The sequence below is a fragment of the Mangrovicoccus sp. HB161399 genome (assembly GCF_013184745.1).
In the GTDB taxonomy this organism is placed as follows: Bacteria; Pseudomonadota; Alphaproteobacteria; order Rhodobacterales; family Rhodobacteraceae; genus Mangrovicoccus.
Genome location: NZ_JAATVU010000013.1, coordinates 56,027 through 110,570, shown reverse-complemented (window position 1 = coordinate 110,570; position 54,544 = coordinate 56,027). Strand labels below are relative to the sequence as shown.

59 protein-coding genes (2 of these 59 cut by a window edge) are annotated in these 54,544 nt (G+C 69.1%); 27 read left to right on the top strand and 32 right to left on the bottom strand.

Annotation, left to right across the window (positions count from 1 at the left end):
- Positions 1-41: the 3' end of a tRNA 2-selenouridine(34) synthase MnmH gene (gene mnmH, locus HCC78_RS09920; RefSeq protein ID WP_172328609.1), read on the top strand. 1,054 nt of this gene lie to the left of the window's left edge; 41 of the gene's 1,095 nt are visible here — the last part of the coding sequence; its start codon lies off the left edge, out of view; its stop codon occupies positions 39-41.
- Positions 42-595: 554 nt separating this feature from the next.
- On the opposite strand, the gene HCC78_RS09915 is transcribed toward mnmH, so the two are convergent.
- Both HCC78_RS09915 and mutY read right to left on the bottom strand, forming a co-directional pair.
- Entirely contained in the window at positions 596-1,669 is a 1,074-nt protein-coding gene (locus tag HCC78_RS09915; protein WP_172328608.1) for an alkane 1-monooxygenase, read from the bottom strand.
- 13 nt (positions 1,670-1,682) lie between these two features.
- A complete protein-coding gene (mutY, locus tag HCC78_RS09910; RefSeq protein WP_172328607.1) occupies positions 1,683-2,738 on the bottom strand; it encodes an A/G-specific adenine glycosylase in 1,056 nt (351 codons plus the stop codon).
- 78 nt (positions 2,739-2,816) lie between these two features.
- Here mutY and HCC78_RS09905 point away from each other — a divergent pair, with 78 nt between their 5' ends.
- Both HCC78_RS09905 and HCC78_RS09900 read left to right on the top strand, forming a co-directional pair.
- On the top strand, positions 2,817-3,347 hold the full coding sequence (locus HCC78_RS09905) for a DUF721 domain-containing protein (protein WP_172328606.1): 531 nt from the start codon (positions 2,817-2,819) through the stop codon (positions 3,345-3,347).
- Complete coding sequence (locus tag HCC78_RS09900; RefSeq protein WP_172328605.1) at positions 3,344-3,985, top strand: DsbA family protein; 642 nt, start codon at positions 3,344-3,346, stop codon at positions 3,983-3,985. Before HCC78_RS09905 ends, HCC78_RS09900 begins: the two co-directional genes overlap by 4 nt.
- A gap of 389 nt (positions 3,986-4,374) precedes the next feature.
- On the opposite strand, the gene lpxK is transcribed toward HCC78_RS09900, so the two are convergent.
- The 6 genes from lpxK to HCC78_RS09870 form a co-directional block, all read right to left on the bottom strand.
- A complete protein-coding gene (lpxK, locus tag HCC78_RS09895) occupies positions 4,375-5,367 on the bottom strand; it encodes a tetraacyldisaccharide 4'-kinase (protein WP_172328604.1) in 993 nt (330 codons plus the stop codon).
- A complete protein-coding gene (locus tag HCC78_RS09890) occupies positions 5,367-6,650 on the bottom strand; it encodes a 3-deoxy-D-manno-octulosonic acid transferase (protein ID WP_172328603.1) in 1,284 nt (427 codons plus the stop codon). Before HCC78_RS09890 ends, lpxK begins: the two co-directional genes overlap by 1 nt.
- 18 nt (positions 6,651-6,668) lie before the next feature.
- The gene (locus HCC78_RS09885) at positions 6,669-6,911 is read right to left on the bottom strand and encodes a DUF4170 domain-containing protein (protein ID WP_172328602.1); all 243 of its coding nucleotides are present in this window, start codon (positions 6,909-6,911) and stop codon (positions 6,669-6,671) included.
- 154 nt (positions 6,912-7,065) lie between these two features.
- Complete coding sequence (locus HCC78_RS09880; protein WP_172328601.1) at positions 7,066-7,608, bottom strand: hypothetical protein; 543 nt, start codon at positions 7,606-7,608, stop codon at positions 7,066-7,068.
- Between the two features lie 455 nt (positions 7,609-8,063).
- Entirely contained in the window at positions 8,064-8,846 is a 783-nt protein-coding gene (locus tag HCC78_RS09875; protein WP_172328600.1) for a 3'(2'),5'-bisphosphate nucleotidase CysQ, read from the bottom strand.
- Positions 8,833-10,179 (bottom strand): TldD/PmbA family protein, encoded by a 1,347-nt coding sequence (locus HCC78_RS09870; RefSeq protein WP_172328599.1) that lies wholly within the window; start codon positions 10,177-10,179, stop codon positions 8,833-8,835. Before HCC78_RS09870 ends, HCC78_RS09875 begins: the two co-directional genes overlap by 14 nt.
- Before the next feature lie 296 nt (positions 10,180-10,475).
- Here HCC78_RS09870 and HCC78_RS09865 point away from each other — a divergent pair, with 296 nt between their 5' ends.
- Positions 10,476-11,144: an FAD-binding oxidoreductase gene (locus HCC78_RS09865; protein ID WP_172328598.1), complete on the top strand. Its 669-nt coding sequence runs from the start codon at positions 10,476-10,478 to the stop codon at positions 11,142-11,144.
- 15 nt (positions 11,145-11,159) lie between these two features.
- Here the strand turns inward: HCC78_RS09865 and recN are convergent, their stop codons facing one another.
- From recN to HCC78_RS09845, 4 genes are all read right to left on the bottom strand, one after another.
- Positions 11,160-12,809 carry a DNA repair protein RecN gene (gene recN, locus HCC78_RS09860; protein WP_172328597.1) on the bottom strand — a complete coding sequence of 550 codons (1,650 nt, stop codon included), beginning with the start codon at positions 12,807-12,809 and terminating at the stop codon, positions 11,160-11,162.
- 29 nt (positions 12,810-12,838) lie between these two features.
- Positions 12,839-13,669, bottom strand: a complete 831-nt coding sequence (locus HCC78_RS09855) for an outer membrane protein assembly factor BamD (protein ID WP_371743801.1) — start codon at positions 13,667-13,669, stop codon at positions 12,839-12,841.
- A gap of 138 nt (positions 13,670-13,807) precedes the next feature.
- The gene (lpxC, locus tag HCC78_RS09850) at positions 13,808-14,728 is read right to left on the bottom strand and encodes a UDP-3-O-acyl-N-acetylglucosamine deacetylase (protein ID WP_172328596.1); all 921 of its coding nucleotides are present in this window, start codon (positions 14,726-14,728) and stop codon (positions 13,808-13,810) included.
- Between the two features lie 352 nt (positions 14,729-15,080).
- The gene (locus HCC78_RS09845; RefSeq protein WP_172328595.1) at positions 15,081-16,085 is read right to left on the bottom strand and encodes a GNAT family N-acetyltransferase; all 1,005 of its coding nucleotides are present in this window, start codon (positions 16,083-16,085) and stop codon (positions 15,081-15,083) included.
- Positions 16,086-16,342: 257 nt separating this feature from the next.
- Between HCC78_RS09845 and HCC78_RS09840 the strand changes: the two genes are divergently transcribed.
- Complete coding sequence (locus HCC78_RS09840) at positions 16,343-16,777, top strand: cytochrome c (RefSeq protein ID WP_172328594.1); 435 nt, start codon at positions 16,343-16,345, stop codon at positions 16,775-16,777.
- A gap of 370 nt (positions 16,778-17,147) precedes the next feature.
- Here the strand turns inward: HCC78_RS09840 and HCC78_RS09835 are convergent, their stop codons facing one another.
- Complete coding sequence (locus HCC78_RS09835) at positions 17,148-19,328, bottom strand: primosomal protein N' (RefSeq protein ID WP_172328593.1); 2,181 nt, start codon at positions 19,326-19,328, stop codon at positions 17,148-17,150.
- 867 nt (positions 19,329-20,195) lie between these two features.
- On the opposite strand from HCC78_RS09835, the gene HCC78_RS09830 reads away from it, so the two are divergent.
- From HCC78_RS09830 to glmM, 7 genes are all read left to right on the top strand, one after another.
- Entirely contained in the window at positions 20,196-20,828 is a 633-nt protein-coding gene (locus HCC78_RS09830; protein WP_172328592.1) for a DUF6639 family protein, read from the top strand.
- An 88-nt stretch (positions 20,829-20,916) separates the two neighbouring features.
- Positions 20,917-21,435 (top strand): DUF6446 family protein, encoded by a 519-nt coding sequence (locus HCC78_RS09825; protein WP_172328591.1) that lies wholly within the window; start codon positions 20,917-20,919, stop codon positions 21,433-21,435.
- Positions 21,436-21,439: 4 nt separating this feature from the next.
- Positions 21,440-22,660: a sodium/glutamate symporter gene (gene gltS / locus HCC78_RS09820; protein ID WP_172328590.1), complete on the top strand. Its 1,221-nt coding sequence runs from the start codon at positions 21,440-21,442 to the stop codon at positions 22,658-22,660.
- Positions 22,661-22,757: 97 nt separating this feature from the next.
- The gene (glyS, locus tag HCC78_RS09815) at positions 22,758-24,836 is read left to right on the top strand and encodes a glycine--tRNA ligase subunit beta (protein WP_172328589.1); all 2,079 of its coding nucleotides are present in this window, start codon (positions 22,758-22,760) and stop codon (positions 24,834-24,836) included.
- Between the two features lie 188 nt (positions 24,837-25,024).
- Positions 25,025-27,565 carry a putative PEP-binding protein gene (locus tag HCC78_RS09810; RefSeq protein WP_172328588.1) on the top strand — a complete coding sequence of 847 codons (2,541 nt, stop codon included), beginning with the start codon at positions 25,025-25,027 and terminating at the stop codon, positions 27,563-27,565.
- A 236-nt stretch (positions 27,566-27,801) separates the two neighbouring features.
- On the top strand, positions 27,802-28,395 hold the full coding sequence (locus tag HCC78_RS09805) for a cell wall hydrolase (RefSeq protein WP_172328587.1): 594 nt from the start codon (positions 27,802-27,804) through the stop codon (positions 28,393-28,395).
- A gap of 158 nt (positions 28,396-28,553) precedes the next feature.
- Positions 28,554-29,894 (top strand): phosphoglucosamine mutase, encoded by a 1,341-nt coding sequence (glmM, locus tag HCC78_RS09800; RefSeq protein ID WP_172328586.1) that lies wholly within the window; start codon positions 28,554-28,556, stop codon positions 29,892-29,894.
- 490 nt (positions 29,895-30,384) lie between these two features.
- Here the strand turns inward: glmM and HCC78_RS09795 are convergent, their stop codons facing one another.
- The gene (locus tag HCC78_RS09795; RefSeq protein WP_172328585.1) at positions 30,385-31,338 is read right to left on the bottom strand and encodes a PfkB family carbohydrate kinase; all 954 of its coding nucleotides are present in this window, start codon (positions 31,336-31,338) and stop codon (positions 30,385-30,387) included.
- Between the two features lie 80 nt (positions 31,339-31,418).
- Positions 31,419-32,231: a division plane positioning ATPase MipZ gene (locus HCC78_RS09790; protein ID WP_172328584.1), complete on the bottom strand. Its 813-nt coding sequence runs from the start codon at positions 32,229-32,231 to the stop codon at positions 31,419-31,421.
- Positions 32,232-32,457: 226 nt separating this feature from the next.
- On the opposite strand from HCC78_RS09790, the gene HCC78_RS09785 reads away from it, so the two are divergent.
- Complete coding sequence (locus tag HCC78_RS09785) at positions 32,458-32,697, top strand: DUF6489 family protein (RefSeq protein WP_172328583.1); 240 nt, start codon at positions 32,458-32,460, stop codon at positions 32,695-32,697.
- Positions 32,698-32,709: 12 nt separating this feature from the next.
- Here the strand turns inward: HCC78_RS09785 and HCC78_RS09780 are convergent, their stop codons facing one another.
- The 14 genes from HCC78_RS09780 to ffh form a co-directional block, all read right to left on the bottom strand.
- The gene (locus HCC78_RS09780; protein ID WP_172328582.1) at positions 32,710-34,125 is read right to left on the bottom strand and encodes a hypothetical protein; all 1,416 of its coding nucleotides are present in this window, start codon (positions 34,123-34,125) and stop codon (positions 32,710-32,712) included.
- 78 nt (positions 34,126-34,203) lie between these two features.
- On the bottom strand, positions 34,204-34,980 hold the full coding sequence (locus HCC78_RS09775; protein WP_172328581.1) for a transglutaminase family protein: 777 nt from the start codon (positions 34,978-34,980) through the stop codon (positions 34,204-34,206).
- 127 nt (positions 34,981-35,107) lie between these two features.
- Positions 35,108-35,329, bottom strand: coding sequence for a 50S ribosomal protein L31 (rpmE, locus tag HCC78_RS09770; RefSeq protein WP_108261973.1), 222 nt, complete (start codon positions 35,327-35,329; stop codon positions 35,108-35,110).
- Positions 35,330-35,340: 11 nt separating this feature from the next.
- Positions 35,341-35,733: a 50S ribosomal protein L19 gene (rplS, locus tag HCC78_RS09765; RefSeq protein ID WP_172328580.1), complete on the bottom strand. Its 393-nt coding sequence runs from the start codon at positions 35,731-35,733 to the stop codon at positions 35,341-35,343.
- A 262-nt stretch (positions 35,734-35,995) separates the two neighbouring features.
- Complete coding sequence (locus HCC78_RS09760) at positions 35,996-36,310, bottom strand: hypothetical protein (RefSeq protein WP_172328579.1); 315 nt, start codon at positions 36,308-36,310, stop codon at positions 35,996-35,998.
- A gap of 88 nt (positions 36,311-36,398) precedes the next feature.
- On the bottom strand, positions 36,399-37,214 hold the full coding sequence (trmD, locus tag HCC78_RS09755; RefSeq protein ID WP_172328578.1) for a tRNA (guanosine(37)-N1)-methyltransferase TrmD: 816 nt from the start codon (positions 37,212-37,214) through the stop codon (positions 36,399-36,401).
- Positions 37,211-37,756 carry a ribosome maturation factor RimM gene (rimM, locus tag HCC78_RS09750; RefSeq protein ID WP_172328577.1) on the bottom strand — a complete coding sequence of 182 codons (546 nt, stop codon included), beginning with the start codon at positions 37,754-37,756 and terminating at the stop codon, positions 37,211-37,213. The genes trmD and rimM overlap by 4 nt, the downstream gene beginning before the upstream one ends.
- Positions 37,756-37,899: a hypothetical protein gene (locus HCC78_RS09745; protein ID WP_172328576.1), complete on the bottom strand. Its 144-nt coding sequence runs from the start codon at positions 37,897-37,899 to the stop codon at positions 37,756-37,758. Before HCC78_RS09745 ends, rimM begins: the two co-directional genes overlap by 1 nt.
- A gap of 22 nt (positions 37,900-37,921) precedes the next feature.
- On the bottom strand, positions 37,922-38,548 hold the full coding sequence (gene bluB, locus HCC78_RS09740) for a 5,6-dimethylbenzimidazole synthase (RefSeq protein WP_172328625.1): 627 nt from the start codon (positions 38,546-38,548) through the stop codon (positions 37,922-37,924).
- Between the two features lie 5 nt (positions 38,549-38,553).
- Complete coding sequence (gene rpsP / locus HCC78_RS09735) at positions 38,554-38,940, bottom strand: 30S ribosomal protein S16 (RefSeq protein WP_172328575.1); 387 nt, start codon at positions 38,938-38,940, stop codon at positions 38,554-38,556.
- A gap of 48 nt (positions 38,941-38,988) precedes the next feature.
- Positions 38,989-39,291, bottom strand: a complete 303-nt coding sequence (locus HCC78_RS09730) for a chorismate mutase (protein ID WP_172328574.1) — start codon at positions 39,289-39,291, stop codon at positions 38,989-38,991.
- Entirely contained in the window at positions 39,288-39,512 is a 225-nt protein-coding gene (locus HCC78_RS09725; RefSeq protein WP_172328573.1) for a hypothetical protein, read from the bottom strand. Before HCC78_RS09725 ends, HCC78_RS09730 begins: the two co-directional genes overlap by 4 nt.
- Entirely contained in the window at positions 39,509-40,036 is a 528-nt protein-coding gene (locus HCC78_RS09720) for a GNAT family N-acetyltransferase (RefSeq protein ID WP_172328572.1), read from the bottom strand. The genes HCC78_RS09725 and HCC78_RS09720 overlap by 4 nt, the downstream gene beginning before the upstream one ends.
- Positions 40,037-40,038: 2 nt before the next feature.
- Positions 40,039-41,532, bottom strand: coding sequence for a signal recognition particle protein (gene ffh, locus HCC78_RS09715; RefSeq protein ID WP_172328571.1), 1,494 nt, complete (start codon positions 41,530-41,532; stop codon positions 40,039-40,041).
- Between the two features lie 433 nt (positions 41,533-41,965).
- Between ffh and HCC78_RS09710 the strand changes: the two genes are divergently transcribed.
- Both HCC78_RS09710 and HCC78_RS09705 read left to right on the top strand, forming a co-directional pair.
- Positions 41,966-42,424 carry a histidine kinase gene (locus tag HCC78_RS09710; RefSeq protein WP_172328570.1) on the top strand — a complete coding sequence of 153 codons (459 nt, stop codon included), beginning with the start codon at positions 41,966-41,968 and terminating at the stop codon, positions 42,422-42,424.
- A gap of 70 nt (positions 42,425-42,494) precedes the next feature.
- Positions 42,495-43,106, top strand: coding sequence for a hypothetical protein (locus HCC78_RS09705; RefSeq protein WP_172328569.1), 612 nt, complete (start codon positions 42,495-42,497; stop codon positions 43,104-43,106).
- A 158-nt stretch (positions 43,107-43,264) separates the two neighbouring features.
- On the opposite strand, the gene HCC78_RS09700 is transcribed toward HCC78_RS09705, so the two are convergent.
- Entirely contained in the window at positions 43,265-43,741 is a 477-nt protein-coding gene (locus HCC78_RS09700; RefSeq protein ID WP_172328568.1) for a hypothetical protein, read from the bottom strand.
- Between the two features lie 162 nt (positions 43,742-43,903).
- Here HCC78_RS09700 and HCC78_RS09695 point away from each other — a divergent pair, with 162 nt between their 5' ends.
- A complete protein-coding gene (locus HCC78_RS09695) occupies positions 43,904-44,791 on the top strand; it encodes a LysR family transcriptional regulator (protein WP_216671094.1) in 888 nt (295 codons plus the stop codon).
- Between the two features lie 255 nt (positions 44,792-45,046).
- Here the strand turns inward: HCC78_RS09695 and HCC78_RS09690 are convergent, their stop codons facing one another.
- Complete coding sequence (locus tag HCC78_RS09690) at positions 45,047-45,442, bottom strand: helix-turn-helix transcriptional regulator (RefSeq protein ID WP_172328567.1); 396 nt, start codon at positions 45,440-45,442, stop codon at positions 45,047-45,049.
- A gap of 236 nt (positions 45,443-45,678) precedes the next feature.
- Between HCC78_RS09690 and HCC78_RS09685 the strand changes: the two genes are divergently transcribed.
- From HCC78_RS09685 to HCC78_RS09645, 9 genes are all read left to right on the top strand, one after another.
- Positions 45,679-46,032 carry an AtpZ/AtpI family protein gene (locus HCC78_RS09685; protein WP_172328566.1) on the top strand — a complete coding sequence of 118 codons (354 nt, stop codon included), beginning with the start codon at positions 45,679-45,681 and terminating at the stop codon, positions 46,030-46,032.
- A gap of 35 nt (positions 46,033-46,067) precedes the next feature.
- Positions 46,068-46,823, top strand: coding sequence for a F0F1 ATP synthase subunit A (locus HCC78_RS09680; protein WP_172328565.1), 756 nt, complete (start codon positions 46,068-46,070; stop codon positions 46,821-46,823).
- Positions 46,824-46,878: 55 nt separating this feature from the next.
- Positions 46,879-47,115 (top strand): F0F1 ATP synthase subunit C, encoded by a 237-nt coding sequence (locus HCC78_RS09675; RefSeq protein ID WP_108262886.1) that lies wholly within the window; start codon positions 46,879-46,881, stop codon positions 47,113-47,115.
- A gap of 86 nt (positions 47,116-47,201) precedes the next feature.
- The gene (locus HCC78_RS09670; protein ID WP_172328564.1) at positions 47,202-47,789 is read left to right on the top strand and encodes a F0F1 ATP synthase subunit B'; all 588 of its coding nucleotides are present in this window, start codon (positions 47,202-47,204) and stop codon (positions 47,787-47,789) included.
- Between the two features lie 4 nt (positions 47,790-47,793).
- Complete coding sequence (locus tag HCC78_RS09665; protein WP_172328563.1) at positions 47,794-48,351, top strand: F0F1 ATP synthase subunit B; 558 nt, start codon at positions 47,794-47,796, stop codon at positions 48,349-48,351.
- Between the two features lie 139 nt (positions 48,352-48,490).
- A complete protein-coding gene (locus HCC78_RS09660; protein WP_172328562.1) occupies positions 48,491-49,351 on the top strand; it encodes a bifunctional helix-turn-helix domain-containing protein/methylated-DNA--[protein]-cysteine S-methyltransferase in 861 nt (286 codons plus the stop codon).
- A gap of 56 nt (positions 49,352-49,407) precedes the next feature.
- Entirely contained in the window at positions 49,408-50,061 is a 654-nt protein-coding gene (locus HCC78_RS09655) for an OmpA family protein (RefSeq protein ID WP_172328561.1), read from the top strand.
- Between the two features lie 99 nt (positions 50,062-50,160).
- Complete coding sequence (locus HCC78_RS09650; protein WP_172328560.1) at positions 50,161-50,934, top strand: FadR/GntR family transcriptional regulator; 774 nt, start codon at positions 50,161-50,163, stop codon at positions 50,932-50,934.
- A gap of 180 nt (positions 50,935-51,114) precedes the next feature.
- Positions 51,115-51,540: a glyoxalase superfamily protein gene (locus HCC78_RS09645; RefSeq protein ID WP_172328559.1), complete on the top strand. Its 426-nt coding sequence runs from the start codon at positions 51,115-51,117 to the stop codon at positions 51,538-51,540.
- Positions 51,541-51,641: 101 nt separating this feature from the next.
- On the opposite strand, the gene HCC78_RS09640 is transcribed toward HCC78_RS09645, so the two are convergent.
- A complete protein-coding gene (locus tag HCC78_RS09640) occupies positions 51,642-52,196 on the bottom strand; it encodes a hypothetical protein (RefSeq protein ID WP_172328558.1) in 555 nt (184 codons plus the stop codon).
- Between the two features lie 1,165 nt (positions 52,197-53,361).
- Between HCC78_RS09640 and nth the strand changes: the two genes are divergently transcribed.
- On the top strand, positions 53,362-54,006 hold the full coding sequence (nth, locus tag HCC78_RS09635) for an endonuclease III (RefSeq protein WP_172328623.1): 645 nt from the start codon (positions 53,362-53,364) through the stop codon (positions 54,004-54,006).
- Positions 54,003-54,544: the 5' portion of an adenosine kinase gene (locus HCC78_RS09630; protein WP_172328557.1), read on the top strand. 451 nt of this gene lie beyond the right edge of the window; 542 of the gene's 993 nt are visible here — the first part of the coding sequence; the start codon lies at positions 54,003-54,005; its stop codon lies beyond the right edge, outside the window. The genes nth and HCC78_RS09630 overlap by 4 nt, the downstream gene beginning before the upstream one ends.

The following is a 54,544-nucleotide window of genomic DNA, read 5'->3' as shown; positions in this document are numbered from 1 at the left end:
ATGCCGCCCGGACCCAGCCGCGGGAGACCGTCGCGGGCTAGGCTCCGCAGGCGCGCCGCCCCGTGCGGGCAGGCCGGCGGCCTCGCCCTGCGACGCGGCAAGCCCGGCGCCCGCCGGACCGCATTGCAGGCAGATGGAGACCCGCGCCCTTCCGTGACAAGCGGCACCGGCCAAGCTGTCAGCGCGCTGGGTGGGGCCTGTCCCTCCGCCGACGGATCCCGCGTCGGTACCTGCCGACCCGTTGCGCGCCCGATCCCCGTCACCAGTATCGGCGGCTTGCCGTCGTCCATGGTGCCGGGAGGGCGTCCCGGATGCGATGACGGCATGTTTTCCGAGGGCGCGGTGCCCGTTGGCGCAGGGTCCGGCAAGATTGCGTGCCGCCAGGGCGGCTCTTCAAGGCCGTCCTCTTGGGAAACAGGCCCAAGATCGGTCAGGCGCCATCGCCGCCGGGCACGCCGGAGCGCACGCAGCCGGGGCAGGCTGCGCGGGCTCCCCGCAGTGGCGCCCGGCCGTGCCATGCGCGTCGCCGCCTGGCATCGCGTTGCCTCGCCACGGTCCGGGCGGCGTGCGCCTCCATGCGATCTGGGACGGCATGTCAGTGCGCCGGATCGTGGCGCCGCTGCCAGGCCCGCAGCCGCGGGCGCATCCGCGCATGCCAGAGCGGCGGCACCAGCGCCAGCACCGTCATCACCGGATAGCCGTGCGGCAGGCTCGGCGCCTCGGGGCGGTTTCGCAGCAGCGGGTAGGGCCGCATCGGCGCGACATGATGGTCGGAATGGCGCTGCAGGTTGATCAGCAGCCAGTTCGACGCCTTCTGCGCCGCGTTCCAGGAATGCTGCGGCCCCACCGGCTCGTAGCGCCCGTCCGGCAGGCGTTCCCGGGTCAGCCCGTAATGCTCGACATAGTTCACCAGCTCCAGCTGCCAGACCGCGGCCAGTGCCTGCCACACGAAGAGCAGAAGCCCCGCCGTTCCGCCGAGCGCGAAGGCCAGCCCGAGGCAGCCGCCCTGCAGCGCGGCGTAGAGCCAGAACGGGTTTGAAAGATGCCGGGCCGGGCGGCCGCGGCGCGCCTGCCGCCGTGCCTCGCAGGCCAGCGCGCTGGCAAGGCTCCCGGGCAGGACGCGCAGGAAATAGCGCCAGAAGCTCTCTCCCTCGCGCGCCGTGGCCGGGTCGAGCGGGGTGGCGACATGGACATGGTGGACCAGAAGATGCTCGGTGCGGAAATGGCTGTAGAGCACTGTGGCGAGCAGCAGGTCGCCCAGCCGCCGGTCCGCCCGTCCGGGGCGGTGGATCAGTTCGTGCGCATAGGTGATGCCGACCGTGCCGGTGAGGATGCCGGTGCCGAAGAACAGCAGCGCCAGCTCCGGCCCGGATAGGTCCAGCCGGCCATGCGCCGCGATCAGTCCGAAGAGCGTCGCGAACTGCACCGGCACCCAGAGCCGCACCAGCGCCAGATGCCAGCCGATGCCCAGCGGCGCGGTCCCTGCCTGCGACCGGTCCTCGCCCAGAAGCCGGTCGAGCACCGCGAACAGCCCCCAGCTGGCCAGGGGCGGCAGCAGCAATGCCCAGCCGCCCGATGCCGCCGCCCAGAGCACGATCGGCACCAGGCAGAGCGAGGACCAGTAGGGCAGGGCGCGGGTGACGCCGTCGGCGCGGACGAGCAGGGACATGTTGCCTCCTGCGTCACATCTCCTCGAACCAAGGTTTCGAAAGGGTGAACGCCTTGCGCATGACCGTCGGCAGATGGGCGGAGCGGAACCGCGCCTTCTCGACGAAATGGCCGCGCCGCGGGTCGGTGGCCTGCGGCAGCCGCGCCACCATCGGCCGCAGCCGCAAATGGAAGTGGGTGAAGGTGTGGCGCACCTCGCCGTTCAGCGTCTGCCAGTCGCCGGGGGCGGGCGGCATGGCGACCGGTTCTGCCTCGGCCCAGTCGCTGCCCGGCCAGCCCAGCATCCCGCCCAGCAGCCCGGAGGCGGGCCGCGTCTCCAGCAGCCACGCGCCGTCCTCGCGCCGTCCGAGATAGACGATGCCCAGCCGGGTCGGCTTCTCCTTCTTCGGCAGCTTCCGCGGCAGTTCGGCGGCATTGCCCTCGAAGCGCGCGACGCAGGGCTCCCGCCAGGGGCAGATGCCGCAAGCGGGGTTCCTGGGCGTGCAGATCGTGGCGCCCAGATCCATCACTGCCTGCGCATAGTCCCCGGTCCGTTCCTGCGGCGTCAGGGCGCGGGCCAGCTTCACCAGCTCGGGCTTCGAGGTCGGCAGCGGCGTCTCCACCCCGTGGAGCCGCGCCATGACGCGTTCCACATTCCCGTCGACCACCGTTTCGGGCCGGTCGAAGGCGATCGCGGCGATCGCTGCCGCGGTATAGGGGCCGATGCCCGGCAGGCCCAGCAGGCCTTCCAGCGTGTCCGGGAACTGGCCCATCTGCGCCACTTCGCGGGCGCATTTCAGCAGGTTGCGCGCCCGGGCGTAGTATCCCAGTCCCGCCCAGGCGGCCATCACGTCGGCATCCTCGGCCGCGGCCAGCGCCTTCACAGTCGGCCATTCCAGCGTGAATCGGTGGAAATAGGCCTTCACCGCCGGCACGGTGGTCTGCTGCAGCATCACCTCGGACAGCCACACCCGGTAGGGGTCGGGCCGCTCTTCGGCGCCGGGCGGCACCCGCCAGGGCAGGACCCGCGCATGGCGGTCGTACCATTCCAGCAGATCGTCCGCCGTTGCCTCTGGACCTCTGTCACGCAAGCGTTATGCCTCCAACACGGTTTGCTCTGGCACCTGCAGCCAGAGCGGGTAATCTGGCGCCCGAACGGAAGGAGCGCAATGTCCGACGCTTGGAAATCACGGTCTCCCAAGACGCGGCGCGGCTACGGCTTCGCAAGCGCGGGCAGCCTTGTCCAGACCCGCATTGCCAAGGCGGGCGAGTCGCGCGGCTTCGCGATGACCCGGCTGCTGACCCATTGGACCGAGGTGGTGGGCGAGGATCTCGCCCGGATGTGCGAGCCGGTGAAGGTCGGCTATGCCAGGAAGGGCGGCTTCGGCGCGACGCTGACCATCTTGGTGCGCGGCGCCGCCGGTCCGATCATCCAGGCGCAGTCGGAAGTGATCCGCGCCCGCGTCAATGCCTGCTACGGCTACAACGCGATCGCGCGCATCGCGCTGACCCAGACATCGGGCCATGGCGGCTTCGCCGAGGCGCAGGCCGGGTTCCGCGCCGCGCCGCCCGCGCCGCCCATGCCCACGCCCGAGATCGAGGCCCAGACCGAGAGCGTCTCGGACCCCGGCCTGCGCGAGGCGCTGGCCGGGCTCGGTGCCAGAATTCACGCAAGAAAACACAAGGGACGACCCCAATGATCGCACGTCGCGAGCTTCTGACCTCCGCGCTCATGCTCGGCACGGCCACGATGCTGCCCTCATTCTCCTTCGCGCAGGATGCTGCCCCGGCGGATGCGCCCGCCGATCTCCCCGAGATCCCGGACATGGTTCTGGGCAGCGCGGATGCGCCGGTGAAGGTGATGGAATATGCCAGCTTCACGTGCCCGCATTGCGCCAATTTCCATGCCAACGTGTTCCACGAGCTGAAGGCGAACTACATCGACACCGGCAAGGTGCAGTTCACCTTCCGCGAAGTGTATTTCGACCGCTTCGGCCTCTGGGCCTCGATGGTCGCGCGCTGCGGCGGCGAGATGCGCTATTTCGGCATTGCCGACCGGCTGTTCTCGACCCAGCGCGAATGGACCAAGGCGGGCGATCCGGCCGGGATCGCCGACGCGCTGAAGAAGATCGGCCTGACCGCGGGCCTGACCTCCGACGAGCTCGACGCCTGCCTGAACGACGGCGCCAAGGCACAGGCGCTGGTCAACTGGTACGGCGCGAATGCCAAGGCCGACAACATCACCGCGACCCCGTCCTTCCTGATCGACGGCGAGCCCTACTCCAACATGGGCTACGACAAGTTCGCGGAGATCCTCGACGAGAAGCTCGGCGCCTGATCCAAGGCATCCCGTCCGCCGGGGTGCCGCTATGGCTCGATGACGGCCGCTGCTTCGCGCAGCGGCCGTTGCGATTCCTGCCGTTCCTGCGGGGTCCGCGCCGGGATTGCGGCTGCCGGCGACAGTTGCGGGCCCGCTGGCAGGGAATCGGCAACAGCCTGTCTGGCTGGATGGCCTTCCGGGCCGCAACGCGTGCACGGCCGATCCTTCGCAGCCATGTCCGGATGTCGCCGTCGCAGGTTCGCCATGGCGAGCCCATCCCGCAGCAGGACCGGTGTGCCGCGTCCCTTGGCGGCCGCAAGGCGGGTTGTCGCCGTCTTCCGGGCCAATCCCCCCGCCGGCTTCGGCGGAGAGACCGCGGGATGCTGCGCCTTCCGGCTGCGGGGAAGCTAGAGAATCCGGGCGAGGGCCATGTCGAGCGTTGACCAGTCGTCGCTGCCCAGCCGCACCGGCAGGGTCAGCACCTCGCTGCGCCAGCTCTGCGGCAGGCGGACGGCGTCCTTCTCGGTGGTGACCAGCTGCGCGCCGGTCAGGCGGGCCTCTGCCTGCAGCCGCTGCATCAGCGCCGGGCTCAGCGCCTGGTGGTCCGACAGCGCCTCGGCGCGGCGCAGATCGGCACCGAGACCGCGCAGCGTGGCGAAGAATTTCTCGGGCCGCCCGATGCCGGCGAAGGCCAGCACCGGCACGCCGCGCCAGTCCATCCCGGTCTGCAGCGGCATCAGCGCGGCGCGCTGGCGGGGCAGGCCTGCCGCGGCCGCGCCCCAGGCCGCGTCGAAGCGTGCCTGGGCGTCCTCGTTGCCGATGGTCAGCAGCAGGTCCGCCCGCGCCAGCCCCGGCGCCACCGGCTCGCGCAGCGGCCCCGCGGGCAGCGCGCGGCCATTGCCGAAGCCATGCGCCGCATCCGCGACGACGATCGACAGGTCCTTGGCCACGGAAGGATTCTGGAAGCCGTCGTCGAGCAGGATCGCCTCCGCCCCTTCGGCCTCGGCCATCCGCACGCCCGCGGCGCGGTCCCGGGCAACGACCACCGGCCCGAAGGCTGACAGCAGCAGCGGCTCGTCGCCGGTCAGCCCGGCATCGTGGCGCCGCGGATCGACCAGCAGCGGTCCTTCGGCGCTGCCGCCATGGCCGCGGCTGACCACCATGGCCCGCTTGCCGAGCGCGTCGAGCTTCTGCAGCAGCATCATGACGGCCGGCGTCTTGCCGGTGCCGCCGGCATTGATGTTGCCGGCGCAGATTACCGGCACTCCGGCACGGCACTCCGGCGGCCGGGCCACCCGGCGCGCGGTGCCGGCGGCATAGAGCGCGCCCAGCGGCGCCAGCGCGCGGGCCTGCCAGCCGGGACGGTCCGGCGGGTTGTCCCAGAAGCGCGGCGCCTGCATCAGGCGGCCTTTTCCGGAAGGTGCTCCAGGATCAGGGCGATCGCCTTGTCGGTGACATCGGCGCCCGACGAGCTGAGTTCCCAGGCGGCATAGGCCATCGGCGCGCTGCGCGAGGGCTGCATCAGCTCGGCCACGGTCGCGCCCAGCCCGGCGGCATCTTCGACGCGCAGCGCAGCGGCGGCGGCATCGAGCCGCGCATAGATGTCGGCGAAGTTATGGACGTGCGGCCCGTGCAGGATCGCCGAGCCGAGCGCGGCCGGCTCATAGGGATTGTGGCCGCCGACCCGCGCCAGCGAACCGCCGACGAAGCTGACCGGGGCCAGCCGGTACCAGAGTCCCATCTCCCCCAGCGTGTCGGCGACATAGACGTCGCAATCCTCGTCCGGGCTGGCGGTCTCGCTGCGCAGCCGCACGGCAAGGCCCTTCGCGGCCAGCATGTCGCGGATCGCGGGTCCGCGCTCGGGATGGCGCGGCGCGAGGATCATCAGCAGCCGGTGGGTGCCCTTCTGGGCGATGCGGTGCGCCTCTGCGGCGATCTCCTCCTCGCCTTCGTGGGTGGAGGCGGCGCACCAGAGCGGGCGGCCCTTGAGCATGCCGCTGAGCCGCGCCAGCTCGGACTCGTCGCAGGGCGGGGGCGGGGTGCCTTCCTTCAGCGTGCCGGTCACGGCCATCCGGTCGCGCGGCAGGCCAAGCTTGCGCAGATGCGCGGCGGTGGCGTCATCCTGCACCTGCACGGCGGCGAAGCGGTCCAGCAGGCAGCGCGCGGACTTGCCGATCGCATACCATCGCCGGGCGCTGCGTTCCGACAGCCGCGCGTTCAGCAGCAGGATCGGCGTGCCGCGGTCGGAAGTCTCGGTGATCAGGGCGGGCCAGAATTCGCTTTCGGTCCAGATCGCGAGGTCGGGCTGCCAATGGCCGAGGAAGCGGCGCACGAAGGGCACGACATCGAGCGGGATGAACTGGTGCACGCAGCGCGGCGGCATGCGCGCGGAAAGCAGCTCGGCCGAGGTGACGGTTCCGGTGGTGACGAGGAAATTCAGCGCCGGGTCGTGCAGGCCCAGCCGCTTGATCACCTCGAGGATCGACAGGCTCTCGCCGACCGAAGCGGCGTGGAACCAGACCAGCGGCCCCTCGGGGCGCGGCAGCGAGGCGTGGCCCTCGCGCTCGGCAAGCCGGGCGGGGTCCTCCTTGCCGCGGGCCAGCCGCTTCTGCAGCTGGCGGCGGCCCCAGCCCTCGGCATTGCGCGAAAACGCAAGATAGGCGGAGAGGGCGAGGGGCTTCATGCGGTCACGCGGAGAGGCTCAGCCGAGCTCTTCGGTCGCGGAGGCCGGGTTTTCCTGGTCGCGCAGGCGATGGATGTGGGCGATGAAGTAGCGCATGTGGGCATTGTCCACGGTGCGCTGCGCCGCGTCCTTCCAGGCGGAATGCGCGGAGTCGTAGTCGGGGAACATGCCGACGATGTCGATTGCCTCGACATCCTTGAATTCGTTGCGGGAAGGATCGACGAGCTCGCCGCCGAAGACAAGGTGCAGTCGCTTGGCCATTCTGGGAACCTCCGTGGCACTGTCCGGTCGCCCGCCTTGTGGTGCAATCGCAGCAAAGGGTCAAGATCGGGTAAAGTCGCGGGGGGCCGGACCGCGCGCAGCCCGGGCGGCGCGCCGGAGGTCCCCGACCTTCCGGTCGCCGGCCGGCGGCCGGTCAGGCGGTGCCGCGCCGCAGATGCAGCAGCCCCAGGCCCGCGGCCAGAAGGACGATGCTGCCGGGCAGCGGCACGGCAGCTTCCACGACGTATTGCGCCGAGAAAAACACTTCGCCGCTTGCAATGCTGACGTAGTCCTCATTCCAGAACACGCGGAAAGACGACCCGGAAAGCACCTCGTATCCGGCATCCAGACTCCCGTCATCTATCACCGCGAGGTCTGAAAGCGTTCCGCCGCCGTTGAAATCCAGATCGGAAAGAACGACTTCCGTCAGTCCCGAAAAGCTGTAAATGGAGGAATAGGTTCCGGGATTGAGGGAAATGACGAACAGGTCGCCGCCAATGCCCGCATCGAGATCATAGCCGATATTGCCATCCGTTTCGTCCACGCCGGGGCCAACGGAAATGGTCTCATTGTACGCTGCAATTTCAGCGCCGCCATTGAATACGTTCTTGGTGACGTTATCTCCGGCCAACGTCGCGCCATGTGCGGAATTCAGTGTTGCCAGAGCTAGGTAAGCTGCAGCCAGGAAAATTCTCATGGGTGACTTCCTTCCGAAACCTGATCGATGGCGGCGAACGCAGTCAGGTTGCACCGCGACAAGAGGATGTTTCTGGCCAGTGTTCGCCAGCAGTCCCTTTCGGTGTGGTTCTGGCCGGACTTCCGTTCTCCGGAAGGGAGAACAGTTCTGGCCAGCATGTCGCATGGCTGAATGGCTTTCAACTTTTTTGGGACGACGAACTTTCCATCGCAAGTTTCCCGGGCAGGCTGCGGGGAAGGAAATCCGGGGCCAGGCCGTTATCCATTCGGCCAAAAATGCCCAAACCCAAGCAGCGCTGCTTTTTTTTTTTTTCGGATATCCGCCGTTCTAAGCGCCGGGAACGCCTTTGCCGGGAAAAAACAGCGGAATCGCCTGCCGGTCCGAAGGCCCGCACCGGACGGGCGTTCAAGCGGAAATCGCAGGGTTCGGCCTTTTCCGGCGCGGCCGGCCGGGTTTCACTTCGGCCGCCGCCGCGTCATCAGCGCCTGGTGGACCGCAGGGGAAGCGCAGACCAGTCCCGGATTGTGACGGTCGAGCGTGTTGAACCACAGCGCCTGGCCGAAACCGTCCGTGACCCTCGCCCCGGCTTCCGCCGCGATCAGCGTGCCGGCTGCAATGTCCCAGTCCCAGGTGTCGCGGAAGGTGGCCATCGCGTCGAAGCGGCCCTCGGCGACCAGAGCCATGCGGTAGGCCAGCGACGAGCGGAATTCGCGCCGGACCTGTGGCACGCCGCCCGGCCAGTGCACCGGCTCCATGGTCAGGCGGTTGGCTAGGATGTCGGCGCTGTCCAGCGTCGCGGTTTCCGTGGCCGACAGCCGGAGCTTGCCGTTCAGCCAGGCGCCCTGGCCGCGCGCGGCGGTGTAGGTCAGGCGGCGGGCGGGCAGGTGGATCACCGCCGCCGTCGGCACGCCCTGGTCCACCACCGCCAGCGACAGCGCCCAGGTGCGGTCGCCGGAGGCGAAGCTGCGGGTGCCGTCGATCGGGTCGATGACGAAGACATGCTCGGTCGAGAGCCGGTGCGGGTTGTCCTGCGTCTCTTCCGAGAGCCAGCCGTAATGCGGCCGCGCATCGAGCAGTAGCTTCAGCAGGTGCGCGTCGACGGCCAGATCCGCCTCGGTCACCAGCCCCTGGTTGCCCGGCTTCTCCCATTTCTCGGCGCCTTCGTCGAAGTAGCGCAGGGCAATCTCGCCCGCGCTCTTCGCCGCCTCGAGGAGCAGGTGCAGGTCACTGGCCGGCAATGGACATCCCTTCGATCAGCAGGGAGGGGATCACGCGGCTCAGATGCGGCCGTGCGTCATTGGCCGGGACGATGCGCAGCAGCATGTCCTTGAGATTGCCCGCGATGGTGCATTCGTTGACCGGATAGGCGGGGACGCCGTTCTCGATCCACATGCCGGCCGCGCCGCGCGAGTAGTCGCCGGTGGTCGGGTTGATCGTGGCGCCGATCATCGAGGTCACCAGCAGCCCGGTGCCGATCTGCGCCATCAGCTCCTCCTTGGAGGCGGCCCCCTGCGTCAGGGCCATGTTGCCGTTGGCGGGCGAGGGCGGGCTGGAGGTGCCGCGCACGGCGCTGCCCGTCGATGCCATGCCCAGCTTGCGCGCGGTGGCCAGATCCAGCGTCCAGCCGGTCAGCACGCCGTCCTTGACGATCTCGCGGTCGCGGGTCGGCAGGCCTTCGCCGTCGAACGGGCGAGAGCCGATGATGCGCGGGCGGTGCGGCGTCTCGGTCAGCGTCATCCCTGCGGGCAGGACCTGCTTTTCCAGCAGGTCGCGCGCCCAGGAGGCGCCGCGGGCAATGGCGCTGCCGTTGATCGCACCGAGCAGATGCGCGATCAGGCTGCCGGAGATGCGCTCGTCATAGAGGACCGGAAAGGTGCCGGTCGGCGGCTGGCGGGCGTCCTTGCGCGCCAGAGTGCGCTCGGCGGCAATCCGGCCGATCTCGGCGGCGCTTTCGAGGTCGCTGCCATGGGTGCGCTGCGAGCCGTAGTAGTCGCGCTCCATGCCGCCGCCCGTGCCGGTGATGGCGACGCAGTAGAGCCCGTGATCGGTGCGCTCGTAGCCTGCGGAAAAGCCGTTGGTGGCCGCCAGATGCAGCGCGCGGCGGCTGTAGCCGGCGCTGGCGCTTTCCACCTGCGAGATGCCGGGCGTGTCGAGCGCGACGGATTCCGCCTCGCGCGCGGCGGCCTCAAGCGCCGCCGGGTCGGGCTCGGGCGACGGATCGCAGAGATCTAGGTCGAGCGACTGCCAGTCCGTCGACAGCTGGTCCGGATCGGCCAGTCCGATCCAGGCATCTTCCGGCGCCTCGCGGGCCATGGCGACGGCGCGCTCGGCCATCGCGGCGAAGGTCTCGGGGCGGGTGTCGGAGGCGGAGACGCAGGCCTGCCGCTTGCCGATCAGCACGCGCAGCCCGAGATCGACGGACTCGGACCGTTCGACTTCCTCGAGCTTGCGCGCCTGCAGCCCGATCGAGACCGAGGCGCCGCGGGTCACGAGGGCATCGGCGCTTTCCGCTCCGGCGGCGCGGGCAGCCTCGAGCAGGTCGGCGGCGAGGTCGGACAGGGAGTCTGGCATGGATCGGGTCTCCTTCTTCGGCGCGGACGCCGCATTTCCCCGGGTGTGATAGGCAATCTCCCCCGGCTTCGCCAGTCCTGACCCGGCAGCGCGGTGGCTGCCCCGCCATTTTTTCATGCAACAGTCTGAAAATCCGGCAAGTTGCGGCACTTGTTCCGCGCCGCGAAGGCCGCCGCCTCCGGTGCGGGTGCCGGTCCGGGCACGCAGCCGTGAGCGGCAGTCCGTCCGTTCCGGGAAACCATCTGCGATCCCGCCCGTTGTCTTCCCGAACGCGAAACGGCTGACGGAGGAAGCCCATGACCCATCGCATCGCCCTGGAACAGATCGAAGCGCTGACCGGCAACGTCTACCGCCTGCGGCTGGAAAAGCCGGACGGCTTCGGCTTCGTGCCGGGCCAGGCCACAGACGTTGCGATCGACCGCGACGGCTGGCGGGAGGAGGAGCGGCCCTTCACCTTCACCAGCCAGCCGGAGGACCCGTTCCTCGAATTCACCATCAAGAGCTATCCGGACCATGACGGCGTGACCGCGCAGATCCCGACGCTGCAGAAGGGCGAGCACCTGCGGATCGGCGGTCCCTGGGGCGCGATCCGCGACGAGGGACGGGGGGTGATCGTCGCGGGCGGCGCCGGGCTGACGCCCTTCATCCCGATCCTGCGCCGCCGCATCGCGGCGGGAACTGCCGGAGAGATGACGCTGATCCAGGCGGACAAGGACTGGGACTCGCTGATCCTGCGCGAGGAATGGCACCGCGCGCGCGACTTGCGGACGGTCTTCGTGCTGGAGGAGGAAGCGCGCGCCGGCTGCGAACGGGGCCGGGTGACGCGGGAGCTCCTGGAGAAGCACGGCGTCACCGGATCGACCCGCGTCTATGTCTGCGGCCCGCCGCCGATGGAAGAAGCCGTGGAAAAGGCGCTGGAAGAAATCGGCATCGACGGCGGCCGGGTCATCCACGAGGCCGCCTGATCCCGGCCGGGTCACCTAGCGCAGGAGTGCCCGGGCGGCTTGGCGTGCCTCTTCGGTGATCGTGTCGCCGGAGATCATCCGGGCGATCTCGTCGACTCTCGCTTCGGGCACGAGCGACGTCACCGTCGACAGAGTCATGTCGTTCTCGACCCGCTTCTCGACGCGCCAGTGATGGCTGCCGAGCGCGGCGACCTGCGGCGAATGCGTGACGACCAGCACCTGGGCACTGCCCCCGGCCAGCGCCGCCAGCCTGCGTCCGACGGCATCCGCCGTGGCCCCGCCGACGCCGCGGTCGATCTCGTCGAAGATCAGCGTCAGCCCGTGGCTGTCGGTGGTCAGGCAGACCTTCAGCGCCAGGAGGAAGCGGCTGAGTTCGCCGCCCGACGCGATCTTTTCAAGCGGACCCGACGGCGCGCCGGGATTGGTGGCGACGCGGAAGGCGACGCTGTCCTGGCCGTCCGGTCCGGGCGGGGCGGCGGCGATTTCGGTGGCGAAGACCGCGCGCTCCATCTTCAGCGGCGCCAGCTCCGCCATCACCGCCTTGTCGAGCCGCGCGGCAGCTTGCCGCCGGGCGGCGCTCAGATGTCCGGCGGCGGCAAGATAGCGCTCTCCGGCCCCGGCCTCCGCCTTCTCCAGCGCGGCGAGCGATCCGGCGCCGCCGTCGATCGCCTCGATGCGGGCCTGGAAATCGGCCGCCAGCCCGGGCAGGTCATCGGGCACGACGGCATGTTTGCGCGCCAGCGCCCGCAGCGCGAAAAGCCGTTCCTCCACGGCCTCCAGCTCCAGCGGATCGAAGGTCAGCGCGTGAAGGCAGGCCTCCACCCCGGCCTGCGCCTCGGCAAGCTCGGCCATGGCGCGGTCGAGCGCGGCCAGCGGTTCCTCGGCCAGCCCCTCCAGCGCGCCGCCCGCGCCTTCGAGCCAGCGCGCGGCCTGGGCCAGCGCGCCTTCCGCGCCGTCGCCGCCCATCGCCTCCTGCGCGCTGCGCACGTCGCCCAGCACCCGCTCGGCCGATTGCATCAGGCGGCGGCGGGTGTCGAGCTCGGGCTCCTCGCCGGGCTGGGGGTCGAGCTTCAGCAGCTCCTCGGCGGCATGGCGCAGGAATTCCTCTTCGGCGCGGGCCTTCTCCAGCGAGTCCGCGGCGCGCTCCCGCGCCTTGCGGGTGGCGCGCCATTCCGTCCAGGCCTCGGCAAGGTCGTCCAGCAGGTCGCCATGCTGGCCGTACTCGTCGAGCAGCGCCCGGTGGCCGCGCGCATCCAGCAGGCCGCGGTCGTCATGCTGGCCGTGCAGCTCCACCAGAACGGAAGACAGCTGGCGAAGCACCTCGCCGGAGACCCGCCGGTCGTTGACCCAGGCGGTCTTGCGCCCCTCGGTGGTGTTCACGCGGCGCAGGATCAGCTCGTCCTCGTCCGGAATCCCGGCTTCGGCGAGGATGGCGCGGGCGGGATGCTCCGGCCCCAGCTCGAACAGCGCGGTGACCTCGCCCTGGGCCGCGCCCTGGCGCACCAGGTCGGCCCGGCCGCGCCAGCCCAGCACGAAGCCCAGCGAATCGAGCAGGATCGACTTGCCGGCCCCGGTCTCGCCGGTCAGCACGTTGAGGCCCGGCCGGAAATCGAGATCCAGCCGGTCGATGATCAGGATGTCGCGGATTTCAAGACCACGCAGCAACCGGAGCGCCCCTCACCCAAATGCCCTTGTCAGAGCCACTCGCCCTTGATCGACTGGCGGTAGATCTGCACCAGCCAGCTGCCGCCCGCCGGTTCCAGCGGCAGGCCCTGGCCGGTCAGCAGAGTGTAGGCATCCTCGTACCAGACGCTGCCCTGGAAGTTGTAGCCCAGGATCGCGCCCGCCGTCTGCGCCTCTTCGCGCAGGCCGAGCGACAGGTAGCACTCGATCAGCCGGTAGAGCGCCTCGGGCGTCTGGCTGGTGGTCTGGAAGTCCTGCACCACCGTGCGGAAGCGGTTCGCGGCGGCGGTGTAGTGCTCCTTCTTCAGGTAGTAGCGCCCGATCTCCATCTCCTTGCCCGCGAGATGGTCGAAGGCGAGGTCGAACTTCAGGATCGCCGAGCGGGCGTATTCGCTGTCGGGATAGCGCTCGATCACCAGCCGCAGCGCCTGCAGCGCCTGGAAGGTCACGCCCTGGTCGCGGCCGACATCGTCGATCTGGTCGTAGTAGCTCAGCGCCAGCAGGTACTGGGCGTAGGCGGCGTCCTTGTCGGCGGGGTAGAAGTCGATGTAGCGCTGCGCGGCGACGCGGCTTTCCTCGTACTTGCGGTCCACATGCAGCGCATAGGCCTGCATGATCAGCGCCCGCCTGGCCCATTCCGAATAGGGATAGAGCCGCTCGACCTCGCCGAAAAAGTTCGCGGCCTCCTCGGCATTGTCCTGGGACAGCTCGTATTCGGCGCGGTCGTAGATTTCCTTGGCGGAGAACTGTTCGAACTGGGGCGGCGGCGGCTCGCAGGCGGATAGCAGAACAAGGGCCGCAAAGGCGACCGCAACACCAGATTTCCTGCCTGCCGACATCATGCCCGTAACTTCTCCGCTCGCCGTATGTCCGGTCGGTCTAACCGGTTCGGCACTCCGATAGCACAGAGATTTTCCGGGCAAAACGCCTCAGCCGAGATTTTGATGACGCGCTCTGCGCGGCCATGCACACGTTTCCGTTCAGGCGCAGAGGGCCAGGTCGCTGACCGAGACGCCGACGCCGGGCAGGCGGGCCGCCAGGTCGGTGTCGCAATCGACGGTCCGCCAGGCGGTCGGATCGGCGAAAAGCTGGCGCAGCAGCTCGTTGGTCAGGGCGTGTCCCGCGCGGATGCCGGTGTAGCGGCCGAGGATCGGGCCGCCGGCCATGGCGAGGTCGCCGAGCGCGTCGAGCATCTTGTGGCGCACCGGTTCGTCGCGGTGGCGCAGGCCGCCGGGGCTGACGATGCGGGCGCCGTCGACCACGACGGCATTCTCCAGCGTGCCGCCGAGCGCCAGGCCCGCGGCATGCATCGCCTCGACATCGGACTGGCGGCAGAAGGTGCGGCTGTCGCAGAGCTCGCGGATGAAGGCGCCGTTGGCGAGGTTCAGCTCGCGCTCCTGCTCGCCGATGGCGGCATCGGGGAAGGCGATCTCGAAGCGCAGCTGCACCGTTTCGGACGGCTCCAGGCGCGCGACGGCATCGCCGCGGCGTACCTCCACCGGCTTGAGGATCTCGATCACTTTCGCGGGAGCGGTCAGCGTCTCGACCCCGGCATTGAGGATGCCGCGCACGAAGGGCGCCGCCGACCCGTCGAGGATCGGAACCTCGGGGCCGTCGAGCGCGACCTGCGCGTTGTGGATGCCGAGGCCGGCCAGCGCGGCCATCACATGTTCCACGGTCGATACGGTGTCGCCGTCGGCGCCGACGAGGCGGGTGCAGAGCGGGGTCTGCTCCACCATGTCCCAGCGTGCCGGGATCGTGCCGCCTGCGGCGGAGGCGTCGGTGCGGCGGAAGGTGATGCCGTGGCCTGCGGGGGCAGGGGAGATGGACATGCGGACGGGACGGCCCGAGTGGAGCCCCTGGCCGAGAAACACGGCCTTGCCTTTCAGAGTCCTCTGCATGTCGTTTCCTTTCTCTGCCTAGTTCGCCTGTCGCAGGATTTCGCCTGCCTTGACGGTCCCTGCCTCTGCGGGCCGGTTTCCTGGAATGGTAGCTAGCGACGGGGCGGCCGGCACTCAATTCAAAGATTGCAACCGACTGAAACACTGGCCGTTTCCGGGTCGGCGAGTTTCCGCCCATGCCTTGGGCGGGGCATGGCAAGTGGTTGTTTGCGATTGCGAAATGCGCCGTCCGGCCGGGGCGGGATCCGGCGGAAAACGGGAACACGCGAGCGGCCGGAAATGTTGCGGAAGACGGCTTCGGGGACCGGGAGGGGCGGGTATTCCGGACCCTCCCGGCGGGACCGGCCGGGTCTCAGGCGCGTCCGCGCGCGGTGCTCGGGCCGCCCCGGGGCGCCGCGGCGGGGCGGTCCGGGCGGCGCGGGCCATGGCCGAAGAGCCGCGCGCAGAGCCCGGCACCGGGCGCGTCCATCCATGTTGCGCCCAGCTGCAGCGGCTCGGCCCCGGCGCCGAGCTTGAAGCGCGCGAGCCCGGGCAGGGTCTCCGTGTCGAGCGTGCCGAGATCGGCCCAGCGGTAGCCGCGGTCCGCCAGCCAGCAGGAGGCCTCCCACAGCAGCAGCGCATGCGCGCCGCTGCGGCGCCCGACCTCGCCGCTCCACCCCAGATGGTAGGTCGCCGACTTCCCGTGCAGCAGGAACAGCATCGCCGCGGCGGGCTGGCCCAGGAAGGAGGCGGTGAAGACCCGGGCGGAGCGGGCGCCGTTCTGCACCCGCCAGTTATAGGTGAAGCTGCGGGGCAGGCGCTTGTAGCCGCGGCTGCGGGCCTGGGCCTCCTCGCGCCGCAGCAGCCAGTGATCGGCATCCGCGGGCAGGGGGCCCTGGCTCAGGTCCAGCCGTTCCGACCGGGCGCGGCGCAGCCCGTTGCGCCATTTGGCCCCGAGCCGCGCCATCCGCTCCGCCTCGGAGCCGTCCAGGGGCAGCCGTGCCAGGGTGCTGCCGGTGACCATCGGCAGCAGTCCGGCACCTTCCAGCGGGTCGCAGCCGCCGCTGCGCTCCGGGGTGGCGATCACGCCGCGGCAGCGGCGGCGCAGGAGGCGCACCAGCGCCAGCGTGGCCTCCGCCGCCTCCGGGGTCGAGACCGGGCCGTTCCAGACCGGGCCGCGGGCGATCAGGGCGAAATCGCCGAAAAGCGGCCAGCGCCGCAGCAGCACCTGCGCGGCCGCGTGCGGCTGGCGCGGCGGGCCGAGGCCGAACCAGGCGACGCGGCCGCCGATGGCGGCGCAGGCGCGGCCATAGGCCGGGTGCTGCTGCATCGGCACCGGGGAGAGTTCGGGAACCTGGCGAAGCTCTGTCCATTCCATGGACAACGTTAACCGGATGGGAACCTAAGGCGGGGTTAATGCCGCCATGCGCAGGAATTCCGCCCCCGTTCTCGGCATCGTCGCCCCGCGTGCCCGGCCCACATTCGCCGGGGCGTTCTGGCTGGCCTCGCTGGTGTCAATTCCCGTTGGCGTGATCCTGTTCACGATCGAAGGAGCGGCGGGAATGTTGTTCTAGGCGCATGGGCCGGCGGTTGCTAACGTCCGGGCATGATTAGCCCATCTGGAGACATAGTGAGATGATCCGTTCCCTGGTTGCAGGAGCCGCCCTGATTGCCGTCGCCGCCGCCGTGCAGGCCGCCGAGCCGACCGAGCCGAATGTCGTGGCGCGCACCGCGGCGATGAAGACCATCGGAAAGAACACCAAGCTGCTGGGCAACATGGCCAAGGGAAGCGTTGCCTTCGACGCCTCGGCGGCGCAGCAGGCCGCGCTGGCGATCGCCGGCGAAGCGGCGAACATCCCGTCGCTGTTCGAAACCCAGGCCGACGACCCGGCCTCCGAGGCCAAGCCGGTCATCTGGCAGCAATATGACGATTTCACCATGAAGGCCGCCGATCTGGAGGATGCTGCCTCGGCCGCGGCGGAGAGCATCCTGGCCCAGGCCGATATCGGTCCGGCGCTCGGCCAGCTCGGCGCTGCCTGCAAGGCCTGCCACAGCACCTACCGCGAGTGATCGCGCGCGGGGCGGCTCCGGCGCCGCCCCGCGGACCTTCCTCCGGCACTCCCCCCTCCCGGCTTGCCGACGGGACATTGCGCCAGGAAGGCTTTTCGCCAATTCCGGCTAAGCGGAACCCTGCCTGCCGGCGCGCTTTGCAGCGCCGACGTGACCGGTCCGCCCGCAGCGCCGCGGCAACTCCGCAAGCTCCTTGACGGGCAACCGGGCCCGGATGGTTGCAATCCCGGTGGAACTCCGCCGGTGCGGCACTGCCGGCGACGTCCGGGGCCAGCGGGCGCTTTCAGCCGGCATCACTTGCCGGGAACAGGCGGCCTGCGCAGGCTGCGCAATCATCGGCTGCTCTGCGCGGCCCGGACCGGGCCGCGCGTCAGAAGAAGCTCTGCGGGTCGATGTCCACGGCGAGGCGCAGATTCGGCGGCGGCCGCAGCTGCGACAGCCAGTTGCGCAGCCCCTGCTGCAGCGGCGCCGTTTTTTCCGCCTTCACCAGCAGACGCACCCGGTGGCGCCCGCGGATCCGCGCGATCGGCGCGGGGGCCGGTCCGTAGACCTCGGCGCCGATCTCCTTCAGCGGACCCGCGGCGCGGGCCAGCGCCTGGCCGAAATCGAACACCTCCGCGACATCGGGCGAACTGAGCACGATACCCGCCATCCGCCCGAAAGGCGGCATCGACAGATAGCGCCGCGCCTCCGCCTCTGCCCGCCAGAAGGATTCCTCGTCGCCCGAAAGGATCGCCTGGATCACCGGGTGCTCCGGCTCGTGCGACTGCAGCAGCGCCAGCCCCGGCTTCTCGGCGCGCCCGGCGCGCCCGGCCACCTGGCGCATCTGCTGGAAGGTCCGCTCGGCCGCGCGCAGGTCCGAGCCCCGGAGCCCGAGATCGGCATCGATCACGCCGACCAGCGTCAGGTTGGGGAAGTTGTGCCCCTTGGAGACCAGCTGCGTGCCGATGATGATCTCGGCATCGCCGGCCGCGATTTCCTCGATCCGCTGCTTCAGCTCGCGCGCCGTGCCGAAGAGGTCCGAAGACAGGACGGCCAGCTTCGCCTCCGGAAAGAGCGCCTGCGCCTCCTCGGCGAGGCGCTCGACGCCGGGACCGACCGGGGCCAGGCGGTCCTCGGCATCGCATTTCGGGCAATGCGTCGGCATCGGGATCGACAGGCCGCATTGATGGCAGACCAGCCGCTTCTGGAAGCGGTGCTCGACCAGCCGCGCGTCGCAATGCGGGCAGCCGATCTGGTCGCCGCAGGCGCGGCAGACGGTGACCGGCGCATAGCCGCGGCGGTTGAGGAAGAAGAGCACCTGCTCGCCCTTTTCCAGCCGCGTTTCGGCGGCACGCTGAAGCGTGGGCGAGATCCATCGGTTCGAAGGCAGGCTCTCGCGGCGCATGTCGATGGCGCGCATTTCGGGCAGGACCGAGGGGCCGAAGCGCGACACCAGGTCGAGGCGGCGGTACTTGCCCTGTTCGGCATTGACCCAGGTTTCCAGCGAGGGCGTCGCCGAGGCCAGCACCACCTGCGCGTGGCATAGCGAGGCGCGCAGCACCGCCATGTCGCGGGCATTGTAGAGCACGCCGTCCTCCTGCTTGTAGGAGGTGTCGTGCTCCTCGTCGACGACGACGAGGCCGAGATCCCTGTAGGGCAGGAACAGCGCCGAGCGGGCGCCGATCACCATCTGCGCATCGCCGGTGGCCGCCATGCGCCAGCAGCGGCGGCGTTCGGTCATGGTCACGCCGTGATGCCATTCCGCGGGCTTCGCGCCGAAGCGCTTTTCCACCCGAGTGAGAAACTCGGCGGTCAGCGCGATCTCCGGCAGGAGCACAAGCGCCTGCCGTCCCTGCGCCAGGCAGGCGGCGACGGCCTCCAGATAGACTTCCGTTTTCCCGGACCCGGTGACGCCCTTCAGCATGGTCGTGCCGTAGCGCCCCGAGCGGATCGCCTCTGCCAGCGCTTCGGAGGCGGCGCGCTGGTCATCGGTCAGGGCCTTGCCGGGCAGGGTCGGGTCGAGCGGCGGATAGGGCGTGTCGCGCGGGGCCTCGATCTCGGCCACCGCACCTTGGTCCACCAGCCCCTTGATCACCGAGGAAGAGGTGCCCGCCTCGTCGGACAGTTCCTTCATCGTCACCGGCTGGCCGCCGAAGCCGTCGAGCGCGTCGAGCACGCGGGCGCGGGCATCGGTCATCCGCGCAGGCTCTTCGGTCCCGCGGACATAGAGCGTCTTCATCGACGGCGGGTCCGACAGGCCGGGCGCCCGGGCGGCCAGCCGCAGCATCGCGGGCCAGGAGGTCAGGGTGTAATCGGCGGCGCGGATCAGGAATTCCTGCATCTCCTCGCGCATCGGGGGCACGTCGAGCACGCGGTAGGCCGCGCGCAGCTTGGCCTCGTCGAACTCCCCGCCGCCCTCGCCCCAGACCACGCCGAGGATCTTGCGCGGGCCGAGCGGCACTTCGAGGAAGTCGCCCTGCCGGCAGCCGCCTTCGGGGGCCTTGTAGTCGAGCAGCCGGTCAAGCGGCTGGGTGGTGAGGACGGATATGCGCGCGCCTGCGGGGAACAAGGGGGATCCTGCCGGTCGGGGATGTCAGGCCCGAGCCGTAGCGGAGGATGCGGGGCGAGGGCAAGGGCGCAGGGCCGCCGGGATCATCGCCCCGCGACGGTCCCGGCGCGGGCATGCCGAGGTTCTGCCGCCGCTTCTGCCCGATGGCGTCCGAAAGGAGCCTCGTGAAGGACGGGCGCATGCGGCGCCGGACGGCCGCGCCGATCGTTGCGGTTCAGGGCGTTCGGGCGATGAGGCCGGGCACGCGGGCAAGGACTTCTCCCGCAAGGATCTCGAAGAGGCGAGCGGCTTCTCCTGATGTCCGGTGCCTTCACGCGGATGGCACGCCATTGTCCCGGAAAATCCGGACCATGCCGCCAGTCGCCGTTCCGATCCGCTCGGGCCGGTCGGAAGGTTGATCTTGCCGAATTCGCCGTTCTCGGCGGTCTTGCAGCCTCCGCTATCCGTGGTCGCGGCGGCTTCGTCGGTCGCACGTGCTGCGAGACCCGTGGCGGGCTTGGCCGCTGTCGCTGACCCGAAACTGGCCGATGCGGAGGCGTTGCGCCCGTCCGGGGCCGCGCCGGGGCTGAAATGCCGCGGTCGATCGCGCGGCGCGCTACCGGTCGCCAGCTTTCGGTTCTGCCTGAGCGGGGACTCCTTGCAAGGGCCGATGTCACGGCTGACCGCGGCATGCGGTCCATTTGCCCGGCCGCGGCCTTTCCTGCTGCGCAGGCATGCAGGGATGGCCGTTTCCGGCGGGCGGCCCAATGAAAGGACAGCGGGGTGGCGTGCAATTCAGGGTTGCGCGCGCTACCCTTGCTGCCGACCGGTGCGGCAGGAGGGCCGATGCGGGCGGATCGGAGAAGGAAGCAGATTGCTGGGGCCGCGTTGGCCGCAGCCACGATCCTGCCGGGAGCGGCGGCAGCGGCGGACGGTTTCGAGACCTGTGCCGATCCTGCCTTCCTCGCGGAAGAGGGCCAGTCGCACGGCGCGGTCTGCGCAGCTGCCAGCGCGGCGGGCGACTCCCTGGAGACCTGCGGCATGGACCTTTCCGCGCCGGTGGAGATCGAGACCGCCGACAGCTTGGCGGCGGGGCGGGACCGCTGCCTGGCGAGCTATGACTGCACTCTCGGCCGCATCCGCATCCTGGCGCCGGACCTGCTTGCCGGCCATCTGCCGCCCGGCGATGCCTATGCAGCCCTGTCGGTGCAGGCGGCCTTCCGCTCGCTGCTGGCGCATGAACTGGTCCACGCGCTGATCGCCCAGCGGCCCGGCGGTGCCGCCCTGCACCAGGTGGACGAGGAATACATCGCCGACGCGCTGGAGCTGGCTGCCCTCGGCCCGGACGAACGCGCGGCATTCCTCGCCGCGGCGGGGCCGGGCGGCGAGATCACCCTGTCCTGGTCGCGCTTCGCGCCGCGCCGCTTCGCCGCCGCCGCCTGGCGGCATTTCGCGGCCCATGGCTGCGGCGCGGTGCGTGAAATCCTGGCAGGGCGCTTCTCTTTCCAGCGCCGCCGCTGAAGCCGGGCCGCGCCTTGACCTGCGGCCCTTTGGTCTTTGTCCGCCGCGCGCCGGAGAGGTATCAGGGGGCGAGGGCAGGAGGCAGCGCATGCAGGGGAAGTGGATCGCCGGGATGATCGTGGCCGTGGCCGCCGTTGCGGGGGCGGCGATGTACTACCTGCAGGTCTACTACTATTACGATCCGGTCCCGGCAGGCAGCCTGCAGATCCGGCTGACCTCCGTGTCCGGCGTGGCAGAGGCGATCCCGGCCGGGGAGGTCGAGGCGATCGACGCCAATTCCTCGCCCATCCGGTTCCGCGCCTGCTTCGAGACGCCGGTCTCGCTGGCCACGCTGACCGAGACCTATGAACTCTATGAGGCCGCCGAGCCGCTGACGGCGCCCGGCTGGTTCTCCTGCTTCGACGCGGGCGCCATAGGCGCGGCGCTGGAAGACGGCAGCGCCGTCGCCTTCCTCGGCGAGGAGAACGTCCATTACGGCATCGACCGCGTCGTCGCGGTCATGCAGGACGGCCGGGGCTACGCCTGGCAGCAGATCAACCATTGCGGCGAGAAGGTCTTCGACGGCGAGCCTGCCCCCGAAGGCTGCCCGCCGCCCCCGCAGGAGTGAGCCCGTGCCGGAAGCCGATCCCATCCTGATCGGCGGCTTCGCCGCCTTCACCACCGCGATCGTGGTCTATTTCGCGGGTGTCCGCCTGACGGCCTCGGTTCCGTTCCTGCGCGCCTATTCGATCCCCGAGCCGGTCTCGGGCGGGCTGCTGGCGGCGCTGATCGCCTGGGCGGTCGTCGCCTTCACCGGAAGGGAAGTGTCCTGGGACCTGTCGGCGCGCGATTTCCTGCTGGTCTATTTCTTCACCACGGTCGGGCTGTCGGCGCGGCTGTCGGACCTGATCAAGGGCGGGCCGGTACTGGCGCTGATGCTGGCGCTGACCATCGGCTACATGGTGGTGCAGGCCGGGATCGGCATCGTCTCGGCGCTGGCCTTCGGCCTGCCGAGCCAGGCCGGCACCATGCTGGGCACCGCCGCTCTGATCGGCGGGCATGGCACCGCGATCGCATGGGGGCCGGTGGTGCAGGACACCTATGGCGTGCCCGGCGCGGCGGAGCTGGGCATCGCCATGGCGACGCTGGGGCTTATCTCGGCGAGCCTGCTCGGCGGCCCGATCGCGCGCTACCTGATCGACCGCCACAAGCTGGCCGCGCCCGAGGCCGATCCCGAATCCTACGCGGCTGCCGCCATTTCCGACGAGGGCCACACGCCGGGGCGGCTGACGAACGGCGATTTCCTGCGCGCGATCCTGTGGATCAACATCGCCGTCGCGCTCGGCTCCGCCTTCCACGAGGCGCTGTCCGAACTCGGCGTGATGCTGCCGCTCTTCGTGCCCTGCCTGCTGACCGGCATCGTGCTGTCGAACGCCGTGCCGCGCATCCTGCCGAAGATCGAATGGCCCGCAGGCACGCCGGCCATGGGGCTGATCCAGGAATTCAGCCTCTCGGTTTTCCTTTCCATGTCGCTGATGTCGATGGAGCTCTGGACGCTCGCCGCCCATGCCGGGCCGCTGGCGCTGGCCATCGTGCTGCAGTCGGTGGCCGCCACCGCCTTCATCCTGCTCGTCGTCTTCCGCGCGATGGGCAAGGATTACTTCGCCGCCGTGGTCGCCTCTGGCTTCACCGGGGTGACCCTGGGCGCGACGCCGACCGCCATCGCCAACATGACCGCCGTGACCCAGCGCTATGGCCCGTCGCCGCTGGCCTTCATCGTGCTGCCGCTGGTCTCGGCCTTCTTCGTCGACATCGCGAACGCGCTAATCATCAAGCTGGCGCTCGGCTTCTGAGCCGCAGGAGCCCCGAAACCGGCGGAGATGCTTGCCATTCCCCTCGCGCGGCTGGTATCGCGCGACGGACCGTAGCCAGACGCAGAGAATTCCCCCGATGCCCGACCTGCTGATCGAACTCTTTTCCGAAGAAATCCCGGCCCGGATGCAGACGAAGGCGGGCGAGGACCTGCGGAAGCTGGTGACCGACGGCCTGGTCGAGGCGGGGCTGACCTATGCCGGGGCGGGCGCCTTCGCCACGCCGCGCCGCCTGGCGCTGACCGTGCAGGGGCTGCTGGCCGAAAGCCCGACCCTGACCGAGGAACGCAAGGGCCCGAAGGTCGGCGCGCCGGAAAGGGCCATCGAGGGCTTCCTGCGCTCCACCGGCCTGACCATGGACCAGCTGGAGATACGCGACGACAAGAAGGGGCAGGTCTACTTCGCCTCCTTCGAGAAGCCCGGCCGGAAGGCAGCGGAGATCGTCGCCGAGGTGCTGGCCGACGCGATCCACAAGTTCCCCTGGCCGAAATCCATGCGCTGGGGCGCGGGCGAGCTGCGCTGGGTGCGTCCGCTGCACTCGATCCTGTGCATTCTCTACGATGAGGCCGGCAGCGAGATCGTGCCGCTGGAAGTCGGCGGCATCGCGTCGGGCGATACCACCGAAGGCCACCGCTTCATGGCGCCGGGCCGCTTCAAGGTCACCAGCTTCGACGACTACGCCGCGGCGCTGAGCCGCCGCAACGTCGTGCTCGATGCCGATGACCGCGCTTCGCATATCTGGGCCGACGCCACCAACCAGGCCTTTGCCTGCGGGCTGGAGGCGGTCGAGGACCACGGACTGCTGATCGAGGTGTCGGGCCTCGTCGAATGGCCGGTGGTGCTGATGGGCGAGATCGGCGAGGATTTCCTCGGCCTGCCGCCCGAAGTGCTGAAGACCTCGATGAAGGAGCACCAGAAGTTCTTCTCGGTGAAGGATCCGGCGACCGGCAAGATCGTGCGCTTCGTCACCGTGGCGAACCGCGAGACCCGCGACGGCGGGGCGGAGATCCTGCGCGGCAACCAGAAGGTGCTGTCGGCGCGTCTCAGCGACGCGAAATTCTTCTGGGAGAACGACCTGCGCGTGGCGAAGGCCGGGATGGGCGACTGGCTCGAGTCGCTGACCCATGTGACCTTCCACAACAAGCTGGGCTCCCAGGCGGAGCGGATCGCCCGCATCGCGGCGCTGGCCCGCGGAATCGCGCCGATCGTCGGCGCCGATCCGGAACAGGCGGAGACCGCGGCGCGGCTGGCCAAGGCGGACCTGTCGTCCGAGATGGTCTACGAATTCCCGGAGCTCCAGGGCGTGATGGGCGGCTACTATATCGAGGCGGCCGGGCATCCTGCGGCAATCGCTGCCGTGGCCGGGGCGCATTACCAGCCGCTGGGGCCGTCGGACGACGTGCCCTCCGCGCCGCTGTCGGTGGCGGTCGCGCTGGCCGACAAGATCGACACGCTGACCGGGTTCTGGGCGATCGACGAGAAGCCGACCGGCTCGAAGGACCCGTTCGCGCTGCGCCGTGCCGCTCTGGGCGTGATCCGTCTGGTTCTGGAGAACGGCGTGCGCTGCAACCTGTCGGAGGTCTTCGCCAAGGGCTATCCGGGGGCTGATGCCGCCGATCTGATGGGCTTCTTCCATGACCGGCTGAAGGTCTACCTGCGCGACAAGGGCATCCCGCATGACGTGATCGATGCCTGCCTCGCGATGCCGGGCAATGACGACCTGGCGCTGCTGGTCAAGCGGGCCGAGGCGCTGGAAGGCTTCCTGAAGACGGCGGACGGCGGCAATCTGGTGCAGGGCTTCAAGCGGGCGAACAACATCCTGGCGCAGGCCGAGGAGGCTGACGGGGTGGAATACTCCTTCGGACCCGACGCCAAGCTGGCGGAGACCGGCGAGGAGCGGTCGCTCTTCGCGGCGCTGGAGAGCGAAGGGCGGGCGATCTCCTCGGCCATCGAGGCCGAGGATTTCGCGGCGGCCATGCGGGGCATGGCCGCCCTGCGCGCCCCTGTCGACGCGTTCTTCGAAGCCGTGCAGGTCAACAGCGACAACCAGGTCGTCCGGCGCAACCGGCTGAACCTGCTGCATGTGATCCGCACGACCTGCAGCCAGGCCGCGGATCTGTCGAAGCTCTCCGGCGAGCGCGCGGTTCCCGAACTCTGAGCCTCCGCCGCCTGCCGCCCCGCCCGGCGGCCCGGCAATCCGGGCCGGCCGGACCTTGACCGGCCCGGGCCTCCGGGCGCAGCGGCAGCCGGGTCCGGCCTTCCCGGGCCTGCCACTTTCGCAGCGCTTGGCCTTCCCGCGGCACCGGTGTAGCCTCCGGTCGGGATGCGACGGAGGAGACCGGGCCCTTGCTGAAACACCTGACGTTCAAGGCCTTCACCGAGATCACCAAGACCGCGACGATCACGGTGGACCAGCATGGCGGCCGCGCCAAGTGCCTGCAGCGGCTGATCCGGCTCGACATGCCCGTGCCCACCACCGTCGCGCTGAGCTTCGAGACCGTCCGCCAGATCGCCCAGGGCAAGATGACCGATGTCGAGGCGATCCTCGATTTCTTCGGCGACACGCCGCTGGTTTCCGTGCGCCCCTCCGCCGAGGGCGCCGACTGGGGCGGGCCGGGCGCGATCCTCAACATCGGCATGAACGAGCGCCGCCATGCCGTCATGGTGCAGCGCCGCGGCGAGGATGCCGCCAACGCCATCTACCTGCGCTTCATCCACACCTATGCCGTCCAGGTGGCGCATCTGGACGCCGACCTCTTCCCGCCGGTGCAGCGGCCCGCGCGCTCCGACGTGGCCGAGGCGCTGCGCATCTACGAGATCGAAACCGACGAACCCTTCCCGGAAGAGCCGGCCGAGCAGCTGGCGGGCGTGCTGCGTTCGATGGCGCGGGCCTGGGAAGGCACCTCCGCGCGGCTCCTGCGCAAGGCGCGCGGCGCGCCCGAGGATGCCGGGCTGGGGCTGGTCGTCCAGCGCATGTCGCTGGGCGTCGGCAATGACGAGAGCGGCTCGGGGGTGATGCAGTTCATCAACTCCACCACCGGCAAGGCGCAGATCACCGGCCGCTACATGAGCCAGAGCCAGGGCCGCGACGCGCTGGCGCTGAAACATGCCGCCATCTTCCTGACCCGCGATCCGCGCGGCCCGTCCCTGGAGGAGCTGGCCCCCGAGATCTTCGACCAGCTGGTGGGGCTGGGCGAGCTCGCGCGCTCCAAGCTGCGCGAGGAGATGCAGATCGAGTTCGTCATCCAGGACAGCGTGCTCAGCGTCATCGACGCGGTCCGCGTTGCCCGCACGGCGCGCGCCAATGTCGAGATCGTCGTGGGGCTGGCGCAGGACCGGATCATCACCCGGGACGAGGCCCTGCTGCGGGTGCCGCCGCGCTCGCTCAACGAGCTGATGCACTGGCAGGTCAACCCGGAGGCCGAACGCAACGCGCTGCTGCGCGGGATCGCCGCCAGCCCGGGCGCGGCCGTCGGCAAGCTCGTCTTCAGCTCGACCCGCGCCCAGGCGCTGGCCGCCCAGGGCGAGGCCTGCATCCTGGCCAAGCGCGAGACCTCGCCGGACGACGTGCGCGGCATGCATGCTGCCAAGGGCGTGCTGACCGCCAAGGGCGGGATGTCGAGCCATGCGGCGGTGATTGCCCGCGGCCTCGGGGTGCCCTGCGTCGTCGGGGCGGGGCAGATCATCATCGACCGCCGCGCGCGCCACATGCGGCTGCCCGACGGGCGGATCTTCGAGGAGGGCGCGCTGGTCACGCTCGACGGCTCGGCCGGCGAGGTGCTGGACGGCGCGGCGGACATGCTGGAACCGGCGCTCGGCGAGGCCTTCCAGACTTTGCTGGGCTGGGCCGACGCGGTGCGCGACATCGGCGTCCGGGTCAATGCCGACACGCCCGAGGATGCCCGCATCGCGCGGACCTTCAAGGCCGAGGGCATCGGCCTGTGCCGCACCGAGCACATGTTCTTCGACGACGACCGGCTGACGGTGATGCGCGAGATGATCTTCGCCGACGCCCCCGAGGACCGCGCCGACGCGCTGCGCCAGCTTCTGCCGATGCAGCGCGAGGATTTCACCCGGCTCTTCGAGATCATGGAAGGCCTGCCGGTCTGCATCCGGCTGTTCGACCCGCCCCTGCACGAATTCCTGCCCGCCGACCGCCAGGGCGTGGTCGACCTGGCCAATGCGCTCGGCCGCCCGGTCTCGGACGTGCAGGCGCGCATCGACTCGATGACCGAATTCAATCCGATGCTCGGCCTGCGCGGCGTGCGCCTCGGCATCACCGTGCCCGAGATCTACGAGATGCAGGTCCAGGCGATCTTCGAGGCAGTGATCGCGCTGGCCGATGCCGGAACCGAGGTTGTCCCCGAGATCATGCTGCCGCTGGTCTCGGCGCAGCGCGAGGTGGAGATCCTGCAGAGCCGGATCGAGCAGGTCGCCGCCAAGGTCCGCGCCGAGCGCACCGCCGCCTTCTCCTACAAGCTGGGGGTCATGGTGGAGACCCCGCGCGCCGCGCTGAAGGCGCACAACATCGCCGAGCTCTGCTCCTTCATGAGCTTCGGCACGAACGATCTGACGCAGATGACCTACGGGCTTTCGCGGGACGATGCGGGACGCTTCATGCAGACCTACGTGCAGCAGGGCGTGTTCAAGGAGGACCCGTTCCACTACCTCGACAAGGAGGGCGTCGGAGAGCTCTTGCAGATCGGCGCGCAACGCGGGAGGAAGGCAAATCCGCGAATCGTTCTGTCGATTTGCGGCGAACATGGCGGCACGGCTGATTCGATTGCCTTCGCCAGGGAGTGCGGTTTTAACTATGTTTCATGTTCGCCGTTCCGTGTGCCGGTTGCCCGTCTGGCGGGCGCCCACGCCGTTCTGACGCGGCGATAGTCCCGAAATTACGACAAATTCTTGACAATCGGCAGATTCTCGCCGACATGTGGAATGTGGCCTTGGTGCCACTATCCGCCCAATGCGTACTTTTTGTCGAGTATTGCATCTAGCGGCCGGTCTTTATACGCCCCGAGTCGGAATTGATCGACTTGGGTGAAATTGTCATGATACTGCGTGCATTGGCGACCGTTGCTGCTGTCCTCCATATCGGAGTCGCGGCGGCAGAGGTAACCATGAGCACCTCGAATGACCCTTCTCTCGATATCGACACCGGGCTGGGCGCTCTCTTCGATGCGGAGCGCGACGTGCTCCTGTCGGACGGGGTCGCTCTGGGGTCTCTGACCGTCCGTCCGGTCCCCCGCGGGGAGCGCAAGCCGCGCTTCCGCAAGAAAGTCCAGTACACCCGCGACTGGCTGTCGGACCAGACCGCGAAGGGCGGCGGGCCGGAATGGGAATGCCTGTCCGAGGCGCTCTATTTCGAGGCCCGCGGCGAAAGCGTGAAGGGCCAGTTCGCCGTGGCCGAGGTGATCCTGAACCGGGTGAAGTCCAAGGCCTATCCGAATTCGGTCTGCGGCGTGGTCAACCAGGGCAGCGGCCGCAAGCATGGCTGCCAGTTCAGCTATGCCTGCGACGGCCGGGCCGAGACCATCGGCGAGAAGAAGGCCTGGAAGCAGGTCTCCAAGGTCGCGGCGCTGATGCTGAAGGGCGCGAAGAGCAACCTGACCCACGGCGCCACGCATTACCACACCCGCGCGGTGCGGCCGAACTGGGCCTCGATCTTCCCGCGCACCGCCTCGATCGGGGTGCATTACTTCTACCGGCAATAGGCCCCGGACCGCCGGCCGGCGGTCCTCCGCCGCGGCATCGCGCTGCGGCGTTTCCGTCTTGCCTTGCCCGCGGCACCGTCCATATCCTGTCGGACCGGAGCGGGGCCCCGGGCCGATGGCGGCCGGCCCCGCGCCTGAACGGAACTTGGAGACTTGCCATGCGGAAGCTGTTCGGAACAGACGGGGTGCGCGGCCGCGCCAACAGCCACCCGATGACCGCCGAGATGGCGCTGCGCCTCGGCGCGGCGGCCGGACGCTATTTTCGCCGCGACGGCAAGGACACGCACCGCGTGGTGATCGGCAAGGACACGCGCCTGAGCTGCTACATGCTGGAAACCGCGCTGACGGCCGGGCTGACCTCCACCGGCATGAACGTGCTGCTGCTGGGGCCGGTGCCGACCCCGGCGGTGGGGATGCTGACCACCTCGATGCGCGCCGATGTCGGCATCATGATTTCTGCCAGCCACAATCCGCACGAGGATAACGGCATCAAGTTCTTCGGCCCTGACGGCTTCAAGCTGTCGGATGCCGCCGAGGAGGAGATCGAGGCGCTTCTGGAGGCCGGGGTCGAACCGGCCAAGCCCGAAAACATCGGACGCGCCAAGCGGATCGACGATGGCCGGTTCCGCTATCAGGAGCGGGTGAAATCCACCCTGCCTCACGGCATGACGCTCGACGGGCTGAAGGTGGTGATCGACTGCGCCAACGGCGCGGCCTACCGCGCCGCGCCGGAGGTGCTCTGGGAACTCGGTGCCGAGGTGGTCCATCTCGGCGTCAGCCCGAACGGCCGCAACATCAATGACGGCGTCGGCTCCACCGCGCCGCAGGCCGCGGCCGAGGCGGTGCGGGCGCATGGCGCGCATGTCGGCATCTGCCTCGACGGCGATGCCGACCGGGTGCTGATCCTCGACGAGACCGGCGCGCAGGCCGATGGCGACCAGATCATGGCGCTGCTGGCCGCCCGCTGGGCCGAGGAAGGGCGGCTGAAGGACGGCACGCTGGTCGCGACCGTCATGTCGAATCTCGGGCTGGAACATTTCCTCGCGGCGTGCGGGCTGAAGCTGCACCGCACGCCGGTGGGCGACCGCTACGTGGTCGAGGCGATGCGCCGCCACGGCTGGAACCTGGGCGGCGAGCAGTCGGGCCATATCGTCATGACCGACTATGCCACCACCGGCGACGGCCTGCTGGCCGGGCTGCAGTTCCTTGCGGAGATGGTGCGCATCGGCCGCCCTGCCTCCGAGCTGGCGAAGAGCTTCGAGCCCTGTCCGCAGCTCCTGAAGAACGTCCGCTACGCCGCGGGCAAGGCGCCGCTGGAGGCCGAAGAGGTCAAGGCGGCGATCGCTGCGGCCGAAAAGCGGCTGGAAGGGCAGGGACGGCTGCTGATCCGCAAGTCGGGGACCGAGCCGCTGATCCGCGTCATGGCGGAACATGCCGATCCGGCGGTGCTCAGCGAAGTGGTCGAGGAACTGGCGGGCGCCGTCGAGCGCGCCGCCTGACCGCCCGCGCCGCGGATGACGCTCCCGGTTTGAGGGCCGCCTTAGAGTGCGGTCGGGTCGGCTGGGGGCAGCCGCGGAAGACGGGACGCTGGAAAAGGTCGCCTGCAGGCTATCCTGTCTCCGGCAACGCGATGTTCTTCGGCACCCTCCTGCATGTCAGCGCCGCGGGCTCCGCCGCAGGTCCCGTCGAGACGTGACGCGGCTGGAATGGCTGCGTCCATGCGCCGTTCGGTCATCGCCAAGTCGGCGCCGTGGGTGCCCCCGCGGCCGGGATCTCATGTCCGGCCGCTCGCGGAGCGTTCTCCGGCGCGGGACGCAAGATCTCCGTTGCCCGGCCGGGATGACCGTCCCGCCGCCTGACGGTGCCGAGGATCATTCCGGCAGGCGGGACGGTTCAAGGGCGGGCCAAAGGGCAGGGCGGGGGATTTGCGGGTGCCGCCATCCGGCGGCATTCCCAAGGTTTCGCACGGGCGGAAGGCCCGCCCTGCGGTCAGCCGATCTTGCCGGCCGCGATCGCGTCGAGCACTTCCTGGCGCTGCGGCGGATTGCAGCCGGTCCGCGTGCAGTTGATGGCCGCCGCCCAGGCCGCCCGGGTCAGCAGCGTCTCGAGCGCGGCATCGCCCAGTCCGGACAGCGCCGCCTTGCCGGGGCAGCCGATCTCCAGGATGCCGGCCAGCAGGTTGCCCATGAAGGTGTCGCCCGCGCCGACCGTGTCCGCCACCGCGATCTTCGGCGCCATGACCTGCGCGCGGCCTGCCCGCGTCAGCCCCAGCGCGCCTTCGGATCCGCCGGTGACCACGACCAGCCCGACGCCCTTGCCGGTCAGCTCCGCCGCGAAATCCTCGCGCGACTGGCCGGGGCGCAGATAGTCGAGATCCTCCGAGCTGATCTTGACGATGGACGCGGCCGCGAACAGCGCCTCCACCCGCGGCTCCCAGGCGGCACGGTCGGTGATCATGTTGGCGCGGACATTCGGGTCGAAGGCCAGCATCTGGCTGTCCGCCTGGCCGAGCGCGAAGCGCAGGATGTTGCCTGCGCCCGGTTCGGGGATCAGCGAGATCGAGCCGACGGCGAGGATGTCGCCCGGCTGCGGGTCGATGCCGTCCGCCGTCGGCGCCATGTTCACCGCCGCGCTGTCGCGGTCGTAGAAGGCATAGCGCGGCTCGCCGGTCGACATGTCGACGAAGGCCAGGGTCGAGGGCAGGTCGCTGCGCGGGGTCAGTCCGGTGCGCACGCCGTGGGCCACCATGTCCGCCAGCAGCCGCTCGCCGAACAGGTCGCGCGAGATCGCGCCGAGGAAATGCGACTCCGCGCCTGCGCAGGCGGCTGCCTTGGCAGTGTTCATCGGCGAGCCGCCGGGCAGGGGCAGGAAGGCCTCGCCCGCCGCCGTGCCGACGGGAACGAAATCCATGATCGCTTCGCCGCAGACGAAAATCCGTGCCATCTTCTCCTCCCGGGTTTGGGCATTTGCTACCTGTATGGGCCATTGCCCGTCCAGATGCACGCGGAATTTGTAAACCCGATTTAGAAATTAGCGACCACGCCTGGCAAGCGCAATTCGCCGACAAGGTCGCGCACTTCCTGCCTGGCGGCAATGTTGGACATGGTCAGCCCGCCGCCGCCGCCGACATCGCGCAGGTCAAGCAGAGTCAGCCCGCGCGGGAAGAGCTCGCGGAAGATCACCCTCTCGGCGAAGCCCGGCGCCACGCGGAAGCCGATCCGCTTCGACAGGTCCATCAGCGCGTCGCCCACGCGCTTCTTGTTGTGCATCTGCTGCGAGCCCATGCGGTTGCGCAGCACGATCCAGTCGATCGGCTTCAGCCCGGCCTGGGCGCGCAGCTGGCGCGCGTTCCAGACCATTTCGGCATAGACCGACGGGCCGGTTATCGCGCCGGTATCCGGGTCGTGATGCGCCAGCAGGTCGAAATCGATGAAGCTGTCGTTCAGCGGCGTGACCAGCGTGTCGGCCAGCGAATGCGCGATCTGGCTCAGCCTGGTATGCGAGCCGGGGCAGTCGATCATCAGGAAGTCGTGGCGGCCCTCCAGCTGGGTGATCGCCGCGTCCAGCCGCAGGTCGTAGACATTGGCGCCCTCGGGCACGTCACCGGCCGCGATCTCGGGCAGGGGCAGGTAGTCGGGAATGGGCAGGGCGATGCCCTCGCGGCGGCAGAAGGCGGTCCGGTTCTCGACGAAGCGGCCGAAGGAGCGCTGGCGCAGGTCGAGGTCGATGGCGCCGACGCTATGGCCCATGCGCACCAGCGCCGTGGCCACATGCATGGTCGTGGTCGATTTCCCGGACCCGCCCTTTTCGTTGCCGACGACGATGATGTAGGCCATTTGGCGGACTCTCGGACTTGGGAGGAAGGCGCGCAGCCGCGCGGTGGAAGACACCCTATGTCCTGCGCCCGGCAATGGAAAGCGGTCGCGTCGCGGCCGGGTCCGCAGCCGCGGGAAAACTTTCCGCGGTGCGTCCAATGAGTCACAGCCGCCGCTTTCCCTGTGGATAAGCTGCTGCTAGGGTTGCAGGAAATCGGAACGCGCCGGCCGGCGGGAAGGAAACGGGATGAAGGTCAAGATCGACGTGGACATGACGCCGATGGAGGCGCGGGAACTCATGGGCCTGCCCGATGTGCGGCCGATGCAGGAGGCGTGGCTCGACAAGATGAACGCCAAGATCGAGGAGCACATGGAGCAGCTCACGCCCGAGGCGATGATCCAGAACTGGATGAAGGCTGCGGGCGGCAATGCCGAGATCTTCTCCGATTTCATGTCCGCCTTCATGAACATGAGCAGCAAGGGCTGACGCCCGGGCGGTTCAGCCGCGGCGGCGGCGCAGCAGCAGCGGCAGGGCGGAGGCCAGCAGCAGCAGCCCGGCCGGCAGCGGCACGGCGGCCCGCTGCGCCACCTCGGTGAGCCGGTAATAGGTGGCGGTCGATTCGATCAGCACCCCGGCGCTGCCGTCGGCGAAGAGGAAGAAGCGCGGATCGGCGCGGTCGCTGCGGGCGGAAAGCTCCAGCAGGGTCACGGCGATTCCGTCGGCGTCCACCAGCGACACGTCGAACACGTCCTGTCCGGTCCCGGCCAGATCGCCCGTGGTGGCGAAGAGGCTTCCCGAGACGAGATCGGCGAACAGGATGCCTATCTGGTCGAAGGACACGTCGGACACGACCGGGCCTGACAGCGCGAAGGGCGACGCGGGATCGGTGCGGCCGATCTGGGCGATGGCCTGCAGGAAGCCCTCCTCGTCCGGCGGAATCAGCGAAAGGGCCTCGGCAGGGGCACCCAGTGGGACGCCGGGCGAGATGTAGAACGTGCCCTCGCGCGCCAGGCCGTCCGCGGCGCGGCCCCAGCCGAAATTCTCGATCTCCGAGGTGTCCAGCAGATCGGCCAGCGGCACCGCGTTGACCTCCTCGGCCACGGCGCCGCCGATATCGCCGAAGACGACCACCGGGCCGGCGGCGGTTCCGGCGATCTGCAGGTGCTGGACATTGCGGACGCCCTTCGCCGCCACCGTGATGCTGCCGTCGGACGGGTCGACCAGGAGGAGCTTGCCGACATGTTCGCCATCGTCCTGCGGCGCGCCGCGGCCGTCCGTGCCTGCCGGCAGGTTGTCGCCGGTGGCAAGCAGAAGCCGGCCGTCGGGCAGCACGGCCATCGCGCCGCCGCGATGCGCGCTCGAGCCGTACTGGACCTCCAGCGCCGTGACCGGTTGCGGATCGGCGGGGACGCCGTCCTCCACGGTATAGCGGTAGAGGATCTGGTACTGGGTGTTGCCGGGCACGATCTCGTAGATGTCGTCCACGGCGCGGCCGTCCGCGCAGCAGGCGCCGGGCAGGGGGGCGGGCAGCTCCGCCAGCGGCACGGCGGCGGAGGGCAGCGTGTCCGAGGTCACGAGCACGTAGAGCGCGCTGCCATCGGCCGTGGGGGCGACCTCGAGGAACCCTTCGCGGCCGTTCGGAACCAGCTCGGACGGCAGGTCTGGGGCCTGGAGCACGGCGGCGGTGCCGTCCGCGCCGCTGCGGTAGAGCGTCCCGGTCTGGTCGGCGATCCAGAGGCCCGAAGCATCGGCGGCCGGCGACGCGTAGTTGTTGCCGGACCGGGTCGCGCCGGCCTTGCCTACCTCTGTGATGCGGAGCGTCAGGCTGGAAGGCAGGACCGAAGCGGGTTCCAGCGTGGCGGCAAAGCCCGGCGCAGCGGCGGCCATGGCCGAAAGGGTCGCGGCAAGACGCATGACTCGAGCTCCCGGATGCAATCCCGGAGGATGCTAGCCGAGCCGTGCCGCCAAATCCACAGGGACGCGCGGCCGAAGTCAGATCGTCCGGACGCCCACGTTCTGCGACTCCAGCTGCACCATGCCGCGGTTCTCCATGAAGGCCACGTCATAGGCGTCGCGCCCGACGGCGACGATGACGGTGCTTTCGGGGCGGCACATGCCGGTGGCGTCGACGATATGCCATGCGTCGTCCAGCCAGACCTGGGCCACGGCATGGAAATCCGGCGGCTCGACATCGGGGGCGTAGACCGAGACGTAGCGGGCGGGGATGTCCGAGGCGCGGCAGAGCGTGCAGAGCATGTGGGCATAGTCGCGGCAGACGCCCTGGCGCGAGGTGAAGGTGTCGATCACCGTCGTGGTCGCGTTCGACGCGCCCGGCACGTAGGACAGCTCCTCCGCCACCCAGCCGCGGATGGCATCGACCTTGGCGCCGCCCTCCAGGCCGCCGAAGCGGTGGGTCGCGAAGGTCTCGAACATGTCCGACTGGCAGAAGCGGCTGGGCCGCAGATAGGTCATCGCTTCGGCCGGCAGGTCGTGCCAGGGGGCGGCGGACATGTCCTCCAGCGAAATCTCGGGGCGGGTGATCTCGACCTCGGCGCGGTAGGCCAGCCGCATCACGTCGGCATCGAGCCGCGCGACCACCCGGCTGCCGATGCCGCTTTCGCCCGGGATGCGCGACAGCTGCGCCCCCTGGATGTCCAGCCTGCTCTCCAGCACGTGCTGTCCGTCGGTATCCGCCGCCTCGAGCGTGAGGAACACGACGCGTTCCTTGCCCAGCTGGTAGTCCATCGTCACGTCAACGCCGATCTTCACGCCTGCCCTCCGTTTGCGCTTCCTGTGCCATGTCTACGTGCGAGGCTGGCAGAGGTTGCAATCCTTGTCGCCGGAAAAGAAAAAGGCCGCCCCGGGGGGCGGCCTCGAAAAACCCGGAGGGCTGGGCTCAGAAGCCGAGGCCTTCGTATTTCTTCTTGAACTTGGAAACGCGGCCGCCCTGGTCCATCAGGCGGGTGTTGCCGCCAGTCCATGCCGGGTGCGCCAGCGGATCGATGTCCAGCGCCAGCGTGTCGCCTTCCTTGCCCCAGACGGATTTCATCTGGATGATGGTGCCATCGGTCATCTTGACGTTGATGAGATGGTATTCGGGATGGATGTCTGCTTTCATCGGTCCGGTCCTTACGCCTCGGCGCCGGCCTTGTCGGCCTTCGGCTTGTAGTTGGTGACCTCTGCGATACGGGCGGACTTGCCGCGGCGCGAACGCAGGTAGTAGAGCTTGGCGCGGCGCACGCGGCCGCGGCGCACGACTTCGATGCTCTCGATGTTGGTCGAGTAGAGCGGGAAGATACGCTCGACGCCTTCGCCGAAGCTGATCTTGCGGACCGTGAACGAACCGGCAATGCCTGCGCCGTTCTTGCGGGAAATGCAGACGCCTTCGTAGTTCTGGACGCGGGTCCGGGTGCCTTCGGTCACTTTGAAGCCGACGCGAATGGTGTCGCCCGCCTTGAAGTCGGGAATGGTCTTCCCGAGGGAGGCGATCTGTTCGGCCTCCAGCTGTGCGATCAGATCCATCTGATCTCTCCTGTCTGGCTCACGGTTATTCCGTGAAGGTGGTGCCGTCCCAGAGCTCCGCGCCTTCTGTCGGGTCCGCCTCGGCGCCCGCGGGAGATGGGTCGTCTTGCTTGCTTCGGGTCCGTCCCGGAACTGCCGTCCCGGCGCCGTCAGAAGAAGAGGGCGCGCATCGGAAAACGGCACGAGTCGGAGTTGCGGTGCTATGACAGGAAGTGTCCCGCTTTTCAAGCGCGGAATGGCCCTTTCCGCCGCATCCGGGCGGCTAGATGGCCGGGCAGGCCGGTCCGGTGCCCCGGGTGAGCCGGTCGACCACGTCGCCGCGGTACCAGACATGCATGTAGCGGTAGGGACCGTCGGTCCGGACCATGTAGGCATCGCAGTCCGCCGCGCCGGGACCTGCGTCATGGCCGGGTCCGAGCATGCCGGCCACCTCGTCGCGCGTCATGCCCGGCATCACCGCGCCCATGCGGGCGGGACTGCCCGCCATGTGGCGGTAGCCGGGGCCGCCCATGCCGTGGCAGGCACTGAGCAGCAGCAGCGCGGCAAGCCCTGCATGCCGTCCGGAACGTCCCGCCATCTCGTCTGCCTCCCGTGTTGCGGCGCCAGCGGGATCCTAGCCGATTTCCGCCGGCCGGGGAATGCGGCGGCAGGGCAGGGCGCGGCGGTCAGGTCTTGTCGGGGGCGCTGCCGGAATGAAGCTGCCACAGGTCGGGGCGGCGCTGCCGGGTCAGGGCCTCGGATTGCTGCCGCCGCCACTCGGCGATCTTGGCATGGTTGCCCGACAGCAGGACCTCGGGGATCTCCCGGCCCGCCCAGTCCGCGGGGCGGGTGTATTGCGGATGTTCCAGCAGCCCGTTGGAATGGCTCTCCTCCTCGGTGGAGGCGGCATTTCCGAGCACGCCCGGCAGGAGCCGCACGGTCGCGTCCAGCATCGCCTGCGCCGCGATCTCGCCGCCGGTGAGGACGAAATCGCCCAGGCTGACCTCTTCGACCTGGTAGGCATCCAGCACCCGCTGGTCGACGCCCTCGAAGCGGCCGCAGAGCATCGTGATGCCCCGCGCCTGCGACCAGCGCCGCGCCATCGCCTGGTTGAAGCGCCGTCCGCGCGGGGAGAGATAGACCAGCGGCCAGTCCATGCGGTCGTCGGGCGTTCCGGCCATCGCCATGTCGAGCGCGCGGGACACCACGTCGGCGCGCAGCACCATGCCGGCGCCGCCGCCCGCGGGCGTGTCGTCGACATTGCGGTGGCGGCCCTCGCCGAAGGGACGCAGGTCGACCGGATGGAGCTGCCACAGCCCGTCCTGCAGGGCCTTGCCGGTCAGGCTTTCGCCCAGGACGCCTGGGAAGGCGCCGGGGAACAGCGTCACGATCCGGGCCTGCCAGGCATTGGCCAGCTCGGGCGTCTCGGACAGCAGGTCGCGCGGGTGCATGGTCGCGCGGATCGACTTGCGGCCGTGGCTGCGGGTGGGCGCGTCGCTCATTCCTGCGGGTTCCCGTCTTCGTCTTCGTCCTCGTCCCCGCCGAACAGCCCGGCCGGCGGATCGGCGATGATCCGGCCAGCGGCCAGGTCGACCGTCGGCACCGCCTCTCGGGTGAAGGGCAGCAGCACGCCGCCCTTGAGGCCGGGGCCATGGATTTCCAGCAGGTCTCCCGCGCCGTGGTCATAGACCGCGCGCACCCGGCCCAGGCGCGTGCCGCCGGTATCGACGACCTCCAGCCCGATCAGGTCGGCATGGTAGAATTCGTCATCCGGCAGCGAGGGCAGGCGGTCGCGCGGCGCGTAGAGCCGCACGCCCTTCAGCGCATCGGCGGCCTCCTTGGTGGAGATACCGCCCAGCCGCGCCGCCAGGCCGTTCTTGATCGGCCGGGTGATCTTCACGGTGAAGCTGCGGCTGCCGTCCTCGGTGGTCAGCGGCGCGTAGTCGGCAATCGCCTCGGGATCGGCGCAGAAGCTCTTCAGCCGCACCTCGCCGCGCACCCCGAAGGAGCCGGCGATCGCGCCGACGCAGGTCAGCTCGGCCATCAGTTCACTCCCTTGCAGAAGCCGCGCGCATCGACCGAGCCGCCCGCGTCGAGGCAGGCCTGCAGGATTTCGTAGCGGGCATATTCGGCTCCGGCATAGCCGCCGGCGGCCAGCAGGGCCGCATAGATTATCAGTCGGATCACCGGGCGGGCTCCCTCGGCAGGATCATCTTGGAACGAGCGCGGGGCGGGGATGGCGATGCTCCCAGCCGAGGCGCTCGAGTTCGGGGCAATCGTCTTCGGTTTCCGGCCAGCCGATGCAGAGATAGGCGACCAGGCGCCAGCTGGCGGGAACGGCCAGGCCGTCGCGGACCTTCCCTGGGTCGAGGATCGAGACCCAGCCCATCCCCAGCCCCTCGGCGCGGGCGGCCAGCCACATCTGCATCACCGCGCAGACGACGGAATAGCGGCGCATTTCGGGCATCGTTCCGGCGCCGAGACCCGAGCCCTGCTCCGTTTCCTCGTCGCAGAACACCGCCCATTGCACCGGCGCGCGATCCATCCCGGAAAGCTTCAGCCCGGCATAGAGCCGGGCCTGGTCGCCGTCATATCCGGCCAGCGCGGCCGCATTGGCCTCGCTGAATATGGCGCGCATTGCCTGCCGCGCCGCGGGGCTGGCCACATCGACCAGCCGCCAGGGCTGCGACAGCCCCACGGAGGGGGCGGAGGCGAGGCTGTCCAGGCAGCGCTCCAGAACGGGTTCCGGCACCGGGTCCGTGCGGAACCGGCGCACGTCGCGCCGGAGCCGCATCAGCCGGGCCAGCTCGTCGGGGAAGCTGTCCGGAAAGCGCATCTGCCTCACTCGGCAGCAGCTTCCTCGGCCGGAGCGGCAGCAGCTTCTGCAGCTTCCGCAGCCTTGGCGGCCTTCTCTTCGGCGCGCTCCTTGGCTTTCTTGCCCGGCTCGCCCTTCTTCAGGTTGGCGCGCTCTTTCTTGGCGACGACGCCGGCGGCTTCCAGCATGCGGGAGACGCGGTCGGTCGGCTGGGCGCCTTCGCCGAGCCAGTACTGGACGCGCTCCAGGTTCATCACCACGCGGCGCTCGTCATCCTTGGCGAGCAGCGGGTTGTAGGTGCCCAGCTTCTCCAGGAAGCGGCCGTCGCGCGGCATGCGCGAGTCGGACGCGACGATGGCGTAGTGGGGGCGCTTCTTGGAACCGCCGCGGGCGAGACGAAGTTTCATGGCCATGGGTTGAGTCCTTTCATATTCATGGCGTTGCTTGGCGGCTTTGCCGCCTTACGACTGGTGCTTCTTGTGGTGCTGGATCACTTCGGCGATGATGAAGTTCAGGAAATTCTTGGCGAATTCCGGATCCAGATCTGCTTCGACCGCCAGGCGTTCGAGCCTGGCGATCTGGATGGCTTCCCGCGCCGGATCGGACGGCGGCAGGTCGTGCTCGGCCTTCAGCTTGCCCACCGCCTGGGTGTGCTTGAAGCGCTCCCCCAGCGTGTAGACGAGGATGGCATCGAGCCGGTCGATGCTTTCGCGGTGGCCCTTGAGGAGCTCCGCGGCGCGTTCGGCGGTCTTCGCGTCGCTCATCGGGCCCTCCCATGGGCGGCCACGGGCACGGCATGGGGCAGGCGCAGCGCAAAGGCATGGCCCAGCGGCGGCGGCACGTCGCGGCGGCGCAGCGAGGTCCTTGCCGCGCGGCCCAGCCGGAACATGTTCCGCCACACCACCGGCGCCTTGGCGCGGGTGAAGGTCGGCCAGGTCCAGCGGGCGTGGATGTAGACATGGTGCATCGTGCCGTAGGGAATCATTCCGCAGCCTCCGATACTCGTCCGGGCGCCGGATGGCGCCAGACCTGGACCGGGCCGTGGCCGACCAGGTCATGCATGCCGTCTAGGATGCAGCCCAGCCGCCGCGCCACCGCGGCCGAGGCCGGGTTCTGCGGGTCGACGAAGCTGATCGCGGTGGTCCAGCCGAGCGTGCCGTAGCACCAGTCCCGGACCGCGCGGGCCGCCTCGGTGGCGTAGCCCTTGCCCTCGGAGCCGTCCATCAGGTCCCAGCCGATTTCCGGCTCGGGCCAGCCTTCGGGGCACCAGGCGCCGACATTGCCGACGAAGGCGCCGGTCGCGGCCTCGGTCACGGCGAAGCGGCCATAGCCCTTCAAGGTCCAATGGCCGATTTCGCAGGCCAGCTGGCGCCAGGCCTGGTCGCGCGTCTTCGGCCCGCCGACATGGCGCGAGCGGTCGGAGGCGTAGAACGCCGCGATCGCGTCGAAATGCGCCTCGCCGAGCGGTCCGAGGACCAGCCGGCCGGTATTGAGAACGGGGACCTGCATCGTCACTTCTTCTTCCCGAAGCCGGACAGGCCCGGAGGCAGGGGCGCGCCGCCGAGGCCGGGCATTCCGCCGCCCAGCCCGGGCATGCCGCCCATCTTGCCCATCTGGGACTGCGCCTCCGCCATTTCGGCCTCCGACGGCATCTTGCCGCCCATCAGGCCCTTCATCTGGCGCATCAGGCCCTTCTTGTTCATCTTGCCGAGCTTCTTCATCGCATCGGCCATCTGGCGGTGCATCTTGAGAAGCCGGTTCAGCTCCTGCACGTCGAGACCGGCGCCCTGGGCGATCCGCTTCTTGCGGCTGGCCTGCAGCAGCGCGGGGTTGGCGCGCTCCTTCTTGGTCATCGAGTTGATCAGCGCGATCTGGCGGCGCAGGACCTTGTCGTCCATGCCGGCTGCCTCGGCCTGCTTGGCCAGCTTGCCCATGCCCGGCATCATGCCCATGACGCCCTGCATGCCGCCCATCTTGATCATCTGCTCAAGCTGGGAGCGCAGGTCGTTCATGTTGAACTGGCCCTTCTGGAAGCGCTTCATCATGCGCTCGGCCTGTTCGATCTCCAGCGTTTCCTGCGCCTTCTCGACCAGGCTGACGATGTCGCCCATGCCCAGGATGCGGCCCGCGATCCGGTGCGGGTGGAATTCCTCCAGCGCTTCCATCTTCTCGCCGAGGCCGACGAACTTGATCGGCTTGCCGGTGACGGCGCGCATCGACAGCGCGGCGCCGCCGCGGCCGTCGCCGTCCATCCGGGTCAGCACGACGCCGGAGATGCCAATGCGGCTGTCGAAATTCTCCGCCGTGGTCACGGCGTCCTGGCCGGTCAGGCCGTCGACGACCAGCAGGGTCTCGCGCGGGCTCGCGACATCGCGGACCCGCTCGACCTGGGTCATCAGCTCCTCGTCGATCGACAGCCGGCCGGCGGTGTCGAGCAGGAACACGTCGTAGCCGCCCAGTTCCGCCTGCTGCTTGGCGCGCTTGGCGATGGCGACCGCGTCCTGGCCGGGGATGATCGGCAGGGTGTCGACGCCGATCTGGCGGCCGAGGATTTCCAGCTGCTCCATTGCGGCCGGACGGTTGGTGTCGAGCGAGGCCATCAGGACGCGCTTGTTGTTGCGCTCCTTCAGCCGCTTGGCGATCTTGGCGGTGGTGGTGGTCTTGCCGCCGCCCTGCAGGCCGACCATCAGGATCGGCGCGGGCGGGCTGTCGACCTTGAGTTCGCCCGGATTCGGGTTGTCGCCCGCCAGCATCTCGATCAGCTCGTCATGGACGATCTTCACGACCTGCTGGCCGGGGGTCACGGACTTGGTGACGTTCGCGCCGGTGGCCTTCTTGGTGACGGCCTTGACGAAGTCGCGGGTCACCGGCAGCGAGACATCGGCCTCCAGCAGCGCGGTGCGCACTTCGCGCATGGCGGTCTTGACGTCTTCCTCCGAGAGGGCCCCCGCCTTGGTCAGACGGTCGAAGACCCCGCCAAGGCGTTCCGACAGACTTTCGAACATCCAAGGTCCTCCTGCGACCGTTGACGACATGCTTCCCAGATGGGAGGCGGTGATCCCGATTGGAACCCGATCAAGCGGAAACGGCACCCGCGGGCGCATCGCGCTGGCGTGTGTCGATCCCGGAACGGCCGGGACCGGAAGACTCGGGGGCTTCCGGGATTGGACCCCGCGCATAGACGGGCGCGGGACAAAAGTCAATCGCCCGGACCAGATTGATCGGCACAAGGGCGCTGCGGCGCTGCATATTATATAGTCGGGCAGGGCGGAAGCCCCGGGCGGCGTTCATATTGCCGGGAGCGGGCGAAACCGCGGGGGATCTGACATGGCGCAAGGCACGGGGGCGGCTATCGTGGAAAAGTCCGTGGCAGGAGGGACGACTCGGACGGGCCGCCCCGGAAAGAAAGTGCCGGACGACATGGCCGAGGAGGGTCAAATGACGACTGCAGCACATCCGCAGAAAAACAAGGTTATCACCGCCTCCGAGCTGCGCGCCCAGATGGCGGAACTGGAGGCGGAGAAGCAGGCGCTGCTGGAAAGCAGGCGCGCCAAGGCCGAAGGGTCGATGCGCGACGTCGCCGAGGAATTCACCCGCGGGCATCTGAGCCGCGAGGAGCTTGACGAGGTCCGCAAGAAAATCCGCCACGCCGTGGACCACGGCATGTTCGAGGTGATGGTGATGCGCTTTCCCTCGAGCCTGTGCACCGACAAGGGCAGGGCGATCAACAATGCGCTGCCGAACTGGCCGGACACGCTGCCGCTCAAGGCGCACGAACTCTACGGCGCCTGGGAACGGCTGGCGAAACCGGCGGGCTATCACCTGCGCGCCTATATCATCGACTTCCCGAACGGGATGCCCGGGGATGTCGGGCTGTTCCTGAACTGGGCAGCCTGACGGCGAAGGGCGCCCCGGCTGGACCGGAGCGCCCTTGCGGCGGGCGGGAGAGAGCGGTGCAGGTCATCCCGTGATCGTGCTCGCCTCGCCCGGGACGGCGGCACCGTCCGCGAGGGACTGTGCCGCGAAGGCCTTGCCGGTCTCGCGCGCATGCGCGATCGCGACGGGCTGCGCGCCGGTGTGGGAGGCCCATGGACAGGGCCGGCTGGCGGTTGCTGCTGATGCCGCAGGCCGAGGGGCCGCGGTGGATCATCCAGGCGGCGGTGCCGCGGCCGCCGGTGTTGCACGCCTCGGCGATCTGGGCGAGCTGTATGGCGGTGTGGCCGGCCGGGTCGAGCCCCTGTTCGGCTGCCAGCTGCGCGGCCCCGGCCACAGGGCGGCCGCCATGGGCTGGCAGGAAGTTGGCTTGGCTGGCGTCCCCCTTGGTCTCGGCGGCCTTGATGGCGGCAGGCCCGCAGGTGGTGTGCTGGCCCGGGGCTGGCCAAGGCATCGCGACAGCCGGCCCGCATTGGCGGCGGCGGTGCCGCAGAGGGCGAGCAGGACTGCGGCCGAGGTTTTCCTGGCGGCCATGGCGCTGCCTTTCCCTTGTCCGGCGTTCCGGACGGCGCGCCGTGGCTGGCGGCTCGACGTCTGCGCCATTGACCTATGTGCTTGGCGCGGGGCTTTGGCCGCCGGCGATTGACCTCCGCTTTGTTCACGGGTGCGCATCACAGTCAGAAGGTCGTCTTTCAGCCGTGATCCGCCTCGGGATGAAGGCGCCGTGCGAAAAGGGCGCCCCGCGGAACGGGACGCCCTTGAAAATTGCGGCTGCGCGCGGCGGCCGGGGCCGCCGGCCAGCGGTCAGTCATGCGCGTCGAGATACATCGCGCCCAGCTCGCCGGAGCTGAACTGGGTGGCATCCACGCGCAGGAGCTGGCCCAGCTGCGAGTCCGCGGCTGCGGGCGATGCGGTTGCATTGCGGGTGACGCGCTGCGTGCCGCTCAGGATGTAGTTCTGCGACTGGGCGTCGCCATCCTCGATCGCGCCGCGAAGCGACACGAGCTCGGCGGTGGTGTATTCGCCCGGCTGGACGCCGAGGCTCAGCGCCAGCTGGCCGTTGCCGTTGACGCCGGTCGGTTCGGCGCCGCCCGAGAGCAGGAACTTCACGCGGGTATTGTCGCCGGCTTCCTTGGCGGCGCGGATCTGCGCCAGCTCGGAGGTGGTGTACTGGCCCGGCTGCACGCCGAGCGAGGTGGCCAGCTGGTCGCTGGCCTGCGCCGAGAAGGCTGCGCCGGTGGCGGCGATGGCGAGGGCGGCAAGCGTTGCTTTGCGGAACATGATGTCTTCCTTTCTGTTGGCCGTAATCGCGGCAGGGTCGAATGTCTGCGGCAGCGTGCCGTCGGGGCACCGCGCCGCTTGTGACCAACAGATGGGGCCTTGCAGCAGCGAACAAAGTATGCATGGTTATCGGCAATTCTGTTCATGAGTGCACATCACAATATGTCTATCGATGCTTGGGATGAAATTCGGACGGCCTATCACGTCGCGCGCCTCGGAACGGTTTCCGGCGCGGCAGAGGTGCTGGGCGTCCACCATGCGACGGTGATCCGCCATATCGACTCGCTGGAGAAGCGGCTGGGGACGAAGCTCTTCCAGCGCCATGCCCGCGGATACACGGCGACCGAGGCCGGCCAGGACCTGATGCAGGTCGCGCAGGCGACCGACGACCAGTTCACCCAGTTGGCGAGCCGCCTGAAGGGGCGGGGGGACTCCGTCACTGGCGAGCTGGTTGTCACTTCCATCGAGTCCCTGTCACCTTTGCTGTCACCCGTGCTGGCCGAATTCCAGATGGCCAATCCCGGCGTGACCGTGCGCTTCGTCACCGGCGACAGGGTGTTCCGGCTGGAATACGGCGAGGCCCATGTCGCGATCCGCGCAGGCACTGCGCCGAACGAGCCCGACAATGTCGTGCAGCGCTATTCGACGATCCAGATCGCGCTCTATGCCTCGCGGAAGTATCTCGGCGGCCGCGCCCTGCCGATCCCGGAGGAGGAGCTGCCGCAGGAGAAGTTCATGGGCTACGAGAACATGGACAGCCGCGCGCCCTTCTACCGCTGGATGGAAGATAACGTGCCGCGCCAGAACATTGTCATGCGCGGCAGCGACGGGCGATCGGTCAAGCACGCGATCCGCGCCGGCATCGGCCTGGGCTTCATGGCCAGCTGGGAGGCCTCGCAATACGAGGATCTGGTCCAGGTGGTCGAGCCCAAGCCGGAATGGGCGGCGCCGCTTTGGCTGGTGACCCATGTCGACCTGCACCGCACCGCCAAGGTCCAGGCGATTCTGGCGCATCTGAAGTCCGCTGCCGATTCGTGGACGCTGGCCTGAGCGGAGTTTCCGCAGTGCACATATTCGTTTCGAATCATTTTACGGAACAGTTTGCGGACTGCGGCGCAAATCGAAACGGGATCAAGTGGCAAAAAGTCGGAGAAAAACGGGGATTCCGGCAACAGCACGCTGTCGCAGCCGGTTTTCATATGCTAAACGCTGTTTTCAGGGAGGCCAGGAGGGGCCCATGACAGCGGCGCAAGGCCCGCGCTGCGGCTAGACCGCACCAAAGCGAGGCCGCGCCGCTGTCATGTTCTACTTCTCCGGCAATGCCTCGCCGTCTTCCCCGGAAAACCAGTCGCTCTCGCAGGTTCCCGGCGCATCCGCGTCCTGAAGCTCCTGCGCGAGGAAGCGTTCGAAGTCGTCCAGGTTGACCGGCTCGAATTGGCCGAACCCCTGCATCCAGACGCTGGCGCCGCGCATCGCGTCGGGTTCCAGCTTGCACCATTTCACGCGGCCGCGCTTCTCCTGCCGGATCAGCCCGGCCCGCGCGAGTATGGCGAGATGCTTGGAGACCGCCGCCAGCGACATCTCGAACGGCGCCGCCACGTCGGTCACTGCCATGTCGTCCTCCAGCAGCATCGCGAGGATGGCGCGGCGGGTCGGGTCGGCAAGCGCCGAAAAGGCGAGGTCGAGAGGGTCATCGGTCATGTGCTTCCTTAGCGCTCCGGCCCGGGGCGGGGAAGGCCGCTTGACGCCGCGACGGCCCCGCTGTGGCAGCGCAAACTCAACTGATCAGTTGAATTAGCATTTTGCGGACTCTTCCGCGGGCGTTCTGCCGCATCTTTTCACCGGCCAATGTTTTCAATGGGTTGCATGCCGACACGGACAATTGACGAACAGTTCCATAAACGCCTACAACGTCGCCAGTTCCAAGGGAGGCTCTCGTGACGGACCCGGGCGACGGCGATCGGCTCCGCCAGCTTGAAGAGCGGCTTCAGGCTCTGCGCGGCACGCACGAGCCGAAGCCCCGCAGGGCGGACGACAAGTACAGCCAGGCCAACATGGCCTGGACGATGGTGACGGAACTCGTGGCCGGTCTCGGGATCGGCCTCGGCATCGGCATGGGGTTGGACGCGATTTTCGGCACGCGTCCCTGGATGCTGGTGCTGTTTACATTGCTGGGCTTCGCGGCCGGGGTGAAAACCATGATGCACACCGCGCAGGAGGTCCAGAAGGAACGCCAGGCGGCGCGCGCTGCCGGCAAAGAGACAAGCGGGTCCCCGGACCCTGAGGCGTAACGGGCGGCGGCCCGACAGAGAAGAGGACCTTGAGCATGGCGGATGCAGCCCATTCCGAAGGCGGCGGCCTTGTCTTTCACCCGATGGACCAGTTCAAGGTCGTTCCGCTGTTCGGTGATGGCGAAGTCCACTGGTACACGATCACCAACGTGACGCTTTGGATGGCGATCACCGTCGCCTGCGTCGCTGCGCTGATGGTGCTCGGCGCGCGCGGCCGCGCGGTGATCCCGGGCCGGGCCCAGTCGATCGCCGAGCTGGCCTACGGCTTCGTCTACAAGATGGTCGAGGACGTCGCGGGCAAGGACGGCGTGAAGTACTTCCCGTACATCATGGTTCTGTTCCTCTTCATCGTGTTCTCGAACTTCCTCGGCCTGCTGCCGCTGGCCTTCACCACCACCAGCCACATCGCGGTGACCGCGGTCCTCGCGCTGGCGGTTTTCATCTCGGTGACGGTGCTGGGCTTCATCCTGCACGGCACGCATTTCCTCGGCCTGTTCTGGGTCACCGCCGCGCCGCTGCCGCTGCGGCCGATCCTGGCGCTCATCGAGGTGATTTCCTACTTCGTCCGCCCGGTGAGCCACTCCATCCGACTTGCGGGCAACATGATGGCCGGCCATGCCGTGATCAAGGTCTTCGCGGGCTTCGCCGCAATCGCCGCGATCTCGCCGCTCTCGGTCGTCGCCATCACCGCGATGTACGGCCTCGAGGTCCTGGTGGCCTTCATCCAGGCCTACGTCTTTACCATTCTGACCTGCGTGTACCTGAAGGATGCCCTGCATCCCGGCCACTGAGGTCCGATCCCGAAAACCTGACAATTTGCCACTTCCGACGTAAGGAGATACGACTATGGAAGGCGATATCGTTCAAATGGGTGCATACATCGGCGCTGGTCTGGCCTGCATGGGCATGGGCGGCTCCGCAATGGGTGTGGGCAACGTGGCAGGCAACTTCCTTGCCGGCGCCCTGCGCAACCCCTCCGCTGCTGCCGACCAGACCGCGACCCTGTTCATCGGCATCGCATTCGCAGAAGCACTGGGCATCTTCTCGTTCCTGGTTGCCCTGCTCCTGATGTTCGCCGTCTGATCCGGACCCTCGATCATCCTTACGACCGGGTGGGGGCGCGCCAGCGCGCCCGCCCGTGGAGACAACGGCGGACCGGAGGACCCTAGATGGCCAATGAGACCCATGGCTTGAGCGACGCGGATGGTGCAGCCGTCGTCCTGCACGGCGAGACCGTGGCGCACCCGACCGAGCTGCAGACGGCCGAAGCCGGCATGCCGCAGCTCGATTTCACGACTTATGCCAACCAGATTTTCTGGCTGATCGTCGCGCTTGCCGCGATCTACTGGATTCTGTCCAAAATCGCGCTGCCGCGCATCGCCATGATCCTGGCCGAGCGCCGCGGCACCATTTCGAATGACATTGCCGCCGCCGAGGAGCTGAAGGCCCAGGCGCTGGAAGCCGAGAAGGCCTACCAGAAGGCCCTGGCGGACGCGAAGGCCGAAAGCGCCCGGATCGTTGCCGAGGCCAAGGCCGAGATCAAGGCTGAGCTCGACGCCGCCATCGCCAAGGCGGATGACGAGATCGCCGCCAAGGCCGCCGAGAGCGAGAAGGCAATTGCCGAGATCCGCGCCGGTGCCATGGAAAGCGTCGAGGCCGTCGCCAAGGACACCGCCGCCGCGCTGGTTGCCGCGCTCGGCATGTCGGCCGACCAGGCCGCGATCGACGCTGCCGTCGACACCCGCGTGAAAGGCTGAGACCATGACCCGCATCATCGCACTCGCCCTTTCGCTGGCTGCCGGTCCGGCGCTTGCCGCCACCGGCCCGTTCTTCTCGCTGCACAACACCAACTTCGTCGTGCTGCTGGCCTTCATCCTGTTCGTGGCCGTGCTCGTGTACTTCAAGGTGCCGGGCATCCTGGGCAAGATGCTGGACAAGCGCGCGGACTCGATCCGCTCCGAGCTCGACGAGGCCAAGGCGCTGCGCGAGGAGGCACAGGCCCTGCTGGCGTCCTACAAGCGCAAGCAGGAAGAGATGGCCGAGCAGGCCCAGAAGATCGTCGACACCGCGAAGCGGGAAGCCAAGGCCGCCGCCGAGAAGGGCAAGGCGGACCTGGAGACCTCGATCGCGCGCCGCATGGCTGCCGCCGAGGAACAGCTGGCCTCCGCCGAGGCCCAGGCGATCAAGGAAGTCCGCGACCAGGCCGTCAACGTCGCCGTTGCCGCCGCGGGAGAAGTCATCGCCAAGCAGATGGCCCCGGCCCAGTCCGAGGCGCTGTTCGAGGACGCCCTGACCCAGGTGAAGTCCAAGCTGCACTGAGCCGCCGCTCCGCCGCCGCGACATTCCTGAACCCCGCAGGGACGCCCCCTGCGGGGCTTCCTGCATTTGGCGCAAGCTCCGGGTCGCGCGGGGCGGGGCGCGCGGATAGGATGGGCCGACACCAATGCAGGACCCAGCCATGCCCGACACCGCCCTCGAGACAGACTACCATTACGGCGTCATCGGCCGCGCCATCGAGGAGATTGACCGCGCGGGCGGCGAAGTGCTGGCGCTGGACGACCTTGCGCGCCGGATGGGCATGTCGCCCGCGCATTTCCAGCGGCTGTTCTCGGCCTGGGCCGGGGTCTCGCCGAAGCGCTACCAGCAGTACCTGACGCTCGGACATGCAAGGCGGCTTCTGGCCGAGCGGCACACGACGCTGGACACCGCGCATGCGCTCGGCCTGTCCGGGGCGGGACGGCTGCACGATCTGTTCCTGACCTGGGAGGCGATGAGCCCCGGCGACTACGCGCGCAAGGGAGAGGGGCTGGAGATCGGCTGGGCCTGGATCGACACGCCGTTCGGCGAGGCGCTCGCGATGGCGACGGCCCGCGGCCTTTGCGGCATGGCCTTCAGCGGGGAATTCGGCCGCGCGGCCGCCTGGGAGGACATGGCTGCCCGCTGGCCTGCAGCACGCTTCGCCGAGGAGCCGGCGCGGGTCGGCGCGCTGGCCCGCGCCGCCTTCGAGGGCCGGGGCGGCAAGCTCCACCTGATCGGCGCGCCGTTCCAGATCAAGGTCTGGGAGGCGCTGCTGCAGATCCCCTCCGGCCATGTCACCACCTATTCCGACATCGCCCGTGCCATCGGCCATCCGAAGGCGGTCCGGGCCGTCGGCACCGCGGTCGGGCGCAACCCGGTCAGCCTGTTCATCCCCTGCCACCGCGCGCTGCGGAAATCCGGCGGGCTCGGCGGCTACCATTGGGGGCTGACGGTCAAGCGCGCGATCCTCGCCTGGGAGAGCGCCCGCGCCGATGCACACGCAGAGGTCACCGCGGAGTGATTTCGTTTTCCGCCGGCTCGTCTATAGTGACGCCAAAACGACCAACGAGGCGATCCATGATCCGAGCGACCCTTCTGCTGACCACCGCGGCCCTGACGCTGTCGGCCTGCGACCCGGCCCTGATGAACAACGTCAACAATCCCGACAACCAGAACCGCAATGCCGGCGCGCTGACTGGCGCGGCGGCCGGGGCGATCGCCGGCGTCGTGGCGGGCGACCGCGATCCGAAGGCAGTCGCCATCGGCACTGCGGCGGGGGCCATTCTCGGCGCGGGAATCGGCGAGTATCTCGACCGCCAGGCGGCCTCGCTGCGCAACGACCTCGGCAACGATGCGATCACCGTCACGAATACCGGTGACAGCCTCTTGGTGAATTTCCCGCAGGACGTGCTTTTCGCCACCGACAGTGCCTCGGTTTCTTCCGCAAGCCGCAGCGACCTGCAGGCGCTCGCCCGCAACCTGCAGCAATATCCCGATACCACGGTCCAGATCGTCGGCCATACCGACAACACCGGCTCGGCGGGCTACAATTTCGACCTGTCGAACCGCCGCGCAGGCGCCGTGGCGGGCGTGCTCGTCAATGCCGGGGTCGCGGGCGGCCGCATCACCTCCACAGGCAAGGGCGAGGACCAGCCGGTCGCCTCCAACCTCACCCCCGAGGGCCGCGCGCAGAACCGCCGCGTCGAGGTCATCATCCGCCCGACGGCCTGATCCTGCGCTCCCGGTCAGGAAATCGGAGCGGTTTCCGTGCAGGGCGTTGCCCTGCAGGCCGCTCCGGTTATAACATCTGACCAGATCGGGGGCAGGCAAATGACATTCAGACGCATAGAGCCGGAGAAGCTCAGCCAGGCGGTGGTCCGCCAGATCGAGGATCTGATCCTGCGCGGCGTGCTGCGCCCGGGCGAGCGCCTGCCGGCCGAACGCGACCTGTCCGAAAAGCTCGGCGTCTCCCGTCCCAGCCTCCGCGAGGCAGTGGCGCATCTGCAGGACCAGGGGCTGCTGACCGCGAGGGCGGGCTCGGGCGTCTTCGTCGCCGAGGTGCTGGGTTCCGCCTTCTCGCCTGCGCTGGTGCGGCTGTTCTCCACCAACGAGGATGCGGTCTTCGACTATATCGACTTCCGCCGCGACCTGGAGGGTCTGGCCGCCGAGCGCGCCGCGCGCATGGCCTCGGATACCGACCTGAAAGTGATCGACACGATCTACCGCCGCATGGAGATGGCGCACCGAAAGCGCAACCCGGCCGACGAGGCGCGGCTGGACGCGGAATTCCACCTGTCCATCGTCGAGGCCAGCCACAACGTGATCACGCTGCACATGATGCGCTCGATGTTCGAACTGCTGCGCGAGGGCGTGTTCTACAACCGCCAGATCATGTTCAAGCAGCGCGCCACCCGCGACATCCTGCTGGCCCAGCACGGCGACATCAACCGCGCGCTGCAGGACCGCGATCCGACCGCCGCGCGCGAGGCCGTGGCAGCGCACATGGATTTCGTCGCCCGCTGCCTCAAGGAACAGCAGAAGGCCGACAAGCACGAGGCCGTCTCGCAGCAGCGGCTGGAGCACGAGGAGGGGCGGCGGCTCTGAGCCGTTGACAGTCGGGCCGCGCAGGCTTACCTGCGGCTCAGGTTCCGGCACCTGCCGCCCGCGGCCCTGTGGCCATGGTGAAGTCCGGCTCCGAAGTTCCATGCTCCCGACGCTTTTGCGCCCGGACGGCAAGGCGGGCCCTGTCCATCCCGAGGCGCAGACTCTGCGAAAGGACATGCCATGCCCGCCCTTCCGACCCTCGAGGTCCTGAAATCCGAGGCCCGCGCCCTGCGGGCCGATGCCGCCGCCGCCGGGCGCCCCCTGACCCAGTCCAAGGCGCTGGAACAGGTCGCCCGCCGCCATGGCGTGCGCGACTGGAACACCGCCGCCGCGCTCGCGCGGCGCAACGCCCCCGACACCCCGGCGATGGTCGGCCAGCGCGTGCGCGGCCGGTTCCTCGGGCAGCCTTTCGCGGGCGAAGTGCTGGGGCTGGAGAAGCAGGGCAGCCACTGGAAGATCTCGCTGCGCTTCGACCAGCCTGTGGACGTGGTGGAGTTCGAGAGCTTCTCGAATTTCCGCCGCCAGGTCTCGGCGCTGGTGGGGGCGGACGGCGTCTCGCCCGCGCGCCGCTCCGACGGCACGCCGCATCTGGTGCTGGCCCCCTGAGGCAGAGGGGCAGGGGCCACGCGCCCCTGCCGCCCAAGGGTTGCCCGCAGAGGAACAGGAAGCTGCTCTCCGACAGGGAGCGCGCGCGCCGGCTCCGACCATCAGGATCGTTCCGGGGAAACCGGCGCGGGAAATGTTTGTGCCCCAGCCGGCACCCTCCAGATAGAGCACGGTGCCGAACGGGTCGGCTCCATCGTTGATCGCATGGCCGCTCCGCCCGGTTCCACTCCCGCAATCGGTGGTCGCGTGGTTGCCGAGCAGGCCCGCAAAAGCAGGACGTCCGTTCCGGGATCGCCGGTCAGCACGTCGTTGCCATCAACGATGTCCGAGGCGTTGCCGCTGCAATGGCCGTTTTCCGCGTCCAGACCGGCAAGATCGGCACCGCATCCGCCCTGCATGCGATACCGGCCTTTGCCGCCGAAGATCGTGTCGCCCTCCGATCCGCAGCGCAGCGCGTAGTCGCCTGCCCCCATGATCAGGGATACGTCGCCTCTCAGGTCGACGGTGCTGCGTCCGGCATCTCTTTTGACGCCGCCGCCGCCAGGGATGACGTCGGCATCCGCGCCGCTGTGCGGTTCCTGGCTGGCATTGCCGTTGACGGTGTCGTCAGCCGCGCCGTCCTTGACGGTAGCCGCTCCGGCCTTCGCGCTGGTCATGCCGTCCTTCGCCTGCCGCAATAGGTCTGGGAATCCGCGCCGCCTTCCATCCCGCCGCTTTCCATACCGCCGGTCTCCAGCGTGCCGGTGATGGCCGTGTCGTCGGCACCGAAGAGGAGGAGGGGCGTGATGCCGGCCCGGGGACTCTGCGCGAAGCCGCCGTTCTCAAGCGTGGTGGCCTGCGGCTGGCTCGTCCCGCAGGCGGTCTTTTCGGCGCAGGCATGGCCGGCATCGGGCAGGACCGCGGCGGCGTCGTCCGCGCTGCCGTAGCCGACGAAGAACCGGCCGATGATGCAGAAACCGGCCCCGCCGCCTTCGCTGCCGGCCTCGCAAGGAGTCCTGCCGAGGAGACAGCCGCCCGTCTGTTAGGGCGGCGACGGCGGCATATTCGAGCCTCTCGGCCTTCCGCATGCCAAAATCGCTTTTCCGGATCGGCGCAGGCTGGCCCGTCGCAAGATCCGACATGCTCGGACCGGCCCAGACGCCTTCGTCCGAAGTGGTCACGGCAATCATCGCGGCGGTCTCGCGGGCATCCGCCTCGCACACCTGCGTGGCCGGCGTGCAGCCGTCGGCATCGCTGTATCGGCCAGTTCAAGCCAGGGACAACCCGCCGCTGACAGCGCCGTGGCTGCAGCCGCGGAGGGAATACCGGATGTGCTGCCGACCGCGAGCGGCTGCACGACGTCTTCCGCCCTCCTGCATGCGGATTGCGGGCAGGCCGAAGGTCCTGTCGGTCCGGGTTGCGGGGATCTGCAGGAAGGTGCCTTCGGTCCGCACGAGGGGGCCCCAACCGCTCCGGGGACCTGTGCCCGCCACCGGATGGCCGACGGTGCCGAGCGTGGCACCGGTGGCGGCGGGATCGCCTGTCAGGCAATCGAATTCGGCATCCATGGTCAACGGGCCCCGCTGCAGGATGCCGGTCCGAAAGCTCCCGGAAGGACGTGTTGGCCCTTGCCAATGCATGGTTTTCCGGATGCGCCATGCCGTCAGCGGTTTCGGCGGCGCGCGGCATCCCGCCGGGCTGGCATCCCGGGCGTGCGCCGCCTATGAAAGGGAACCGACCTTGCAAGAGCTAGGGAAGATGGCCCAGACACCTGCCCCCTCCGGGCCGGCGCGCCGCAAGAAGCTGCGCGCGCCTGCCGCCTCCGCCCCGTCGGCGACGCCGATGGCGCCGCAGGCCCATTACAACACCGTCCGCGCGGCCTTCGAGGCCTTCCGCCAGTCCGAGCCCGAGCCGAAGGGCGAGCTCGACCACGTGAACGCCTATACGCTGCTGGTCGCCGTGGCGCTGTCGGCGCAGGCCACCGACGTGGGCGTGAACCGCGCCACGCGCGCGCTCTTCGCCACGGTGGACACGCCGCAGAAGATGCTGGATCTGGGCGAGGAGGGGCTGATCGGGCACATCAAGACGATCGGGCTGTTCCGCAACAAGGCGAAGAACGTCATCAAGCTCAGCCGCATCCTCGTCGAGGAATACGGCGGCGAGGTGCCCAGCTCGCGCGCGGCGCTGCAATCGCTGCCCGGCGTGGGGCGCAAGACCGCGAATGTCGTGCTGAACATGTGGTGGCGCATCCCCGCCCAGGCGGTCGACACCCATATCTTCCGCGTCGGCAACCGCACCGGACTCTGCCCGGGCCGCGACGTCGATGCGGTGGAACGCGCCATTGAGGACAACATCCCGGCGGAGTACCAGCTGCACGCCCATCACTGGATGATCCTGCACGGGCGCTACATCTGCAAGGCACGCAAGCCCGATTGCGGCCGCTGCATCATCCGAGACTACTGCGCGTTCGAGGAGAAGACCGCATGAGCCACCGCTACGCCGTTGCCGGAATCGGCAATGCCATCGTCGATGTCCTGTCGCCGGTCGACGACCATTTCCTCGACCTGATGGGCATCGAGAAGGGCATCATGCAGCTCGTGGAGCGCGAGCGGGCCGAGCTGCTCTATGCCGCGATGAAGGAACGCACCGAGGCGCCGGGCGGCTCGGTGGCAAACTCGCTTGCCGGGATCGGCCAGCTGGGACTGAAGACGGCCTTCATGGGCCGCGTCCGCGACGACAGCCTCGGGAAGGGCTACGCGCAGGCGATGACCGACGGCGGCACGGATTTCGCGGTGGCGCCAGCGCCCGCCGACCTTCCGACCTCGCGCTCGATGATCTTCGTCTCGCCCGATGGCGAGCGCTCGATGAATACCTATCTGGGCGTCTCTGCCGCGGTCGGTCCCGAACATGTCCCCGAGGAGGTCGCCGGCGATTGCGGGCTGCTGTTCCTCGAGGGCTATCTCTTCGACAAGGACCCGGGGAAGGCGGCCTTCCTGAAGGCGGCCGAGCTCTGCCACAAGGGCGG

Coding starts and splice junctions, on each gene's coding strand:
- HCC78_RS09640 (WP_172328558.1), bottom strand. CDS start 52,196: ATGACCAGCGCGAAGGCCGGAGCGGCTACCGTCAAGGACGGCGCGGCT.
- nth (WP_172328623.1), top strand. CDS start 53,362: ATGGCGCCGCAGGCCCATTACAACACCGTCCGCGCGGCCTTCGAGGCC.
- HCC78_RS09805 (WP_172328587.1), top strand. CDS start 27,802: ATGAGCACCTCGAATGACCCTTCTCTCGATATCGACACCGGGCTGGGC.
- HCC78_RS09785 (WP_172328583.1), top strand. CDS start 32,458: ATGAAGGTCAAGATCGACGTGGACATGACGCCGATGGAGGCGCGGGAA.
- HCC78_RS09730 (WP_172328574.1), bottom strand. CDS start 39,291: ATGAGCGACGCGAAGACCGCCGAACGCGCCGCGGAGCTCCTCAAGGGC.
- HCC78_RS09665 (WP_172328563.1), top strand. CDS start 47,794: ATGACCCGCATCATCGCACTCGCCCTTTCGCTGGCTGCCGGTCCGGCG.
- HCC78_RS09885 (WP_172328602.1), bottom strand. CDS start 6,911: ATGGCCAAGCGACTGCACCTTGTCTTCGGCGGCGAGCTCGTCGATCCT.
- HCC78_RS09700 (WP_172328568.1), bottom strand. CDS start 43,741: ATGTTCCGCAAAGCAACGCTTGCCGCCCTCGCCATCGCCGCCACCGGC.
- HCC78_RS09645 (WP_172328559.1), top strand. CDS start 51,115: ATGCCCGCCCTTCCGACCCTCGAGGTCCTGAAATCCGAGGCCCGCGCC.
- lpxC (WP_172328596.1), bottom strand. CDS start 14,728: ATGCAGAGGACTCTGAAAGGCAAGGCCGTGTTTCTCGGCCAGGGGCTC.
- HCC78_RS09725 (WP_172328573.1), bottom strand. CDS start 39,512: ATGATTCCCTACGGCACGATGCACCATGTCTACATCCACGCCCGCTGG.
- rplS (WP_172328580.1), bottom strand. CDS start 35,733: ATGGATCTGATCGCACAGCTGGAGGCCGAACAGATCGCCTCCCTCGGG.
- trmD (WP_172328578.1), bottom strand. CDS start 37,214: ATGAGCGACGCGCCCACCCGCAGCCACGGCCGCAAGTCGATCCGCGCG.
- HCC78_RS09890 (WP_172328603.1), bottom strand. CDS start 6,650: ATGAAGCCCCTCGCCCTCTCCGCCTATCTTGCGTTTTCGCGCAATGCC.
- HCC78_RS09865 (WP_172328598.1), top strand. CDS start 10,476: ATGACCCATCGCATCGCCCTGGAACAGATCGAAGCGCTGACCGGCAAC.
- rimM (WP_172328577.1), bottom strand. CDS start 37,756: ATGGCCGAGCTGACCTGCGTCGGCGCGATCGCCGGCTCCTTCGGGGTG.
- HCC78_RS09680 (WP_172328565.1), top strand. CDS start 46,068: ATGGCGGATGCAGCCCATTCCGAAGGCGGCGGCCTTGTCTTTCACCCG.
- HCC78_RS09790 (WP_172328584.1), bottom strand. CDS start 32,231: ATGGCCTACATCATCGTCGTCGGCAACGAAAAGGGCGGGTCCGGGAAA.
- HCC78_RS09905 (WP_172328606.1), top strand. CDS start 2,817: ATGTCCGACGCTTGGAAATCACGGTCTCCCAAGACGCGGCGCGGCTAC.
- bluB (WP_172328625.1), bottom strand. CDS start 38,548: ATGCGCTTTCCGGACAGCTTCCCCGACGAGCTGGCCCGGCTGATGCGG.
- HCC78_RS09855 (WP_371743801.1), bottom strand. CDS start 13,669: ATGATGTCGGCAGGCAGGAAATCTGGTGTTGCGGTCGCCTTTGCGGCC.
- glyS (WP_172328589.1), top strand. CDS start 22,758: ATGCCCGACCTGCTGATCGAACTCTTTTCCGAAGAAATCCCGGCCCGG.
- lpxK (WP_172328604.1), bottom strand. CDS start 5,367: ATGCAGGCGCCGCGCTTCTGGGACAACCCGCCGGACCGTCCCGGCTGG.
- HCC78_RS09695 (WP_216671094.1), top strand. CDS start 43,904: ATGTCTATCGATGCTTGGGATGAAATTCGGACGGCCTATCACGTCGCG.
- HCC78_RS09655 (WP_172328561.1), top strand. CDS start 49,408: ATGATCCGAGCGACCCTTCTGCTGACCACCGCGGCCCTGACGCTGTCG.
- HCC78_RS09670 (WP_172328564.1), top strand. CDS start 47,202: ATGGCCAATGAGACCCATGGCTTGAGCGACGCGGATGGTGCAGCCGTC.
- HCC78_RS09880 (WP_172328601.1), bottom strand. CDS start 7,608: ATGAGAATTTTCCTGGCTGCAGCTTACCTAGCTCTGGCAACACTGAAT.
- HCC78_RS09825 (WP_172328591.1), top strand. CDS start 20,917: ATGCAGGGGAAGTGGATCGCCGGGATGATCGTGGCCGTGGCCGCCGTT.
- HCC78_RS09760 (WP_172328579.1), bottom strand. CDS start 36,310: ATGGCGGGACGTTCCGGACGGCATGCAGGGCTTGCCGCGCTGCTGCTG.
- HCC78_RS09650 (WP_172328560.1), top strand. CDS start 50,161: ATGACATTCAGACGCATAGAGCCGGAGAAGCTCAGCCAGGCGGTGGTC.
- ffh (WP_172328571.1), bottom strand. CDS start 41,532: ATGTTCGAAAGTCTGTCGGAACGCCTTGGCGGGGTCTTCGACCGTCTG.
- HCC78_RS09845 (WP_172328595.1), bottom strand. CDS start 16,085: ATGGAATGGACAGAGCTTCGCCAGGTTCCCGAACTCTCCCCGGTGCCG.
- HCC78_RS09660 (WP_172328562.1), top strand. CDS start 48,491: ATGCCCGACACCGCCCTCGAGACAGACTACCATTACGGCGTCATCGGC.
- HCC78_RS09675 (WP_108262886.1), top strand. CDS start 46,879: ATGGAAGGCGATATCGTTCAAATGGGTGCATACATCGGCGCTGGTCTG.
- HCC78_RS09690 (WP_172328567.1), bottom strand. CDS start 45,442: ATGACCGATGACCCTCTCGACCTCGCCTTTTCGGCGCTTGCCGACCCG.
- HCC78_RS09840 (WP_172328594.1), top strand. CDS start 16,343: ATGATCCGTTCCCTGGTTGCAGGAGCCGCCCTGATTGCCGTCGCCGCC.
- rpsP (WP_172328575.1), bottom strand. CDS start 38,940: ATGGCCATGAAACTTCGTCTCGCCCGCGGCGGTTCCAAGAAGCGCCCC.
- HCC78_RS09720 (WP_172328572.1), bottom strand. CDS start 40,036: ATGCAGGTCCCCGTTCTCAATACCGGCCGGCTGGTCCTCGGACCGCTC.
- HCC78_RS09795 (WP_172328585.1), bottom strand. CDS start 31,338: ATGGCACGGATTTTCGTCTGCGGCGAAGCGATCATGGATTTCGTTCCC.
- HCC78_RS09780 (WP_172328582.1), bottom strand. CDS start 34,125: ATGCGTCTTGCCGCGACCCTTTCGGCCATGGCCGCCGCTGCGCCGGGC.
- HCC78_RS09915 (WP_172328608.1), bottom strand. CDS start 1,669: ATGTCCCTGCTCGTCCGCGCCGACGGCGTCACCCGCGCCCTGCCCTAC.
- HCC78_RS09870 (WP_172328599.1), bottom strand. CDS start 10,179: ATGCCAGACTCCCTGTCCGACCTCGCCGCCGACCTGCTCGAGGCTGCC.
- rpmE (WP_108261973.1), bottom strand. CDS start 35,329: ATGAAAGCAGACATCCATCCCGAATACCATCTCATCAACGTCAAGATG.
- glmM (WP_172328586.1), top strand. CDS start 28,554: ATGCGGAAGCTGTTCGGAACAGACGGGGTGCGCGGCCGCGCCAACAGC.
- HCC78_RS09710 (WP_172328570.1), top strand. CDS start 41,966: ATGACGACTGCAGCACATCCGCAGAAAAACAAGGTTATCACCGCCTCC.
- HCC78_RS09900 (WP_172328605.1), top strand. CDS start 3,344: ATGATCGCACGTCGCGAGCTTCTGACCTCCGCGCTCATGCTCGGCACG.